This window comes from Pseudoalteromonas sp. 20-92 (genome assembly GCF_030847595.1).
Lineage (GTDB): Bacteria > Pseudomonadota > Gammaproteobacteria > Enterobacterales > Alteromonadaceae > Pseudoalteromonas > Pseudoalteromonas fuliginea.
Genome location: NZ_JANJGQ010000008.1, coordinates 1 through 57,671, shown reverse-complemented (window position 1 = coordinate 57,671; position 57,671 = coordinate 1). Strand labels below are relative to the sequence as shown.

At 38.5% G+C, this 57,671-nt stretch carries 51 protein-coding genes and 2 tRNA genes (1 of these 53 running past the window's edge); 25 read left to right on the top strand and 28 right to left on the bottom strand.

What is annotated here, in order from left to right; genetic code table 11:
- The 3 genes from NRL14_RS09675 to NRL14_RS09665 form a co-directional block, all read left to right on the top strand.
- Nucleotides 1–1,911, top strand: the 3' portion of a protein-coding gene (locus NRL14_RS09675; protein ID WP_306724532.1) for an EAL domain-containing protein. 459 nt of this gene lie to the left of the window's left edge; the window shows 1,911 of its 2,370 coding nt (coding positions 460–2,370); its start codon lies off the left edge, out of view; its stop codon occupies nucleotides 1,909–1,911.
- 422 nt (nucleotides 1,912–2,333) lie between these two features.
- Nucleotides 2,334–3,221, top strand: coding sequence for a LysR family transcriptional regulator (locus tag NRL14_RS09670; RefSeq protein WP_007375877.1), 888 nt, complete (start codon nucleotides 2,334–2,336; stop codon nucleotides 3,219–3,221).
- A 54-nt stretch (nucleotides 3,222–3,275) separates the two neighbouring features.
- Nucleotides 3,276–4,040 (top strand): YdcF family protein, encoded by a 765-nt coding sequence (locus tag NRL14_RS09665; protein WP_306724531.1) that lies wholly within the window; start codon nucleotides 3,276–3,278, stop codon nucleotides 4,038–4,040.
- Nucleotides 4,041–4,118: 78 nt separating this feature from the next.
- Here the strand turns inward: NRL14_RS09665 and NRL14_RS09660 are convergent, their stop codons facing one another.
- A complete protein-coding gene (locus NRL14_RS09660; protein WP_306724530.1) occupies nucleotides 4,119–4,871 on the bottom strand; it encodes a Nif3-like dinuclear metal center hexameric protein in 753 nt (250 codons plus the stop codon).
- Between the two features lie 150 nt (nucleotides 4,872–5,021).
- On the opposite strand from NRL14_RS09660, the gene NRL14_RS09655 reads away from it, so the two are divergent.
- On the top strand, nucleotides 5,022–5,378 hold the full coding sequence (locus NRL14_RS09655; protein ID WP_007375880.1) for a hypothetical protein: 357 nt from the start codon (nucleotides 5,022–5,024) through the stop codon (nucleotides 5,376–5,378).
- Nucleotides 5,379–5,409: 31 nt separating this feature from the next.
- Here NRL14_RS09655 and NRL14_RS09650 read toward each other — a convergent pair whose 3' ends face one another.
- Nucleotides 5,410–5,886, bottom strand: coding sequence for an HPP family protein (locus NRL14_RS09650; protein ID WP_007375881.1), 477 nt, complete (start codon nucleotides 5,884–5,886; stop codon nucleotides 5,410–5,412).
- A gap of 96 nt (nucleotides 5,887–5,982) precedes the next feature.
- Here NRL14_RS09650 and NRL14_RS09645 point away from each other — a divergent pair, with 96 nt between their 5' ends.
- Complete coding sequence (locus NRL14_RS09645) at nucleotides 5,983–6,555, top strand: TetR/AcrR family transcriptional regulator (protein WP_306724529.1); 573 nt, start codon at nucleotides 5,983–5,985, stop codon at nucleotides 6,553–6,555.
- 40 nt (nucleotides 6,556–6,595) lie between these two features.
- Here the strand turns inward: NRL14_RS09645 and NRL14_RS09640 are convergent, their stop codons facing one another.
- The 5 genes from NRL14_RS09640 to NRL14_RS09620 all read right to left on the bottom strand — a co-directional run bounded on the left by NRL14_RS09640 (nucleotide 6,596) and on the right by NRL14_RS09620 (nucleotide 14,691).
- Complete coding sequence (locus NRL14_RS09640) at nucleotides 6,596–9,775, bottom strand: amidohydrolase family protein (protein WP_306724528.1); 3,180 nt, start codon at nucleotides 9,773–9,775, stop codon at nucleotides 6,596–6,598.
- A gap of 104 nt (nucleotides 9,776–9,879) precedes the next feature.
- Nucleotides 9,880–10,704, bottom strand: coding sequence for a M90 family metallopeptidase (locus tag NRL14_RS09635; RefSeq protein ID WP_008138451.1), 825 nt, complete (start codon nucleotides 10,702–10,704; stop codon nucleotides 9,880–9,882).
- A 166-nt stretch (nucleotides 10,705–10,870) separates the two neighbouring features.
- Nucleotides 10,871–11,509, bottom strand: a complete 639-nt coding sequence (locus NRL14_RS09630; protein WP_306724561.1) for a chloramphenicol acetyltransferase — start codon at nucleotides 11,507–11,509, stop codon at nucleotides 10,871–10,873.
- A 184-nt stretch (nucleotides 11,510–11,693) separates the two neighbouring features.
- The gene (locus NRL14_RS09625) at nucleotides 11,694–12,734 is read right to left on the bottom strand and encodes a Glu/Leu/Phe/Val dehydrogenase (protein WP_306724527.1); all 1,041 of its coding nucleotides are present in this window, start codon (nucleotides 12,732–12,734) and stop codon (nucleotides 11,694–11,696) included.
- Between the two features lie 430 nt (nucleotides 12,735–13,164).
- A complete protein-coding gene (locus NRL14_RS09620) occupies nucleotides 13,165–14,691 on the bottom strand; it encodes a fumarate hydratase (RefSeq protein ID WP_007375888.1) in 1,527 nt (508 codons plus the stop codon).
- A gap of 155 nt (nucleotides 14,692–14,846) precedes the next feature.
- On the opposite strand from NRL14_RS09620, the gene pabB reads away from it, so the two are divergent.
- From pabB to NRL14_RS09605, 3 genes are all read left to right on the top strand, one after another.
- On the top strand, nucleotides 14,847–16,205 hold the full coding sequence (gene pabB, locus NRL14_RS09615; RefSeq protein WP_149614126.1) for an aminodeoxychorismate synthase component I: 1,359 nt from the start codon (nucleotides 14,847–14,849) through the stop codon (nucleotides 16,203–16,205).
- 6 nt (nucleotides 16,206–16,211) lie between these two features.
- Nucleotides 16,212–16,787: a CoA pyrophosphatase gene (locus NRL14_RS09610; RefSeq protein ID WP_306724526.1), complete on the top strand. Its 576-nt coding sequence runs from the start codon at nucleotides 16,212–16,214 to the stop codon at nucleotides 16,785–16,787.
- A gap of 101 nt (nucleotides 16,788–16,888) precedes the next feature.
- Nucleotides 16,889–18,265: an L-serine ammonia-lyase gene (locus tag NRL14_RS09605; RefSeq protein WP_007375891.1), complete on the top strand. Its 1,377-nt coding sequence runs from the start codon at nucleotides 16,889–16,891 to the stop codon at nucleotides 18,263–18,265.
- Between the two features lie 58 nt (nucleotides 18,266–18,323).
- On the opposite strand, the gene NRL14_RS09600 is transcribed toward NRL14_RS09605, so the two are convergent.
- The gene (locus NRL14_RS09600; protein WP_045984411.1) at nucleotides 18,324–19,616 is read right to left on the bottom strand and encodes an NCS2 family permease; all 1,293 of its coding nucleotides are present in this window, start codon (nucleotides 19,614–19,616) and stop codon (nucleotides 18,324–18,326) included.
- 117 nt (nucleotides 19,617–19,733) lie between these two features.
- On the opposite strand from NRL14_RS09600, the gene NRL14_RS09595 reads away from it, so the two are divergent.
- The 3 genes from NRL14_RS09595 (at nucleotide 19,734) to NRL14_RS09585 (ending at nucleotide 21,440) form a co-directional block, all read left to right on the top strand.
- Entirely contained in the window at nucleotides 19,734–20,198 is a 465-nt protein-coding gene (locus tag NRL14_RS09595; RefSeq protein ID WP_149605165.1) for a tetratricopeptide repeat protein, read from the top strand.
- 290 nt (nucleotides 20,199–20,488) lie between these two features.
- On the top strand, nucleotides 20,489–20,923 hold the full coding sequence (locus NRL14_RS09590; protein ID WP_306724525.1) for a SulA-like leucine-rich domain-containing protein: 435 nt from the start codon (nucleotides 20,489–20,491) through the stop codon (nucleotides 20,921–20,923).
- A gap of 37 nt (nucleotides 20,924–20,960) precedes the next feature.
- The gene (locus NRL14_RS09585; protein ID WP_149605166.1) at nucleotides 20,961–21,440 is read left to right on the top strand and encodes a YchJ family protein; all 480 of its coding nucleotides are present in this window, start codon (nucleotides 20,961–20,963) and stop codon (nucleotides 21,438–21,440) included.
- 607 nt (nucleotides 21,441–22,047) lie between these two features.
- On the opposite strand, the gene NRL14_RS09580 is transcribed toward NRL14_RS09585, so the two are convergent.
- Together NRL14_RS09580 and NRL14_RS09575 are read right to left on the bottom strand one after the other, a co-directional pair.
- Nucleotides 22,048–22,350, bottom strand: coding sequence for a DUF6172 family protein (locus NRL14_RS09580; protein ID WP_007375896.1), 303 nt, complete (start codon nucleotides 22,348–22,350; stop codon nucleotides 22,048–22,050).
- Between the two features lie 258 nt (nucleotides 22,351–22,608).
- Nucleotides 22,609–23,136, bottom strand: coding sequence for a VC2046/SO_2500 family protein (locus NRL14_RS09575; protein ID WP_149605167.1), 528 nt, complete (start codon nucleotides 23,134–23,136; stop codon nucleotides 22,609–22,611).
- A 112-nt stretch (nucleotides 23,137–23,248) separates the two neighbouring features.
- Between NRL14_RS09575 and NRL14_RS09570 the strand changes: the two genes are divergently transcribed.
- Both NRL14_RS09570 and NRL14_RS09565 read left to right on the top strand, forming a co-directional pair.
- Nucleotides 23,249–23,333: transfer RNA gene (locus tag NRL14_RS09570), tRNA-Tyr, on the top strand.
- Between the two features lie 49 nt (nucleotides 23,334–23,382).
- A tRNA-Tyr gene (locus NRL14_RS09565) sits at nucleotides 23,383–23,467 on the top strand.
- A gap of 31 nt (nucleotides 23,468–23,498) precedes the next feature.
- On the opposite strand, the gene NRL14_RS09560 is transcribed toward NRL14_RS09565, so the two are convergent.
- Nucleotides 23,499–24,185, bottom strand: a complete 687-nt coding sequence (locus NRL14_RS09560; protein ID WP_306724524.1) for a M48 family metallopeptidase — start codon at nucleotides 24,183–24,185, stop codon at nucleotides 23,499–23,501.
- A gap of 203 nt (nucleotides 24,186–24,388) precedes the next feature.
- Between NRL14_RS09560 and NRL14_RS09555 the strand changes: the two genes are divergently transcribed.
- Both NRL14_RS09555 and NRL14_RS09550 read left to right on the top strand, forming a co-directional pair.
- Nucleotides 24,389–27,715: an MHYT domain-containing protein gene (locus NRL14_RS09555; RefSeq protein WP_306724523.1), complete on the top strand. Its 3,327-nt coding sequence runs from the start codon at nucleotides 24,389–24,391 to the stop codon at nucleotides 27,713–27,715.
- Complete coding sequence (locus tag NRL14_RS09550) at nucleotides 27,715–28,707, top strand: two-component system response regulator (protein WP_149605170.1); 993 nt, start codon at nucleotides 27,715–27,717, stop codon at nucleotides 28,705–28,707. Before NRL14_RS09555 ends, NRL14_RS09550 begins: the two co-directional genes overlap by 1 nt.
- Here NRL14_RS09550 and NRL14_RS09545 read toward each other — a convergent pair.
- Entirely contained in the window at nucleotides 28,704–29,129 is a 426-nt protein-coding gene (locus NRL14_RS09545) for a VOC family protein (protein WP_373462528.1), read from the bottom strand. The two genes, NRL14_RS09550 and NRL14_RS09545, sit on opposite strands and share 4 nt — an antisense overlap.
- A 16-nt stretch (nucleotides 29,130–29,145) precedes the next feature.
- The gene (locus NRL14_RS09540) at nucleotides 29,146–29,877 is read right to left on the bottom strand and encodes an HD domain-containing protein (protein WP_373462527.1); all 732 of its coding nucleotides are present in this window, start codon (nucleotides 29,875–29,877) and stop codon (nucleotides 29,146–29,148) included.
- A gap of 64 nt (nucleotides 29,878–29,941) precedes the next feature.
- Between NRL14_RS09540 and NRL14_RS09535 the strand changes: the two genes are divergently transcribed.
- The gene (locus NRL14_RS09535; protein WP_007375901.1) at nucleotides 29,942–31,132 is read left to right on the top strand and encodes a class I SAM-dependent methyltransferase; all 1,191 of its coding nucleotides are present in this window, start codon (nucleotides 29,942–29,944) and stop codon (nucleotides 31,130–31,132) included.
- Between the two features lie 20 nt (nucleotides 31,133–31,152).
- Here NRL14_RS09535 and NRL14_RS09530 read toward each other — a convergent pair whose 3' ends face one another.
- The 11 genes from NRL14_RS09530 to NRL14_RS09480 all read right to left on the bottom strand — a co-directional run bounded on the left by NRL14_RS09530 (nucleotide 31,153) and on the right by NRL14_RS09480 (nucleotide 46,540).
- Nucleotides 31,153–31,449 carry a PilZ domain-containing protein gene (locus NRL14_RS09530; RefSeq protein WP_008135574.1) on the bottom strand — a complete coding sequence of 99 codons (297 nt, stop codon included), beginning with the start codon at nucleotides 31,447–31,449 and terminating at the stop codon, nucleotides 31,153–31,155.
- 8 nt (nucleotides 31,450–31,457) lie between these two features.
- Nucleotides 31,458–31,838, bottom strand: coding sequence for a PleD family two-component system response regulator (locus NRL14_RS09525; protein ID WP_007375903.1), 381 nt, complete (start codon nucleotides 31,836–31,838; stop codon nucleotides 31,458–31,460).
- A 75-nt stretch (nucleotides 31,839–31,913) separates the two neighbouring features.
- The gene (gene hrpA, locus NRL14_RS09520) at nucleotides 31,914–35,801 is read right to left on the bottom strand and encodes an ATP-dependent RNA helicase HrpA (RefSeq protein WP_306724520.1); all 3,888 of its coding nucleotides are present in this window, start codon (nucleotides 35,799–35,801) and stop codon (nucleotides 31,914–31,916) included.
- Nucleotides 35,802–35,995: 194 nt separating this feature from the next.
- On the bottom strand, nucleotides 35,996–37,027 hold the full coding sequence (locus NRL14_RS09515) for an isoaspartyl peptidase/L-asparaginase family protein (RefSeq protein ID WP_033015518.1): 1,032 nt from the start codon (nucleotides 37,025–37,027) through the stop codon (nucleotides 35,996–35,998).
- Nucleotides 37,028–37,317: 290 nt separating this feature from the next.
- Nucleotides 37,318–38,022: a SapC family protein gene (locus NRL14_RS09510; protein ID WP_007375906.1), complete on the bottom strand. Its 705-nt coding sequence runs from the start codon at nucleotides 38,020–38,022 to the stop codon at nucleotides 37,318–37,320.
- Nucleotides 38,023–38,360: 338 nt separating this feature from the next.
- Complete coding sequence (gene pgl, locus NRL14_RS09505; RefSeq protein WP_306724519.1) at nucleotides 38,361–39,071, bottom strand: 6-phosphogluconolactonase; 711 nt, start codon at nucleotides 39,069–39,071, stop codon at nucleotides 38,361–38,363.
- Nucleotides 39,072–39,073: 2 nt separating this feature from the next.
- Entirely contained in the window at nucleotides 39,074–40,546 is a 1,473-nt protein-coding gene (gene zwf / locus NRL14_RS09500; protein WP_007375908.1) for a glucose-6-phosphate dehydrogenase, read from the bottom strand.
- Nucleotides 40,547–40,818: 272 nt separating this feature from the next.
- Complete coding sequence (gene pgi / locus NRL14_RS09495; RefSeq protein ID WP_007375909.1) at nucleotides 40,819–42,465, bottom strand: glucose-6-phosphate isomerase; 1,647 nt, start codon at nucleotides 42,463–42,465, stop codon at nucleotides 40,819–40,821.
- A gap of 400 nt (nucleotides 42,466–42,865) precedes the next feature.
- Nucleotides 42,866–45,121: an aminotransferase class V-fold PLP-dependent enzyme gene (locus NRL14_RS09490; protein WP_306724518.1), complete on the bottom strand. Its 2,256-nt coding sequence runs from the start codon at nucleotides 45,119–45,121 to the stop codon at nucleotides 42,866–42,868.
- 137 nt (nucleotides 45,122–45,258) lie between these two features.
- Entirely contained in the window at nucleotides 45,259–46,329 is a 1,071-nt protein-coding gene (locus tag NRL14_RS09485) for an AI-2E family transporter (RefSeq protein ID WP_008135569.1), read from the bottom strand.
- Nucleotides 46,322–46,540, bottom strand: coding sequence for a hypothetical protein (locus tag NRL14_RS09480; RefSeq protein ID WP_008135566.1), 219 nt, complete (start codon nucleotides 46,538–46,540; stop codon nucleotides 46,322–46,324). The genes NRL14_RS09485 and NRL14_RS09480 overlap by 8 nt, the downstream gene beginning before the upstream one ends.
- A gap of 147 nt (nucleotides 46,541–46,687) precedes the next feature.
- On the opposite strand from NRL14_RS09480, the gene NRL14_RS09475 reads away from it, so the two are divergent.
- The 5 genes from NRL14_RS09475 to NRL14_RS09455 are packed head-to-tail and all read left to right on the top strand — an operon-like array spanning nucleotide 46,688 to nucleotide 50,207.
- Nucleotides 46,688–47,353, top strand: a complete 666-nt coding sequence (locus NRL14_RS09475; protein WP_007375913.1) for a hypothetical protein — start codon at nucleotides 46,688–46,690, stop codon at nucleotides 47,351–47,353.
- A gap of 1 nt (nucleotide 47,354) precedes the next feature.
- Entirely contained in the window at nucleotides 47,355–48,812 is a 1,458-nt protein-coding gene (locus NRL14_RS09470; RefSeq protein ID WP_306724517.1) for a M48 family metalloprotease, read from the top strand.
- A gap of 53 nt (nucleotides 48,813–48,865) precedes the next feature.
- Nucleotides 48,866–49,213 (top strand): arsenate reductase (glutaredoxin), encoded by a 348-nt coding sequence (arsC, locus tag NRL14_RS09465; RefSeq protein WP_096792819.1) that lies wholly within the window; start codon nucleotides 48,866–48,868, stop codon nucleotides 49,211–49,213.
- Nucleotides 49,213–49,767 (top strand): NAD(P)H:quinone oxidoreductase, encoded by a 555-nt coding sequence (wrbA, locus tag NRL14_RS09460; RefSeq protein ID WP_007375916.1) that lies wholly within the window; start codon nucleotides 49,213–49,215, stop codon nucleotides 49,765–49,767. Before arsC ends, wrbA begins: the two co-directional genes overlap by 1 nt.
- Entirely contained in the window at nucleotides 49,764–50,207 is a 444-nt protein-coding gene (locus NRL14_RS09455) for a DUF2069 domain-containing protein (RefSeq protein ID WP_007375917.1), read from the top strand. The genes wrbA and NRL14_RS09455 overlap by 4 nt, the downstream gene beginning before the upstream one ends.
- Nucleotides 50,208–50,346: 139 nt before the next feature.
- On the opposite strand, the gene NRL14_RS09450 is transcribed toward NRL14_RS09455, so the two are convergent.
- Together NRL14_RS09450 and NRL14_RS09445 are read right to left on the bottom strand one after the other, a co-directional pair.
- Nucleotides 50,347–51,684 (bottom strand): ankyrin repeat domain-containing protein, encoded by a 1,338-nt coding sequence (locus tag NRL14_RS09450; RefSeq protein ID WP_007375918.1) that lies wholly within the window; start codon nucleotides 51,682–51,684, stop codon nucleotides 50,347–50,349.
- A gap of 218 nt (nucleotides 51,685–51,902) precedes the next feature.
- A complete protein-coding gene (locus tag NRL14_RS09445; RefSeq protein ID WP_007375919.1) occupies nucleotides 51,903–52,496 on the bottom strand; it encodes a phospholipid-binding protein MlaC in 594 nt (197 codons plus the stop codon).
- Nucleotides 52,497–52,739: 243 nt separating this feature from the next.
- Here NRL14_RS09445 and NRL14_RS09440 point away from each other — a divergent pair, with 243 nt between their 5' ends.
- On the top strand, nucleotides 52,740–53,276 hold the full coding sequence (locus NRL14_RS09440; protein ID WP_007375920.1) for an acyloxyacyl hydrolase: 537 nt from the start codon (nucleotides 52,740–52,742) through the stop codon (nucleotides 53,274–53,276).
- 94 nt (nucleotides 53,277–53,370) lie between these two features.
- On the top strand, nucleotides 53,371–53,517 hold the full coding sequence (locus NRL14_RS09435; RefSeq protein WP_081824590.1) for a DUF2897 family protein: 147 nt from the start codon (nucleotides 53,371–53,373) through the stop codon (nucleotides 53,515–53,517).
- Between the two features lie 36 nt (nucleotides 53,518–53,553).
- Here NRL14_RS09435 and NRL14_RS09430 read toward each other — a convergent pair whose 3' ends face one another.
- Both NRL14_RS09430 and bamC read right to left on the bottom strand, forming a co-directional pair.
- Nucleotides 53,554–54,924: a YjiH family protein gene (locus NRL14_RS09430; RefSeq protein WP_306724516.1), complete on the bottom strand. Its 1,371-nt coding sequence runs from the start codon at nucleotides 54,922–54,924 to the stop codon at nucleotides 53,554–53,556.
- A gap of 66 nt (nucleotides 54,925–54,990) precedes the next feature.
- Nucleotides 54,991–56,049, bottom strand: a complete 1,059-nt coding sequence (gene bamC / locus NRL14_RS09425) for an outer membrane protein assembly factor BamC (RefSeq protein WP_306724515.1) — start codon at nucleotides 56,047–56,049, stop codon at nucleotides 54,991–54,993.
- Nucleotides 56,050–56,409: 360 nt separating this feature from the next.
- On the opposite strand from bamC, the gene NRL14_RS09420 reads away from it, so the two are divergent.
- Both NRL14_RS09420 and bcp read left to right on the top strand, forming a co-directional pair.
- On the top strand, nucleotides 56,410–56,943 hold the full coding sequence (locus NRL14_RS09420) for a glycine cleavage system protein R (protein WP_007375924.1): 534 nt from the start codon (nucleotides 56,410–56,412) through the stop codon (nucleotides 56,941–56,943).
- 11 nt (nucleotides 56,944–56,954) lie between these two features.
- On the top strand, nucleotides 56,955–57,434 hold the full coding sequence (bcp, locus tag NRL14_RS09415; protein WP_033031315.1) for a thioredoxin-dependent thiol peroxidase: 480 nt from the start codon (nucleotides 56,955–56,957) through the stop codon (nucleotides 57,432–57,434).
- Nucleotides 57,435–57,671 lie beyond the last annotated feature (237 nt).

The following is a 57,671-nucleotide window of genomic DNA, read 5'->3' as shown; positions in this document are numbered from 1 at the left end:
GCCCACCTTGAAATACTCACCACTGTCGCACATTTACTTAGTGCCAAAATAAACCAAGTTAATACTGTCAATAATTTACAACAAACTGTTGAGCAATTAAATAATGCGCAAAAACTTGAAAATAGTCTTTTGCAAATAGCTAACTTAACTTATAAAGCCAGTGACCTAGATACTTTTTTTGAATCTCTTCACGCTATAATTAATAGCTTGTTACGTGCAGATAATTTTTTTATTGCACTTTACGATAAACAAGTAGATATACTCGACATTGTCTACATTGTTGAAGAGGGTATTCAAACAAGCACCCATCAAAAATTTTCAAAAGAGCAACTTAAAGACACTGCCTCATATTATTTACTACAAAAAGATCAGCCATTACTTTTTACAAAAAAAGATTACAAACAACAAATAGCAGATGGCCACTTCAAAATGATAGGCCGACAATCCGAGTCTTGGTTGGGCGTACCATTTAAAGCAAATGAACGTATCAGTGGTGTTATTGTTGTTCAAAGTTATGATAAGTCTTTACATTACAGTGAGCATGACAGCTCATTATTAACGTATGTGAGCCGTCAAATTAGCATGGCAATAGATAGGCAACTTGCTCGCCAGGAGCTTGAACACCGTGCTTTACACGATGAATTGACTGGACTAGCTAATCGTTCACTATTAATAGAACGTGCGAAGCTCGCTATATTAAGACTAACACGTGCCAAAAAAGGCACCAGCCATGCGTTGTTATATTTAGATTTTGACCGATTTAAGAGTATTAATGATTCTCTAGGCCATGAAGTTGGTGACCACTTCTTAATTCGAATATGTGACTTAATTAAAGCCACCGTTCGTAATACCGATACCTTTGCCCGTTTAGGTGGCGATGAGTTTGCTATTTTCATGGAAAATATTACGCATCGAAACCAAGTCAACGAAGCGCTTAAACGGATTCAAACTGTACTTTCAAAACCAATCGATGTTGATGGTCATTTATTACAAGCTTCAACCAGTATCGGTATTGCATATAGTGATAATATAAATGATAAAGCTTATATATTACTTCAACAAGCTGACGCCGCTATGTACGAGGCTAAATCGACAGGTCGTGGGCAAGTTAAGTTTTTTAATAATACCATGCGTAAAAAGCTTAAGACTCATGCTGATATCGAAAACGATTTGCAACACGGTATTGAGCACAACGAATTTGAACTCTATTTTCAACCAATTTTTACCATCGCTGAAAGTGAAGTCATTGGTTTTGAAGCCTTAGTTCGTTGGCATCACCCTAAAAAAGGCTTTGTTTCACCGAATGACTTTATTCCTATTGCTGAAACCACTGGGCAGATTATAAACCTTGATTTGCACTTGCTCGATTTAGCTGCCCAACAAATTTCAGACTGGCACCAGCAAGGTCATCGATTCTTAAAAATTACAGTTAATGTATCATCTCGGCATTTTGCTAGTCTTGATTTTGTTGCGCAAATTCATGCTATTTACAACAAATATCAATTGCCTTTGGGTTCTTTATGCCTAGAAATTACAGAATCAGGTTTAATAGAGAATTTAGATCTAGCAACGCAAATTATAGAAGGCCTATCCCCTCTAAAAGTTAAGCTCTGTTTAGATGATTTTGGCACTGGATACTCTGCATTAGGCTATTTACATCAACTTCCGATTCATGTTTTAAAAATTGATAAGAGTTTTATTGACCACCTTCAAGATTCAACTAACCCGTTGGTTGAGGCTATTTTATCTCTGGCGCAATCATTAAAATTTGCTGTCGTAGCTGAAGGGATAGAGACTGTAGAACAACTAACTATATTACAATCGACGCAATGCGATTTTGGGCAAGGATTTTTAAAATCAAAACCTGTCAGCGCAAACGAAGCCATATTATTAATAAATAACCCCCTATAATATAGCCGATTTTACTCTTTGTTAATCGGTTTTACTTATTTTTACATGGATGTAAGCCTCTAAAGTAACGCAGAAGTAGTTATCGAGCTCACTACACACTTCACACCACGATTAAATCATCCTTAGATAACCTGAACTATGGATAATAAATCTATCTCGAGCAGTTATTTTCGACGCTAAAAATTACGTCCAGTTAAAATATATATTATTTTTCCTTCCTCTGATTCAACATGAAGCAAACTCATATAAAACTTGTAAAGTCAGTATTAAATGACTTCTATCATTAGAAATTTAAATTTTTAATAAATTTATGACAATAAACAGCAAAACTTTAGCCATCTAGACGTTGAAACGTTTTTTATATAGGCGTAGTATGTAATTAATCTGAGCTAAACTCACTTTTTTCATGAGAATTTTTAAAGATGATTGGTATTAAACATTTAAAAACCATAGCAACCCTAAAAGAAACAGGATCTTTGGTTAATACAGCACGAGAATTATTTTTAACACAGTCTGCTTTATCTCATCAAATCAAAGATTTAGAGAATAAATTAGATTGCCAATTATTCGAACGTAAAACTCAGCCAGTCCGCTTTACGCCCCAAGGAATGTTATTACTTGAGTTAGCTCACGAAATATTACCAAAAATGGAAGCGACTAAATGCCGTTTAAAAGAAAGCTTAAACCAGCCTATTTCTCAACTGCGTTTAAGTGTGGAATGCCATGCATGTTTTCATTGGTTATTGCCTACGATCAAAGAATTTAATAACTTTTGGCCTGATATAAAAATTGATTACGAGCGTGGTTTTAGTTATGACGCTATTCCTGACCTACTAAACGATGAACTCGACTTAGTTTTGACGTCTGATATACGTGAACCCGACACATTAGAATACGCGCACTTGTTTGATTTTAAACTGAAGCTTATTGTGGCGCCTGATCATGAACTTGCTAAAAAAGCATATGTAACAGCGCTTGATTTGAAAAACGAAACCATTATTTCATACCCTATCCCGCGCGAACGCCAAGATATTTTTAAATACTTTATTCAAAATGCACGTTTCGATGGCACCTTAAAAACAGTTGATCAAGGACTCCTTATTTTTCAATTAGTGAGTGCTGGAATGGGCGTTGCTGCTTTGCCCGATTGGCTAGTTACCCCTTATGAAAGCCAAGGTTTAATAAAGTCCATCCCGCTAGGTGCGCTTGGGCTTACTCGACCGATGTACTTAGCAATGAAAAAAGATATGAAAGATAACCCTGTTTATCGCCATTTTTTAAATACCTGTAAGCTAAATAACGGTCGATAAATCGCAATCTAATGAGTAACATAAAGCAATACTCTTGTTTTTATGTTGCTTATTATGTTTGTTATTAAAAAAATGATTGGTGGTTTACTTATGCCACTACCTCTATTTGGTTTATTTGCGTGTCTAATGCTCCTACTCGCATTTAAAGGCCGCAAATCAGCTCTCTTCTTATCTACTTTAAGCTTAATTGTATTACTTGCATTGAGTACACCCTTTATCGCCAATTTAATTATCCAAAATAATGAACCTGCGTCGCTTGCATTTAATGCCCTAAAGCACTCTAAAATAGACAAAATAGTCGTGCTAGGTTGCGACATAAACCCAAATTCGGCTTTAAGTTCAAATAATCAATTAGGTAATTGTGCGCTAACGCGCTTAGTCGAAGGTGTAAAACTTGCCAAGTACTACCCTAATGCAGAGCTTATAGTTTCAGGCGGGGGCTATCAAAATACCACTAATAGCGGGCTTATGTATCAAACAGCGGTGAGTTTAGGAATTAATAAAAGCCGTATATTCCAAAACCCAAAAGCAATGGATACCGGTGAAGAAGCTAAGTTACTCGCATCAAAATTAGTCGACTTTAAAGTTGCACTAGTAACATCTGTACTGCACATGCCCCGTGCCAAAGACTTATTTAATGCTCAAGGCATTAAAGTCATAACCGCAGCCACTGATTACCATAATTTTGCAGCGCTGCCGAGGAGCAAGCAGTTTATTCCAAATGCTCAAGCCTTACTTGTGGTTACGCAATATAGTCACGAAGTAGTAGGAAATACATGGATAAGTTTGCGCCGCTGGATAGATCCAGAGGCGCTGTAACTTATATAGTCCTAACCTGAACTCTGGACAATAAAATCTATTTCAACCAAAGTTCAGGTTAGCTAATAGATAGCCTAGTTAAACTGGGTTATCTATATCTATAAATATCACCTCAAAACCATGCTCTTGCGCTAATAACTCACCCAAAGCTTTTACACCATAGCGCTCTGTTGCATGATGCCCTGCTGCAAAAAAATCAATATTTTGCTCACGAGAGCTATGAATTGTTTGCTCTGATGCCTCACCGGTTAAATACGCGTCAATACCTTGCTCTGCAGCTAAATCAATATACCCTTGCCCTCCACCGGTGCACAGTGCAATAGTTTCAATTTTAGCTGAGCGTACTAAGCTTGTGAGTGGGGCCCGATTAAGTACTTTTGCTATTTTATTTGCAAAATCTTCACCATTTAGAGGCGTTTTTAAACGTCCTTTCATTGCTACGCTATTTGTAACTGGCTCAAGCCCAGCCTCTATTTCAATATCTAATAACTTTGCCAGTTGCGCGTTATTGCCTATTGCCGGGTGAATATCGAGTGGTAAGTGATAGCCAAATAAATTAATATCATTAGCTAGTAGCGCGCCTATACGACGCTTTTTCATTCCCGTTATAGGTTGCGATTCCCCCTTCCAAAAAAAACCATGGTGAACCAAAATAGCATCTGCTTGTTGCTCAATAGCAGAATCTATTAATGCTTGACTCGCGGTTACACCCGTCACAATTTTTTTAATTTCATTTTTACCTTCAACTTGTAAACCATTTGGGCAAAAGTCTTTAATTAAATGAGGCTTTAAAATGTCATTTAGGAGTTGGTTAAATTCTCTACGTTGCATATAACTTACCTTACTTTGCACTGAATTTTGTGCAAATTTTGGCGTTTATAGGCTTAAAATGGAAGGAAAATCGCAAAAAATTGAAAAACTGTTTTAAAATAGGTATAAATACGTCTTCTTTATCTGTGTTCACAACGTATAGGGTCTCTGATGAGCAAACTAGACAAAACAGAAGTGTTATCTGCCTTTGAATCAGCGTACGAAGCTGCCAATGGTAAAAAACCTGAAATCACAACTAAACCTGGCTGGTACAGCATCGATGGCGGTAAAAACTTACGCCTAGCTGATTTAGTAGAGCTAACTGAAGAATTAAGCTCTGGTAAAACGACACCCAAAGCGCCTGCTAAAAAAACTAAAACCAAAGCGGCTGCGCCTGTAAAAGCACAGAAAAAAGCCCCATTCACTGTTGTTACCGAAAATGAAGAAGGCTACACAGCGGAAGAGCTTTGGATTGTAATTTTAGCTCGTAAAGATCATGATTGTCGCTTACCGCGCGGTGTTGTTTAATCAACATTTATGATTTTTAAAAGAAACCGCGTTAAGCGGTTTTTTTATGCCTACTATTTACCGAGAAAGCCAGTAACCATTTTGCAGCAAAGCCACAAATAACAATAAACATCGTCCCGGCTAATACAGGCATAATCAAAAAGTCCCAACTCTGCCCTGATGCAATAATCAGAATAGGATTAGCACCTGCCGCCGGATGTACTGTTTTAGTGAGCATCATTAGTGTAATTGCAATGCCAACGGCCAATGCAATTGATGCACTGCCATCGCCAACATAAGTTACAAAAACGATACCCACAAATGCAGTTAAAAGATGACCAAAAATCACATTTTTTGGCTGTGCTAATGGGCTATTTGGAATACCAAATACAAGTACTGCTGTTGCACCAAAGGGTGCCATTAACCATATCCCATAATCACCCATGTTGTTCAACCACGCTAGAAATCCAAGCACAAGCGCTGAAAAAACACCGGCAACACAGGCTAATTTGATATCACTTAAATTCATTTTAATCTCTTACATCAAAAGTAGACCGACTTGTCTACATACACAGGGTAGACAAGTCAGTCTACTTGTGTCAACCTTTGTTTTTGAGGAGACTAAATGACTAAACAAGAACATATTGTAAATACGGCACTTACTTTGTTTTACACCAAAGGCTTACATGCTGTTGGCATTAATGAAATTCTAGCAGAATCTAACGTGGCAAAAAAAACACTTTATAATCATTTTGCCAGTAAAGATGAGTTAATTTGCGCGTGCTTAGCCAAAAGAGATACACAGTTTAATAGCTGGTTTGAAGAGATCTGCAATAAACCACTAGCTATTGAAGTCGCTATTTCGTTATTTGCTGGGTTAAAACTATGGTTTGCCAACCAAGTACCAAAGCTTGGGCATTTCAGTGGCTGTTTTTTTATAAATGCTGCAGCAGAGTATCCTAATGCTCAACACCCTATAGCAAAGCAATGTATGCAACATAAACAAACCATATTAGACATCATTTTAACTGCATTACTTGCTACACCCGAACTCAAAAATAATAAAGTTAAAGCGCTAGAAATTGCACATACCTTACTTACTCTCAAAGAGGGATTAATATGCCAAGCACGTGTAATGCATAACCAATCTCTCGTTATGCCAAGTATTACTTTGCTAAAACACATAACACAAAGCTAAAAAAAGCGGCTAATAGCCGCTTCCAAAAGATCAAAATAAATTACAGTTTTTCAAAATAAAGTGGTTCGCGCTCTTTTTTACCCACTTCATTCATTGTCTCTGCATTGAATAATCGACCATTGATCATGGTGTAATCTACTTTATCCGAATCTCGAATATTTTTAAGCGGATCGCCATCTATAACCATTAAATCAGCCAGTTTACCCACTTCAAGCGAGCCTACGTTTTTATCAAGCCCTAAATACTTAGCCGGATCGAGTGTCGATGCACGTATTGCCTCAAGCGGTGTCATTCCGCCTTGTGCAAACATCCACATCTCCCAGTGTGCACCTAAACCTTCACGCTGACCGTGAGCACCTAAGTTAACTAATACACCTAGGTCTTGCAGCTCAGCAGCAACGCGTGCGTTATTAAAGTGATTATAGTGATGATCGGGCGCTTTAATGCGGCGCATAGAGCGTGGTAATAATTGATTTTTTGGCACAAATTTACTTAAACGCGGATGATTCCACACATCAGTTTTATCATACCAGTAATTTTCCCCCCAAATGCCACCATAAGCCACTACAAGTGTTGGTGTATAACCAACATCACTTTGCGACCATAACTGCTTTATATCGTCGTATATGTGCTCTACAGGGATTGAATGCTCAATACCTGTGTGTCCATCTACAATCATACTTAAGTTATGTTGTAATAATGAGCCGCCTTCAGGGACAACCATCATTTCAAGCATCCGACCTGCTTCAATAACTTGTTGGCGCTGCTCACGACGTGGCTGGTTATACGACTTAACACTAAACGCCCCTACTTTTTTAAGGCGCTCTAAATGAAATTTAGCATCGTCTAACGAGTCAATATGCGACGTATAACCTGGCATATTTGCGCCATATAAAATAGTACCCGTTGAGAAAATACGCGGGCCAACAATCATGCCTGCCTTTTGCATTTCGCTTGCGGTAAATATTTCTGAGGTATCGTTTGATGGATCGTGAATTGTAGTTACACCCAGCGCTAAACCTGAAAAGTTTTTCCAGTTTTGCTGAGGTATAATTTCGTCACTTGCTTGCGAGCCATGTGCATGAGCATCAACAATACCAGGCATAATAGTTTTACCTGTTACATCAATAACCTCAGCACCTTTAGGAATGCTTATATCGCTGGCTGTACCAATTGCTTTAATATGCTTGCCATCAGTGATAATCACGCCATTTTCAATAACCTTTTCGCCGTCCATGGTAATAATTTTTGCACCAGTGAGCGCAATCATACCTTTAGGCTCTGCCATTTTTTTACTGAAACCAATATTATCGCCACTTTTCACTTTAAAGTCGGCATCTTCGGCTTTGTTAATGGCAAACATCCCCTCAAGGCTTGCATGATAAAGCTCAGGCCCTAATGTCCAGTAAAGTTTGTTGCTCTTAGCACTCCAGCTAATGTTTTCACCAGCACGCACCGATAACTGCTCTATTGGGAATTGACTGTCTTTAGGCCCAATATTAATTGTTTTACCACTTTGAACAAACGGCGTTACAAATACTTTAAATCGCTCAGCAAAAGCGAGGTATTGCCCATCTGGTGATACTCTAAATTCTGTCGCATGCTCTGATTCGTAAAGTTTGCGAACTTTTTTACTTTCAAGCTCAACTACACTTAGCGTTGGTTTTGGCCAAGGACTCATTATAAAAACGCGATCGTTTGCATCTCCAAATTGTGGTTGATAACCACTTTTTGAAATAAGCTCACTTTTACCGCCTTTTGCGCTTACGCTATAAACCCCCGGATTAAGTGACCATTTAGGGTTTAAAATACTGCCGCCAGTAGCTTTTCGATAAACAACCGTCTTTCCATCTGGGCTAAACGTAGGCTCTACATATTTCCCGGGCTCTTTAGTAATTGTATCGCCACGACCACTACGCGCAGAAACCACTCTTACAGACCCTTGTTTGTTATCATCCCATGTGGTGTAAACTATTTTTTTACCATCGCGAGAGTACTGTGGAAATAATTCGTAATGATCAGTTTGCTTTGTTAAACGCTTAATTTTACCTGACTCTAAATCACGTTTATAAATATGCCCAAGCGCTTCAAAAATTGCAGTTTCGCCATCTGGGCTTACTTGCACATTACGCAGCATTTTTACATCAAACTCGTCGGTATCTAAGTTTTGTGTAAAGCGCACTGCTTTTTGAATTTTTTTACTTGTTTGCACTTTAAAAGGTATGGTTTTAACAGATTTGTCTGCAACATCTAGCTTGTGAATTGTGCCACCAGCCCAAAATACCAGTTCTTCATTATCGGGTGTCCATGCAATGGTTGGGTATACACCATGAATAGCCCAGGTTTCTTGCATATCTCGCTCAAGCTTATCGTAAAGCTTAGTGTGCTCACCGCTGGTTAAGTCATATAAATAAAGACTAGTTTGAAAATCATCACGCTTTATATACGCCAGTTTTTTACCATCAGGTGACGGTGTAGGCCTAATAGCACCGCCCATCGTATCGATTATGGTTTCAATTTCACCCGTTTCACGGTCGTAGCGCTTAATTTTATAAATGCCCGCTACAGAATCCTTTGAATAATGAAAGGTTTTACCGGGTGTTGCATCATGCGAGAAGTATACATAACGACCTTCAGGTGAAAACATTGGCTCACCTAAATCTTTTTGATCGTTCTCGCGTTTTGTAAGCTGCACACCCTTGCCACCCGCTTTATGATACAACCACACTTCACCGGCACCTAATGAGCGGCTAGCTGTAAAGTGTTTACGCGCAACTAAGTAGTCGCCATCAGGACTCCATGCAGGGCTATTTAGTAATCTAAAGGTTTCATCGGTAACAGCGTGTTGATTTTCGCCATTTAAGTCCATTATCCAAATGTTATCGCCACCACCTTGGTCGGAGGTAAACGCAATACTTTTGCCGTTAGGACTAAAGCGTGGTTGCATTTGCCATGCAATATCAGAGGTGAGCTTTGTAGCTGTACCACCACTCATTGGCATAGTGTAAATATCGCCAAGTAAGTCAAACACCACGGTTTTACCATCAGGGCTAATATCTATATTCATCCATGTGCCTTGCTCAACGCTAATTGCAGCGTCAACAAATTGCCCCTTAGGTGAATCTACTTGCCATTTTTGTTCGTCTTTTTCGGCGGCATTCACTTGCCCTATCGCTAATGACACCGACAATGCCAATACAGTATGAAGCATTTTTTTCATGCGTTTCTCGCTTGTTTTTGTTGCTGTAAAACTATTTTACACAATTGCAACAAAAACAAGCACAACTTGCCAGTGTTATATGATAAAGCGCGGTTTATATAAGTTTAATGCCAAACTATAGGGTCAAATTGATAGTAATTAACGAGCATACTATAAATTTCAGGATCGTATCGGCGCAGCTCTGCGGGTTTTTCGAGGAAGGTTTCGGTAATAACAGCAAAAAATTCGGCTTCATTAGTTGCACCATAGCTGTGAATAACGTGTGGCATGCTATAAGCAACATGACTTTTCAACTGCGTAAACGCGCGGCTAAATACTCGGCCCCACTCTTTGTAATCTGCTGAGCTTTTTAAAAGTGGCGTGCCTGTTGTTTTTCCTGTTTCTTGATCGAGTTGATGCGCAAATTCATGAAAAACTAAATTATGTCCATCACTTGGCAAGCGGTTACCTTCAAGCACGTCATGCCAACTGAGTACTAGTGTGCCGCCAGGCCAAGACTCACCAAGCCTTACTGCATTATGGTAACTCACAAGCCCTGCACTATCGCGTGTTGATTGCGGGGCGTAATAAGCACTTGGGTATAATAAAATTTCTTTTACATTTTTATATAACGGCCACGGTTTATTAAGTACTAATACACACGCATCAGCGGCTACAATTAACTTCATTGCGGGTGTCAATTTTAAACCATCACAACCAACAAAGCGTTTTTCGTTTAAAAACCACGTAATATGTCGCTCTAATTTTTCTCTGTCAGCGTCGGTCATTTTTTTATAGATGGGCATACAACGCAGTAAAATATCTTTTTGCTGTGAATTTAAAGCAAAGTCTTTATATTTACTGCGCCATAATCGGTTTTGAATTGATGGCCAGCGCCAGAAAATCACCACAAAAAGAATTAAAACAACAATTAACAGTCCATTTATCATGGGGATTTCCTGAGCTAAGGTATGGTATATAAATATGTCCAGCGCACGTGCTTTTCAAGCATATAAGGTTATGTATTTGAATATAAAGTAATTCACATCGCATTGCTTATAGATTACTTATAAATTGTTTACTGCTTTGCACTGCCGTTAAATGACGTGTTTAAAGTTAACCTTTGCAAAAGGAGTCAAATGTACCCTGCAATGTGCTTATAAATTTCGCTACGTGCAAACCATCCATTAATGAGTGGTGTACATCGATAGCTAAAGGCATTGTACCGGTGTGTTTATCAAACTGACCAAATACAAATTTAGGAATGCCTAAACTCTGCCCTTCACTAAATGCATGCGAAAACGCACTAAAATTCAGCCACGGCAAAACAGATATATGAATTAAATCTGCCTGCCCTTCTGTTTGGGCAAATGCATCAGAAAATAACGGCTGTTGTTTCGCTTTTTTACTCACGTCACTTGCATGATTTACAAACTCTTTAAAATCGCTTGCGCTACTAAAATAACTAAAAACAAACGTATCGTTTTCAGACAACTCAACCACACTAGCGCGAACACTGTTAAGTAACCATGGTTGATTATCTATAATACGTAGCATTATTGAATCGTACTCATGGCACGCTTTTAAGGTGCAATATACATACGCTTGAAAAAAAGAAAATTGATTGGTTTTACAATAGTCGTAAAGTGCTTGAGCATCTAAACGCACACACACATTAAAATAAGGCTGAGAAAAGTGTTTAAATAATTCAAAGTGTTGCTTTCTAGGCCAATTATCTAAATCGATAGGCTGCATGAGAGAAGTTGAGGGAGTCATAATTTGCCGCACAAAATTAAAAATAAAGTGTACCGCTGTTCAATAATAATTGCATTAGGGTCTGTTGATCTTTCAAGGTTAAATCCGCAAAGCTCAACCCCCCTTAACTTACAGATAAAAAAAGGTGCGCAATTGCACACCTTTATATAAATTCAAACTTAGATTACAGACCGTTTTTAATGATCTCTTGCGCTAATTCGTCAGCAATTAAATGCGTTGATTTTTGCTCTTTTTCGCTGCGAGCAAAAATTTCAGTTAACGTATTAAAAATACCTTCAACATGTTTATTAGACGCTGTTGCACTGTAACCATCTGGCGCTGTTTCATAATAAACATTAATAATACCACCGGCGTTAATTACGTAATCTGGTGCATATAAAATGCCTTTTTCACGAATAACTTCACCGTGGCGAGATTCTGCCAGCTGATTGTTAGCACAGCCTGCAATAATAGTCGCTTTTAAACGCGGTATCGTTAAATCGTTAACGGTTGCGCCTAATGCACAAGGTGCATAAACATCAACATCTAAGTCGTAAATGTCATCAATGCCAACCGCAGTTGCACCAAAATCACTTACTACACGGTCAATGGCAGCTTGGTTAATGTCAGTTACAAACAACTCAGCGCCCGCATCATGTAAATGTTTACATAAACCATAAGCAACAGCACCTAAACCTTGAACAGCCACTTTTACGCCTGCAAAATTTTGATGGCCACGTTGATGCTGTAGCGCTGCTTTAATTCCTAAAAACGTACCGTATGCTGTAAATGGCGATGGGTTACCGCTTTTACCTTCAAGACCCAGTACGTAATTAGTTTCTTTATTCATGATAGCTACATCAGCACATGTGATGTTTACATCTTCTGCTGAGTAATAGCTGCCATTTAATCGCTCTAACTGACGGCCAAATGCACGAAATAATTGCTCAGATTTAATTTCTTTCGCATTACCTATAATTACAGATTTACCGCCACCAAACGGTAAGCGCGCAACTGCATTTTTATAAGTCATGCCCTTTGATAAACGTAGCACGTCATAAACAGCATCTTCGTCGTTCGCATAATCCCACATTCTACATCCGCCAACAGCAGGACCTAGGTTAGTATTATGTACAGCAATAATTGCTTTTAAACCCGACTCTTCATCAGAACAAAAAACCACTTGTTCATGGTTATCAAATTCAACTCGATTAAACACAGCCACTTAAAATACTCCGAAATAGTTAACCCGTGAAAGGGTATGCGCGCTGGAAATTGCCGAGACTTTATCACTTCATATACGTGTTCGCTATACTCACAGATGATAAAACCAATGAAAACATCAAGCTTAAATTAAATAACCAAATTAAAACTTTTATATAGATAAAAAATTCACAAGAGCGTCGTTTGTAAGTTTTAAAAACTATAAATAGAACAACCACACCTACTTACGTTTACGTGAACGTAACACAGTTATTGCATGTAAAGTTTAATATACAAGTGCTACTTGCCCGACACGTACTGCTGCCTATAGGTTTTCAGTAAAAAGTGAGCTTTTTCGCAAACTGGTCAGAGCTGTAAACTTACTAATAACTCTATTTAAAAAAACAAAAAAGCGAGCACTAGGCTCGCTTTTTAAGAATACAAAACGTACGTTATTTTAGCTTGCTATCAAGCTCTTCAATTTTAGCTTTCCAGATAGCAGGGCCTTGTGTATGCGCATTGGCGCCTTCACTGTCTACTGCAACAGTCACTGGCATATCTTCTACTTCAAATTCGTAAATAGCTTCCATACCTAAATCTTCAAAAGCTACAACACGCGCTTTTTTAATCGCTTTAGATACTAAGTAAGCTGCGCCGCCTACAGCCATCAAATAAACAGATTTATGCTCTTTAATAGACTCAACCGTTGCAGGGCCACGTTCAGCTTTACCAATCATGCCTACAATGCCTGTTTTTTCTAGCATCATATCGGTAAATTTATCCATGCGCGTGGCTGTTGTAGGGCCAGCAGGACCTACTGCTTCATCGCGTACCGCATCCACAGGGCCTACGTAATAAATAAATTTATTATCAAAGTCTACGCCCTCAGGTAAACCTTCACCTGAGTTGATCATATCTTGCAAACGTTTATGCGCTGCATCACGACCTGTTAAAATAGTGCCCGAAAGTAAAACGGTTTCACCCATTTTCCATTCTTGAACATCTTTTTTAGTCAGTGTATTTAAATCAACACGACGTGTGCCTTCGCCTACTTCAAATGTTACTTGTGGCCAATCTTCTAGTTTAGGTGCTTTTAAATTAGCAGGGCCAGAACCGTCAAGCGTAAAATGTACATGGCGAGTTGCCGCACAATTTGGGATCATTACTACAGGTTTTGAAGCTGCATGCGTTGGTGCTGTTTTAATTTTAACATCAACAACCGTTGTTAAACCGCCTAAGCCTTGTGCGCCAATACCTAATTTATTAGCACGATCAAAAATTTCTAAACGCAGTTTTTCTTCAGTTGTCTCTGCGCCGCGTTCCATTAGTTCATGGATATCAACCGGATCCATTAACGACTCTTTAGCCATTACTGCTGCTTTTTCAGCCGTACCACCAATACCTATACCTAGCATGCCTGGCGGACACCAACCAGCACCCATTGTTGGTAGTGTTTTTTCTACCCATGCAGCAACATCATCTGACGGGTTTAACATAACCATTTTACTTTTGTTTTCAGAGCCGCCGCCTTTAGCCGCAACCATTACTTCTACTTTTCCACCCGCTACTAAATCAATATGCACAACCGAAGGCGTATTATCTTTAGTGTTTTTACGTGTGCCAGCAGGGTCTGCAACAATAGATGCACGTAAAGGGTTATCTGGATTTAAATATGCACGACGAGTACCTTCATCAACCATTTGTTGAACGGTTAAATCTGTTTTATCCCACTTAACATCCATACCTACTTTAACAAAACAGGTAATAATACCGGTGTCTTGGCAAAGTGGACGCTTGCCTTCAGCCGACATGCGTGAGTTAATTAAAATTTGTGCAATGGCGTCTTTAGCCGCTTTACTTTGTTCTTTGTTGTACGCTTTTTCGAGTGCTTGAACAAAATCAAGTGGGTGATAGAACGAAATATATTGCAATGCATCTTCAATGCTATCAATAAAGTCTTGCTGACAAATTGTACTCATAGTGGTTCCTTAAGTTACCGTTACGCGTTGTCGCGTAATCTAAATCAAACCGGTGACGGTGGTTTGCACTGTTTTTTGCAGCTTAGTGCTGCCAAAAAATTTGACTTATGATACCCTCCCAGCCCGTTTCGAGCCAGTTCTTAAAGGGGCAGTAAATGCTAAACAATAAAAAAAATTGTATTAAATTAGGCATAACACAAAACTGCATTGACGTTTTTGCGCATTTTTCACATTTGCCTTACGCAATTCTATTAGATTCTGCAAATAGTAATCATATAAACAGCCGTTTTGATATTATTGCCATTGAGCCGCAAAGTACCCTTGAAGTAAAAAATAATAAAAGCTTTTTAAATAATATAGAAAGTAGTGATAACTGCTTTGAAATTATGAATAATGAGCTTTCGCATCTTGCTAAAACAAAAGCCGATTACGATTTACCCTTTAACGGCGGCTGGCTTGGCTACTTTGGCTACGACTTAGGGCGTACAATTGAAAACATCCCCACTCATGCTATTGAAGACATTAATCTTCCCCAAATGGCTATTGGCCTTTACTTAGATGCCCTTATTTACGACAAGCTGCAACAAAGCTGGTTTTATGTATCGCAGCCAAACACCGATCGATTAGCGCTTTATGAGCAATATTTAAATACGCACGTTAACTCCCAAGTTAATACGCAGTCCTTTGCCCTAAACAGCGACTGGCAATCAAATATGAGCGAAACGGAGTACGCTGCAAAGTTTGCCCAAATTGAGGAGTATTTAAAAAGTGGCGATTGTTACCAAATTAATTTAGCGCAGCGCTTCAACGCTCAGTTTGAAGGCTCCCCTTGGGCAGCTTACATTAAACTACGTGAAGCAAATAAAGCGCCATTTTCGAGCTTTATAAATCACCCTCAAGGGGCCATTTTATCAATTTCCCCTGAGCGCTTTATATCAGTAAATAATAACGTTGTAGAAACCAAACCTATTAAAGGCACACTGCCGCGAAAAGCGGATGCGCTGGAAGATCAACGCCAAGCCCAAATACTCGCAGCATCAGCTAAAGATCGCGCTGAAAATGTCATGATTGTTGATTTACTGCGTAACGACTTAGGCAAAGTGGCAAAACCTGGCAGCGTTCACGTCCCTTCTCTTTTTGCTATTGAAAGCTTTCCGGCAGTGCATCATTTAGTAAGCACGGTAACCTCTGAACTTGATGAAGGTAAAACAGCCGTCGATCAGCTAAAAGCGGCTTTTCCGGGTGGCTCAATCACCGGTGCGCCCAAAATTAGAGCGATGGAAATAATTGAAGAGCTAGAGCCGCATCGCCGCAGCATTTACTGTGGTTCAATAGGTTATTTAAGTGCATGTGGAAATATGGATACGAGTATCACTATTCGCACCTTGGTGTGCCACAAAGCGCAAGTTTACTGCTGGGCAGGTGGCGGAATAGTAGCTGATTCTAAAGTCGAATTGGAATATCAAGAAACTTACGATAAAGTAAACAAAATCCTCCCTTTATTAAAACAGTAGGTCGCTTTGAATAGTGAACACATTGTGGCGCGGTTTCTGTTAAGCCCTACAGCTGCGCCAAACCAGTTAAAAGACACGCGTAAAAAACGTGCTAGCGCTGTTATGCTGCCAATTATTGATATAGATAATCATGCACATATTTTACTGTGTAAACGCCCTACTTATTTACACCATCATCCTGGGGAGATTTGTTTGCCCGGAGGTAAGTTTGAAGTAAGCGACATTACCCTTCGCGCCACAGCCCTACGCGAACTAAAAGAAGAGCTAAATATTGCCCAAAACAACGTTAATGTATTAGGTCACTTACCTGAGTATTCAACATTAACGGGCTTTAGTATTAGCCCCTATGTGGGTTTACTTAATAAAGGCACCACCTGGGAAAATGACTATAATGAAGTACAAGCGAGCTTTTTGCTCTCGGTCACTGAGCTAAATAACGAAGCTAACTGGCAACCCTTGCCTTTTCAACGATTTGGGAAGACGGTTATTTTGCAAGGTTTTAAAACGCCGCATGGTTTACTTTGGGGTGCGACTGCAAGCATTATAAAAAACTTTACAAAACAACTCGCCTTACCAGTTTAAATCTTCGTTATTAGTAGTTACACAATCACAATTCCACGTTATCATGCTCGACCGTTCAAAGAGCAGCTTCGTGCTGATAAAACAAAGTAGAGACACACATTATGATCAGTGCATTTGATATGTTTAGCATTGGTATTGGCCCTTCGTCATCACACACCGTTGGCCCAATGCGCGCATCACGCTTATTTGTTAATGACCTACAAGAACAACAATTATTAGCAAATGTTACCGATATTAAAGTAGAGCTTTATGGCTCTTTGGGTCAAACAGGTGTTGGCCATGGTTCGGGTAAAGCCGTAATTCTTGGTTTAGCCGGTTACGACCCTGAAACTATAGATGCCGATTTAGTCGACGACATTTTAGCGACCATCGAACAAGATCAGGTTATTTATTTAAACAAAACACACAAAGCTAAGTTTCCAAAGCAAGGCGCTATTGTTTTTCATCGTCGCAAAACGCTGCCTAAGCACTCTAATGCAATGGAAATTATCGCCTCAAACAACGGCGAAAAAGTTTACAGCAAAGTATATTACTCTATTGGCGGTGGCTTTATTGTTACTGACGAAGAGTTTGAAAACGAAAAACAAGCAGCCCTCGATATTAGAGAAGAAAACCCAGCCCCATTCCCATTTGGTAGCGCAAAAGAGTTACTAGAAATGTGTAAAGAGTCAGGGCTTAGTGTTTCAAGCTTGATGATGAAGAACGAAAAGACACTGCGCACTGAAGATGAAATAAAAGACACGCTGTTTCATATCTGGAAAGTAATGATGGCCTGTATTGACCGTGGTATGCGTACAGAAGGTATTTTACCTGGCGGCTTAAAAGTAAAGCGCCGTGCGCCTAGCTTATACTTAAAACTAAATATAGAAGTCAGTAACGACCCACTTCGTGCAATGGACTGGGTTGATTTATTTGCCCTTGCCGTAAACGAAGAAAATGCGGCAGGTGGCCGTGTAGTTACCGCACCAACTAATGGTGCTGCGGGTATTTTACCAGCTGTACTTATGTACTATCACACATTTGTGAAAGAAGTAGACCGCGATATAGCCACACGTTATTTATTAACGGCTGCTGCTATTGGTATTTTATATAAAAAGAATGCCTCTATATCGGGTGCCGAAGTAGGTTGCCAAGGTGAAGTTGGCGTTGCGTGCTCTATGGCAGCAGGCGCATTAACCGAAATTGTTGGTGGCAATGTTGTGCAAGTAGAAAACGCAGCAGAAATTGGTATGGAACATAATTTAGGCCTCACGTGCGACCCTGTTGGTGGCTTAGTACAAGTGCCGTGTATTGAACGTAATGCAATGGGCGCGATTAAAGCAATTAATGCCTCACGTTTAGCTATTCGTGGCAGTGGAGAGCAAAAGGTATCACTTGATAAAGTGATTAAAACCATGCTTGAAACCGGCAACGATATGAAAACTAAATACAAAGAAACCGCTCGCGGTGGATTGGCTGTTAATATTATTGAATGTTAAAAATAACTAAAAAAGGCCATACAAATTTGTATGGCCTTTTTTATCTAACTGTATAAATTTAAGACAAAAATGCAAATTTAATAATAAACAGTGCCGTTAAAATCCATACGCTAATTGTGACTTCGTCTTGCTTACCACACAACACTTTTACTACCGTATAAGATATAAAACCAAGTGCTATACCATGAGCAATTGAAAACGTTAATGGCGTCATCAGTAAAACGACTGTAACGGGAATGGCATCGGTCATATCATCCCAATTAACAAACTTCAGATTTTGTAGCATTAAAACTGCAACATATAAAATGGCTCCAGCGGTTGCGTAAGCTGGTACCATTTGCGCAAGTGGTGCAAAAAACATCATAAGTAAAAAGCAAATACCTACCACAACTGCTGTTAAACCAGTACGCCCACCTACAGATACACCTGCAACAGACTCTATATAAGATGTTGTAGTAGAAGTACCTAACATAGCGCCTGCAATTGTTGCTGTACTGTCAGCACTTAGCGCTCTTCCTAACCGAGGCATATTTCCTTTTTCATCAGCAAGCCCTGCTTTTTGAGTAACTGCAACTAAAGTACCCGAGGTATCAAATAAATCCACAAACAAAAATGCGAAAATAACGCTCAACATAGACAATTCAAGTGCAGCACCAAAATCAAGCTGCATAAAAGTAGGTAAAATAGAAGGAGGCGTAGCAACAATTCCATGGTATTCAACAAGCCCTAAAGCCAGTGCGATACAGGTCACTAATAAAATACTAATTAACACACCACTTTTAAAGTTACGATATAAAAGCGCAGCAATAATAAAAAAGCTGAAAATAGCTAATAATGGGCCAGCTGAAGTTATATCACCTAATTGTACTAACGTTGCAGGGCTGGCAACGATGATGCCCGCATTTTTAAGAGCAATTAAAGCTAAAAATGCGCCAATACCCGTTGCAATGGCCCGCTTTAAAACCAAAGGAATGGCATTAATAATCCACTCACGAACTTTAAACAGGCTTAGAAGTAAAAATATACACCCAGACATAAAAACAGCACCTAATGCCGCCTGCCATGTGTAACCCATCCCTAATACAACACCATATGTAAAAAATGCATTTAACCCCATTCCAGGCGCTAATGCTAAAGGATAATTAGCCCACAACCCCATAATAAAACAACCAATAGCAGCTGCAATACAAGTTGCTACAAAAGCAGCTCCCTGATCCATTCCAGCCTCTGCTAACATGGCAGGGTTAACAAATACAATGTAAACCATTGTGATAAATGTAGTAATACCCGCAATGCATTCACGGCGGACTGATGAGCCATTCTCACTAATTTTAAATAAAGCTTCGAGCATAATAGACTTATGGTTGTAAAAAGTGGCAATATTTTAACATAAAAATCATCTTTTACAGGACATTTTACCTTGCGATATACTAAACTATTGACTTAGTTACATAACGAATGAGTGAGCATGATAAAAACAACACCGACAGGCCAAGATTTAGAGCAGCAGTTAGACAATATACTGTCCTTTGTCACGCAACCTAGCGACACTAACTCAACGCCAACTAACGAAAATAGTCAGCAAAATACACTGAACAAAGCACTGTATTATTTAAAAAATAATCAAAATGCACTTGCTGCGAAGTGGATGCGTTTAGCTGCGATGTCTGGAGAACTTCGAGCACAATTTTACTTAGGACTATTTTTTGTAAAAGGCCAAGGTGTTCCGCAAAGTGTATTTCATGCTGTTGCATGGCTAAGCTTATCAAGTAGTCAAGGTCACGAGCCAGCAACTACTGCATTAACTGACTTGCGTAAACACATTGAAACTAAACGCTTTAAAGATGCCCAATGCTACGCTGCAAGTTTATATGAACAAATTCACCAATTGAAGTTTTCTCACCTAATACCAAATAACGCTAACGAAGAGTAAATTACACATACGAAACTAAGCTGTAATTTACACATGAAATCATTATTTAAAGCTGCCATATCAACCTTCAACAGGTGTATACAGTATTCAACACAATAATGCACAGTTGGAAACAACAACATAAAGGTAAATTTAAATCATTAAATATTAATAACTTAAAAAAATGACAATTTAAAAAAAGTCTAAATCTTAAATTATCGTACAAAAAAATAGCAAAAAACACTTGCACACAAACACTGTATAAACTACTGTATGTAAATACTGTATAAAAACCCAGTGAGTGAAGCGATATGTTACAACCAATTACCGTACGAACAGTTAAAAGCTACCAACAAGACAATAAAAGCGATTGTGTTAATTTAATTGAAATTGAAGATGAAATTTCGGCAACATTTGAGCTATTAAAAGTATTACATCAATACAATAGCTTAAATGCTTGGACATTATTAATCGCACCCGATCACGTCCCTAGTAAAGCGCTACTTGATTCGTGCTCTATCGATACGAGTAAATTACTCGTTATTAGACAAAAACACTTAGTGAATCTAGAGTACGTATTAAATTCGGCTTTACACAACGGTAATTTTGCAGCTGTAATTACTTGGACTGGTATAGTTAATAACCAGCTATTAACTAGCTTATCTCTGGATATGAGTAAAACAAATACAAAGTTATATTGCTTCACGAAAAACAAACAAACCACAGAGATATTACTAGCTCAATAATCTTGTTAAACTAACATTTTAGCTTTACACCAAAATTATGACCTCACTGAATAAAACATTATGTCTTTGTGGCAGCCAACAAAATTATGTTGACTGCTGCGAACCTTTTCATTTGGCAATACAGCATCCTCAAACACCAGAGCTACTTATGCGCTCTCGTTATAGTGCTTATGCACTCAAAAATGCTAAGTATATTTATCAAACATATACAACAGATAAACAGCCCGAAAACCCCGTTAAAGAAATTAAAGAATTTGCAGATGGTTGCCGCTTTATAAAACTGACAATTATAGACTCAGGCCACGATGATAGTCAGGGTTTTGTAGAATTTAAAGCGCACTACTTTTATGATAATTTATACTGTGAATTGCACGAACAATCAAAATTCATTAAAGAAAAAAATCAGTGGAAATATTCTGACGGCGTTATATTACCTGTTGCAGATATAAAAATTGGCAGGAACGATGATTGCCCATGTGGCAGTGCTAAAAAGTATAAAAAGTGCCACAGCCTATAAACCTCAACTTACCCAGGCATCAGGTATTTTGAAACACACTAATTAGTTAAATAATATGTACTCTAGTTTTGTACATATTATTTAACTAAATGTGGCGCATACGCACGAAAAGTTATTTATTTCCAAAAAACTCAGCGTCTCTAAATAAAATTTTTATACCAATCTGCTTATGTATGGGGTCTATTTAACGTTAAGAAAATTACGCTAGAACTAGGCAAAAGTTTTTGTATCTAGTTGTTCTAAATAAAAAATTTTTAACGACGTTATAGTGCAATTTAATTCGTTAAATTGATCAAAGATTTATGCAGGTTGGTATTATAGGGTTATTAGATAATTTATATTGTTCAAATACTTATACCAACTTTTTTAATTAAGTGATCTATTTTTAGATAACAGAATCGTGTCGATAGCAAGACAAAAAATCGTTATTTAATTGTCCTATATCAGAAATTTTTAACGCCGTTAGCGTCAGATTTAATCCCTCAAACTGATTAAGCATGATTGCGGATTGGTTGGTTAGTATTATTCAGATTGATATTAAAACCCACATAACAAAAATGGACCACTTGGGTCCATCTCTACTTTACGAGTACTTAAAATTTAAGAGTTACTCGTCGTCATCTAAATCAGCTTGTTGACGCTGTGCCGGCTTTGCTAAAATCTCTACGTAGAAAGACTTTAAATCTTGCTTTTCGATGTCGCTGATATGATTGCTAATCTCTGCAACGTGCACTACTTGAGCATCTTCAGCTGTATTACCAAACTTACAGTCAAATGCCCAGTAATCAGCATCTTCAGGTAGCGTTTTATTACGTTCTCTTTTCAAATATTTTTTCACTTCGTGCTTTGCAGCATCGACCATACGAGGGTATTTGATTTTCTCGTGATTCAGCGTGAATGTTTTCTTCATTACGTTCCTAATTACCTTGGTTTAATGATAACGGCATTTCATGTCATACCATTTGACATCATTATAGCAATTGCATTAAATTTTTGGATGGTTTTTTTAAACTAAATCAATTTTTAGGCAATTAACATTATAAATAGCTACAAAGCCTCTCTTTTTAGCCATCATTATTATAAAAATGACCATTTAAAGCTTGTTTTACTGGGCCTGACACAAGCTGATTTGAAATCGTAGATAGATAAATTATTTTATAGGTCAATATTATGCTGTAGCTAAGTGAAGCGGTTGATGTAATGATTCATCATTAAGACCATCATAGAATGAAGCTACGTCCATTTGCGGATGCGATAGCTGAGTCTCTTTGTTCTTAATACGTCTGCGCACAGCTAGCTCACAATTATCAAGCACATTGAGTGGAATATGAGCTAAATCATTTCTTATTGAAAGTGGTTCAGGGTTTAAGCAGTGTCGTAACTTAATATCGCTCATACCTGCATGCTCTCCCACATTTGATAATAAAGCGGCGTTGTGTTGCCCAATCAACATATTAAACTCATCCGGTGCTAAAGGCTGCTTCGGACCCGAACCAAATTGCTTACGAAGTGTCTCTTCTTCAACAATAGGATTTTCAATATCTGTTTTTGGAAAATGGAACTGACTAAAATCAAGCGCATCTTGGGATAACATTGCCAATAAAAGAGAAAACTCTCCTCGACGTTGTTCGTGTACACTTTTATTCAACCGTGTACTTAGTTGACTCTCTGTGATTAACAAATCGTCGATTTGCATAGACTTTAGCCGATTATTGTAGGTAATAGATATTTATCGGCTTTATTTCATTTTTCTTTAGCTTTTTCCTTTACTTAAATATAAGTTTTGCTATTATCAGCGCCGTTGCATTGGAGGGGTTCCCGAGCGGCCAAAGGGATCAGACTGTAAATCTGACGGCTCAGCCTTCGCTGGTTCGAATCCAGCTCCCTCCACCACTTTTCTTACCGCTAAGTTAAGTGGGGCCAAATGTAACAAAATTAGTGTGGAGGGGTTCCCGAGCGGCCAAAGGGATCAGACTGTAAATCTGACGGCTCAGCCTTCGCTGGTTCGAATCCAGCTCCCTCCACCACTTTTAATTCCCCCCTAGTAATCAGTAAAATCTAAAATACCCACTGTAAGCCCATTCCATTAATTTTTAACCATTGTGATGCTGATTTATAATCAGGGTAAAATTTTTCAACTCGCTTCCAAAATGCTTTACTGTGGTTTAAATGACGCAGATGTGCTAACTCATGAACTATTACATAATCAATTATGTGCTGTGGCGCACCAATAAGGTGTAGATTAAAGGTCAAATCACGTTTGCTGTTACAACTCCCCCACTTTCTTTTATAAATCGCAATGTTCAAATTGGGTGGTAAAGCCTCGTTCATTTGTGTACAAAAATACGTAAGTCGCATTTCTATATAAGCTGTTAACTGCTCTTTTAAATACTCTTCTAATAATTTTTGATACTTTAATTGTTGATGTTTAACACGTTTAGATACCGTAATTAACAAGCCTGCTAACTGTGGTTTTACACCAGAGCAGTGACCTTGCTCAAACTGCACATTTACTTGCTCAGAATAAATACATATTTTTTTAGTTTCAAAGGGATATTGCTTGCAGTCAACAACAGTGAGTTGCTTAAGCAATTGCGCATCAACCCACGTCTTTTTTTCTAAAAGCCAGCTATCAATTTGCTTTTTTGCAATATAGCAAGGTGCATATACAGTTACCTGTTGGTTATGAACTTTAATCGCAACGGTTTTTCTTCGTGCGCTTTTTTTTAGCTGATATTCAAACACTTCAATTTCTCAAATATAAATATTATTTACCCATCTAGGTAATATATTAGCATCATCTTAATGAAAAAAATTAGCTTTATTAGTTAAAGTACTCTCGCATTCAGTTGTTATGAAATAGTGCTTTATTAACTGCAGTAAATTAACTGTTTATTAATTGCTTAATTATATTAAACTAAAATAGTGATATTACATTGTGAGTTATTATGCTGTCAGCTTTTTTCATTACGGACCAAGATCCTAGTTTAATTGTAAATGGGGTTTACGATCCTGTTTTAGTCTCAATGTCCGTCCTAATCGCTATATTTTCCGCATTTTTTACCACTAGACTCATTGATTTAGCAAAAAGTACTAAATTCCCAAGCTACCAGCGTTTAGCCAATGTTACCGCAGCCACTGTTTTTTCTGTTGGTATTTGGAGTATGCATTTTATTGGTATGCTCGCTTTTTCACTCTGTAATAATATTCAATATGATCCCATGATTACATTATTGTCATTTATACCTGCATTTTTGACCTGTCAGTATGCTGTGGCTATGCTGGTAAATAGTGATGGAAATTTAAAAACACTTGCTACTTGTTCGATTTTACTTGGTGCAGGCATTGGTACTATGCATTACAGTGGCATGGCTGCTATGCAACTTGCACCGTTATTACGCTACGATCCTATAATATTTGGCTTATCTATTATTATTGCTATCGCACTGTCATTCATTGCTTTGTATAGTCGCTTTAATCTTGAAATATTTTTTCCTAAATTAGCCCCCTTTCAAAGCCGATTAATAAGCGCTGTGATTTTAGGTTTAGCCGTCGCTGGTATGCACTATATGGGCATGGCCGCAACACGGTTTGTTGCTACATCCCCTATTTTATACGAAGATGCGGATGCCACTGCTGGCTTAACATTTATCGCTATTGCAGTAGCAACTGCAACAATAGCTATTACGAGTGTGGTTGCAGTACTTAATGGCATGGTGCGCTACAGAATGTTACTAGAAGCTAAATCAGCGGACGAATCGCGCCTAAATGCAATTTTAGGTACTGCGATTGATGGAATTGTAACCATTGATCACAAAGGTATTATTTTAAGTTTTAATAACTCCGCAACAAAAATATTTGGCTGGTGCGAAAGTGAAGTGCGGGATCATAATGTTAAAATGCTCATGGACGATAGCATTGCAGCAAATCACGATAATTACCTATCAGAAGCCGAAAATATTGATTTAGGGAAAGTTATAGGTGTCAATCGCGAAATATTCGCTAAACATAAAAAAGGGTATTCATTTCCGATTCGATTAGGCATTGGCGAAGTTAATCAACCAGGCCAGAATCCTCTGTATGTAGGCTTTATTACTGATTTAACCGAGCAACGAGAGTTGCAACGAAGTCTAGTAGAAAAAGAACAACAATATCGCTCTTTAATGAATAATATGCCAGGCGTTGTGTTTAGATGTAAATTTGATGAAAATTGGACAATGCTATTTATTAGCCCGAGTGTTCTTGAATTATCGGGGTACCAATCAAAAGAATTTATCGAGCATTGTATTGAATTTAATGACCTTGTCTTGAAAACCGATCAGCCTGCTATTCTTGATGCTATAAATAATGCCATTGCACAAAAGCGCCAGTACTCTATTGAATATCGGATCCGTCACCGCAATGGAAAAATGCTATGGCTACTTGATAAAGGGACTTTTGATTTTGATAAGCATGGAAATCCGCAATGGATTGACGGTGTACTAGTTGATATAACAGAGCGAAAAGAATACGAGAAAACGCTTGAAACTGCGAAACTTCAAGCAGAAGAAGCCGCTAACGCTAAACAATCTTTCATGGCTAATATGAGCCATGAAATACGAACTCCTATGAACTCAATTATTGGTTTTAGTGACTTACTCATGGATACCCCACTTGATCAAGAACAACAAAAACATCTCATTACTGTTAACAATGCTGCTCGTTCATTATTACGCTTACTCAATGAAGTTCTTGATTCTGCAAAATTAGAGCGTGGAAAGCTTGCAATAGAGCCTATTCATTTTAATTTGAAGCCTGTTATAGATAGTATTATTTCTACTTTTTGGTTAGAAGCGAAAAAGAAAAACTTAAGTTTAACACTTAATATTAAAGAATCAGTAAGGACAACCTACTGCGGAGACGCTGATCGACTCAGACAGATACTTACTAACCTCATAGGGAATGCTATAAAGTTCACACAGCAAGGATCTGTGACTATAACTATAAGTACAACACAAAATGGACATCTCTTTTTTGAAGTGCAAGATACTGGTATTGGTATTGTAGAAGATCGCAGACAAGCCATATTTCAGCCCTTTGAACAAGCAGATGGGACAACAACCCGACGGTTTGGTGGTACAGGACTTGGAACTACTATTAGTAAACAGCTTGTTGAACTAATGGGAGGCACTATAGATCTCATAAGTGAGGTGGGTAAAGGCACATGTTTTTATTTTTCATTACCGCTTGAAGTCGGTGACGAAGAAAAAATAGATTACTTTGATGGATTACATACTCAGCTCCCCTCACTTAGAATACTTGCTGTTGATGATATTGAGCAAAACAGAGAGCTTCTTTCACTATTACTTTCGCGAGATCAACATACCGTAATCAAAGCAAGTAATGGATTTGAAGCAATAAGTATGTTTGAGCAACAAGACTTTGATGTGATTTTAATGGATATTCACATGCCTGAATGCGATGGTATTGAAGCAACACTCAAAATACGTGAAATAGAAAAACAAAGACAATTAAAATATACACCCATCATAGCCTTAACAGCCAGCGTATTACAGCAAGATAAATTAACCGCTAAAAAATCTGGAATGAATGGCTTTACTAATAAACCAATTGATATAAATCAATTAAATCAAGAAATTGCTCAAGTTCTTGGGCTGGGTTTAGCCAAAGAACTTGTTATAGCGCAAACCGATCACGATGCCAAGCATATCGATTTTGAAAAAGGTTTGGCCTTATGGGGTTCAAAATGCAAACAGCTCACAGAAATTACGAAATTTACAAATGAAAATAGTAACAAATTTGCAGCGCTTATAAATAATCCGTTGACTGATATAAACAATTCCAAAAGTTTAATACATACATTGAAAGGTGTTGCAGGAAACTTAGGTCTTATAACATTAATGAAGTTGCTTAATGATTTAGAGAACGCCGAAAATACTGAAATAAACAATATACTCAATGCCATAAAAGAAGAACTAGATATAATAGTTCAGTTATTAGCAAACAATGTATGTAAACAGCCAAAAAACAGCTTAAAAAACAGTAGTATTTTGTCTGTTTCAGAACTAAAAGCGCTTTGTGAGGTATTACATAAATATGCTCTCAATGCCGAACTTAACGACAAGCTCATTGACCAACTAATACACAACTCGGATACACAATTTACGGATGAAGTAGAAAGTATAAGCACCGCATTTGATGAGTTTGACTTTGATACTGCACAAACAAAACTAGAAGCTTTGCAAAAGAAACTATCACTAATGAGTATTAATTAATGGACTTTTCAGCCAATAGGCCTCGTATTTTAATTGTTGACGATGAACCTGCAAATCTAAAAGTAATGCGCGAAGTGTTAGGTAATCAATATCGTATGTCGTTTGCTAAATCGGGTGATGCCGCACTGGCACTACTTGAAAAAGAACTACCAAAGCTAATTTTGCTCGACATAATGATGCCAGATATGAATGGCTTTGAAGTATGCCAAATAGTTAAGAGAAACCCTAAAACATCACACATCCCCATTATTTTTGTAACTGCGCTTGCCGATGAGAGCGATGAGTTTAAAGGCTTTGAGCTAGGCGCAGTTGACTATATCACCAAACCAATTAGCCCGGCTATTGTCAGGGCGAGAGTGAAAACACATCTCTCATTAGTTCAAGCGGAGCAATTAAAACAAGCACATGTTGATTTAGTTCAACGCTTAGGGCGGGCCGCTGAATATAAAGACACTGATACTGGCGAGCATATAGTACGTATGAGCCAATATAGTAAAGTACTTGCCTTAGCGCTGGGCATGCCAGAACACCAAGCAGAATTACTGCGTCAAGCGGCACCAATGCATGATGTTGGTAAAATAGGCATTCCAGATGCTATTTTATTAAAACCAGGGCGCCTTACCAGTGAAGAATTTGAGCACATGAAAAAGCATGCTTTAATCGGTGGACAAATCTTAGCAAATTCAACCTCCCCACTATTACAACTAGCTCATAAACTCGCAATTGAACACCATGAAAAATGGGATGGCTCTGGCTATCCAAATGGTACTCGTGGTGAAGATATATCCATTGAAGGAAGAATTGTGGCCATTGCAGATGTTTTTGATGCCCTTACGTCAAAACGTCCTTATAAAGAAGCATGGAGTGTAGAAAAAACAGTTCAACATATGCAAGAGCAAGCAGGAGCTCATTTCGATCCCGCTCTAATCGAGCTATTTGTAAAAAACTTAGACGATATTATTGCTATAAAAAATGCAAATCAAGAAAGCTAATTCTTTTTAGCACTGTGGGAGCCAAGCTCAACATTTGGGTAATAAGATTTTATATACCGATAGTCATGTGACGTAATTTCATGGCTATTACCACTGTCATCTTTAAAATACATTGAAAACGTTACACCATGATCAGCAAGAACCGCTTTTATATTTAAACTTTCAAGATGACTAAGCCACTGTATAAATTGCTCCCCTGTTGCCAAAAATGCAATTCCTTTATTGCGCCCCTCACCTTCAAAAAGTGCTAAACGAGTCTTTGAACTAGCATCCTCGAGCGTTAAAGGTCCTCGTCCGTCCTCATTCCAAAAAGCAAGTTCGGGTACTATACTAAAACCTAAAACGCGCTCATACCATTTAACTGCATTCGATAAATTTTCAACATTCAAATGGCAATGATCAATACCTGACAATTTAGGCATATTTTTATTATCCACGTTACTCACCAATTTCTGACTTTAATTGCTCTAAAAACTCATGCATGTAAACTGTACGCCTATTCGCTTCTGCTTTAGCTGATGGGGTATTCATGCTTTGAGCAATATGTAATAGTTTTATAAAAAAATGATCAAGTGTATATTTTTTATCATCAGCTTCTCGTTCAATACAAAAAGGGTCTTCTGGGTTATACAATAACCGAGAAATTGAGCCGCCAACTTTCATACATCGACTCACTCCAATCGCACCTAGTGCATCCATTCTGTCAGCATCTTGTACTATTTGCGCCTCAACTGTTTTAATTTCTATATTTGCGCTAAAGCTATGAGCCGCAATAGCATGATGAATATCATCAAAAAGTGACTCGTCACAATCAATCGATTTTAAAAATTCCAGTGCCTTATCTGCTGCCATAGTAGAGGCTTTTGCACGATCAGGGTGGTTTTTAGCCACCGCCACACAGTCATGCATCCACGCTGCAGGTAATACAACTGACATATTAGCCTGCTCTGCATTACATAGTTTTATTGCAACGCGCACCACTCGCTCTATATGCGTAATATCGTGAGCCACATCGGCATGCACTAAAGAGGTTATAAATTCTCTGCATTGTGAATTAAGTATTTGTAAATCGGGGCTTAAAACGGCGTCAGGCACTTTCAGGTTCCAAAAGCTAATTAATAAGTGAATTATTAGTACTTTACCGTGCTTTATAGCCCTCTTGCAAAACATTCATTGTATGTTGCCCGCTGCTTGACTAAAATACAGCGCTTATTTATTACTACTGAGAAGCCTTATGTCATCTGCCGTTTACCTACAAGCTGGTCGCGATAAATCATTAAAAAGAAAACACCCTTGGTTATTTTCAAAAGCCATCAAAAAAATTAAAGGTAAACCTGGATTAGGCGACACAGTAACGATTCACGATAGCGAAGGTAAGTTTTTAGCAACTGCTGCTTATAGCCCTCATTCACAAATTCGTGCACGTGTTTGGAGCTTTGACGAAAAAGAAATCATCGATCAAAACTTTTTTGAACGCCGTTTACGTCGCTCATTAGAAGCACGGAGCCAAGTAATAGAAGAAGGCGGATTAACAGGCTTTAGATTATGTGCAGCTGAGTCTGATTACTTACCAGGCGTTACAATCGATAAATTTGATAATGTACTAGTTTGTCAGTTACTAAGTGCGGGTGCCGAGCGTCATAAAGGCGAGATTGTTGGCGCGTTAATGGCTATTTTTCCAGGTTCTAGCATATACGAGCGCTCAGACGTAGAAGTACGTACAAAAGAAGGTTTGGAGCCAATTAAAGGTGTTCTTTGGGGTAATGAGCCAACACAACCTGTACTTATTGAAGAAAACGGCTTAAAAATTGAAGTCGATATAATTGAAGGTCATAAAACCGGATTTTACTTAGATCAACGCGATAGCCGTGCTGCACTTGAGCGTTTTTCAAAAGACAAAACGGTACTTAACTGTTTTAGTTACACAGGTACATTTTCGTTGTACGCTTTGCGTGGCGGGTGTGAGCATGTCACTAACGTTGATGTATCGCAACCAGCGTTAGATACTGCTAAACGTAATGTTGAGCATAATAACTTAGACTTAAATAAAGTTGATTTTGTGAAGCAAGATGTCTTTAAGTTGCTGCGTCAATACCGCGACGAAGGCAGACAGTTTGATACCATCGTAATGGATCCACCAAAGTTTGCTGATAATAAAGCGCAGCTAACGGGCGCGTGTCGTGGTTATAAAGACATCAACATGATTGCTATGCAAATACTAAAACCAGGTGGAACACTACTGACATTCTCTTGCTCTGGCTTAATGGAGCAAAACCTATTTCAAAAAGTTGTTGCTGATGCGGCTCTTGATGCGGGCAAAGATCTACTTATAATGGAGCGATTAAATCAAGCAGCCGATCACCCAATTGCGGGTAGCTACCCTGAAGGCTTTTACTTAAAAGGCTTAATTTGTAAGGTTTTTTAATATCTAATCATTCAATTTAATTAGTTAAACTGAATGATTTCAAGGCCTGCTGTTATTGTGCCATCATCTTCTTTGCTGGCACGTATTACCTTAGCCGTTGCTTTTAACGGTGCAATGCTAGGGTGAGTAGACGCTATATCAACTGTTAAAATAGTATCTGGCTCAAGTAAATCATCCAAATGCAATGATAACCCTGTCGCGCTTAAATCAACACACTCTGCCGTATAATTCAAGCCAGCTACTGGTTCTACTGTTGTTAAATTTGCAGTCGCATTTACCTGCATACGTCTAAAGTTTCGTTTGTCATCTGTGAACATAAATCCCTCTATACTATTGTATTAATTTGCTCTAACAATACACTCATTGAAAATGGTTTTACTACATAAGCGTCGCATCCTGCGTCAAATCCGGCTTTTTTCTCCAACTCCGACTCAAGGCCAGATACCATAACAATAGGTATATTTTTTGTCTCCGGGGTATGTTTTAGCATACGACATGTATCGTAACCATCAAGTCCTGGCATGCACACATCAAGTAAAATTATATCAGGTGGATTAGCAACCGCTGATGCTAAACAACTTTTACCTGAATCAGCATAGCTCACATCAAATTTAGCAGTGAGTGCTGCTTTAAGAATTTCATAATTAAAATACTCGTCGTCGACGACTAGCAGCCGTCGTGTTTTAGGTTCGATCAATGAGGACATGGGTATGCCGTTTCCTTCTCAAAGCAAAAATAAGTCCTCCCATTAAGGTACTAAGCTTAATGGAAAATGCAAGTTTTATTCTATTTCTTTTATTGCATTTAAAATGCGTTTTGATGAAATAGGATAAGGAGTTCCTAATGTTTGGGCAAACAAAGAGACTCTTAGTTCTTGCTGCATCCAAAAAATAGCGGTTACTTCTTGGGGAGTTGGCAACCCTTTAGGTGTTTTATTAGTTAATTTCTTATATTCAATTGCCACTTTATCAAGTTCAAGTACGCATAACCTATCTCTGTTTGGATCAACTGGTAATTTTTCTAAGCGTTTTTGAATAGCTTTTAGGTAACGGATTAAATCCGTTATTTTATCTGCGCCATGCGCGCTCACAAAACCTTTAAATATAAGTGACTCAAGCTGTGATTTTATATCGCCGTGCGCCGTTATCATGGTTAAATCAACGCGCCCTTTCATTTTTTTATGCAGCGCGTGAGCAATACTTAATACTTGCTCAACCTGCGTTGCAATCGACACAACAGCATCACCGAGCTCACCGCGTATTTGCTCTTTTACTGTTTCAAATGCTTTTTCGTCACGTATATCACCGTGTTTAACTAATAAGCTATCGACACCTGCGGCTATACAGTCATCAATTAAATCAGCTATTTTACCAAATGGATTAAAGTACAAACCCAGCTTTGCTTTATTCGGTAAGTTTTGTTGTAAATACTTAATTGGCGATGGCACATTTAATAACACTAAACGGCGCAAACCTTGTTGATGTGCTTGCTGCGCTTTTGCTTCGTTATCAAACAGCTCCACTGCAGCGGCTGATTTTTTATCCACCAGCGCAGGGTATGCTTTTATCTCATATTGGCCTTGTTTTTTAACATATGAAGATGGCAGCTCACCAAAATCCCATTGTGTTAGGTCTGATTTTTCAATGCCTTTATCGGCTACTTTAGAGAGTGTTTCGGTTACTTCACCTTGCAGCTCTGCTTTAAGTTTGGCTAAATCAAGTCCACGAGCAAGTAACTTATCGTGTTCATCTCGTACTTCAAACTGCAATCTTAAATGCGGTGCAAGCGCGGTTAAATCCCATGCCTCTGGATCAACTTTTACACCTGTCATTCTCAATAAACGCGTCGTTAATGCATCAATTAAGCTCCCTTGCATTGGCTCAATCGCTGCCAGCACTGCATCAGCATAGTTTGGTGCTGGCACAAAATTACGACGAAGCGATTTAGGCAATGACTTTATAAGCCCACTTATTAGCTCATGCCTAAATGCTGGTATGTGCCAGTCAAAACCACTTTCTTGCACTTGATTCAACAGCGCGACCGGTATTTGTACCGCAACGCCATCAACGGCTTGGCCTGGATCAAAATGATAAGCAAGCGGCAATATAATATTGTCTTGCTGCCATGTATCAGGGTAGTCAAACTCGGTTATATTACTTGCACCATGCTGCATTAACTCTTCACGAGTCATGTGTAAGTAATGCTTATTTTGTTGTTTTTGTGTTTTATACCATTTTAAAAATGCAGCGCGGTTATTAATTTCTTTGGGTATTTTTTTATCGTAAAATTCAAATAACGTTTGCTCATCAACTAAAATATCACGACGACGTGACTTATTTTCCAGAACTTGAATATCTTCTATTAGCTCACTGTTAAATGCTAAAAAGCGCTCGTTTAAGCCCAGTTCTTGCTCAACTAATGCAGTGCGTACAAAAAGCTCTCGACTCACTTTAGGATCAATGTTGCTATAAACACAGCGGCGTTTGTTTACAACGAGTAGGCCGTACAAAGTTTGCTGCTCAAACGCAATTACCGCACCTGGCTTTTTCTCCCAATGAGGTTCTGTGTAACTACGTTTTACTAGGTGTTGTGCTAATGGCTCTACCCAGTTAATGTCTATTTTTGCATTTGTGCGAGCATATAATTTACTGGTTTCTACCAGCTCTGCTGACATGATCCATTTAGGGCTCTTTTTAAATAAACCTGAACCCGGAAAAATATGAAACTGACTATTACGTGCGCCTTTGTATATTTGTTTTTCATCTTTAAAGCCAATGTGGCTTAGCATCCCGCTTAATAACGCCTTGTGCACAAGCTCGCCATCAGCCGCTTGGCTGGTTGCTTTCATGCCCATTTCGTTACACACAGTACTTATTTGATAAACAATATCTTGCCATTCACGCAGACGCATATAGGCCAAAAAGTCTTTTTGACACAGCTTTCTAAATTGGCCGTTAGTCAGCTCGCTTTGCTGCTCTTCTAGGTAATTCCATAAGTTTAAAAAAGCGATAAAATCTGAATCTGGGTCGTCAAAACGACCGTGCTTTTCATTGGCCGCAGCACGTTTTTCTTGTGGGCGTTCACGTGGGTCTTGAATAGACAATGCTGCCACAATAATAATCACTTCACGCAATGCGCCAAGTTTATGGGCCGTAAGTACCATTTTAGCTAAACGAGGGTCAACCGGTAATCGGCTAAGCTCTCTACCTGAAGCGGTTAAACTCGTTTTGTTATCACGTTTGTCTGGTTTTACTGCTTGTAGTTCTTCTAATAACGATAGACCATCACTTATATTACGGCTATCTGGCGCTTGCACGAACGGAAATTGCGCCATATCACCAAGCCCGAGTGCCAACATTTGTAAAATAACAGACGCAAGGTTAGTACGCAGTATTTCAGGGTCGGTAAACTCTGGGCGCGATAAAAAATCATCCTCAGAGTACAAGCGAATACAAATACCCGCTTCAACACGTCCACAACGACCCATACGCTGATTAGCACTTGCTTGTGATATAGGCTCTATTGGCAAGCGCTGTACTTTTGTACGATAGCTGTAGCGACTTATACGCGCAGTACCTGGGTCTATTACATAACGAATACCCGGCACGGTGAGTGACGTTTCGGCTACGTTAGTCGATAAAATAATATGGCGACGAGAATGTGGCGCAAATATACGGTTTTGCTCTGCGTTAGATAAGCGCGAGTAAAGTGGCAATACATCAGTGTGTTTTAAATTACGCTTGCTAAGTGCATCAGCGGTATCGCGTATTTCACGCTCACCATTTAAAAATATGAGAATATCGCCAGGGCCTTCAGCGCACAGCTCATCAACGGCATCAAAAATACCTTGTAGCTGATCGCCCTCCGCTTCCATATCATCTTTATTAATATCAGTAATAGGGTTGTAGCGCACATCAACAGGGAAAGTACGACCCGATACTTCTATAATGGGCGCATCATCAAAGTGCTTTGAAAAGCGCTCAGGATCAATAGTCGCTGAGGTAATTATTATTTTTAAATCAGGGCGTTTTGGAAGTAGGTTTTTTAAGTAACCTAGAATAAAGTCGATGTTTAAACTACGCTCATGCGCTTCATCGATAATAATCGTGTCGTATTGATTTAAAAAGCGGTCTTGCTGAATTTCTGCCAGTAAAATACCGTCAGTCATCAGTTTTACATACGTATTATTAGAAACCTGATCGCTAAAACGTATTTTAAAGCCAACTTGCTGACCAAGCTCACACTTCATTTCTTCAGCAATACGATTAGCCACGGTACGCGCTGCTAATCGGCGTGGTTGCGTATGCCCTATTAAACCATCAACACCACGACCAAGCTCTAAACACATTTTAGGTATTTGAGTTGTTTTACCTGAGCCCGTCTCACCGGCAATAATAACCACTTGGTTATTTGCAATGGCGTCTTTAATTAATTCCTTTTTTTGACTTACTGGCAATTGCTCAGGGTAAGTCACTTTAGGGAGGCCAGCTAAGCGCTTATCGCGTAATTCTTGGCTACGGGTTATATCAGCCGCTATTTTTTCAAGCGCGTTGGCATGCTTGTTTTCATCGGTTATTTTTTTTACGCCATGTAAGCGTTTTTTGAAAATGAATTGATCTTTTTTTAAGCACGTTTTTAGCTCGCCAAACAACTGACCTAGGTTTACCACCCGCATACCTTATAAAATTAGTTAAAGAGCCGTAATTGTATCAAATTAAACGGCTGGGGTTAATCCTACAAAATGCATAACGCGGGGTTGTTTGTTATATAAACGCTGTTATTGAACTAAACGGTGAATAATAAATTTATTTTAAGCAGTTATTTTCAGCGCTAACTACATTGAATAAATTAAATGACGTTGGCTTATTCGTCGTTAAAAATGCCCACGTAGGTCGCTTGCGTATTCGATTTACTAGCTCGATACATGCCAGAGGTATTAAACGGCAAGCTAATATTACCCTTAGTATCAATAATAATGACGCCGCCAGTGCCACCAATGGGCTTAAGCACACCGTTTATAACTTCATCCCCTGCTTCGGCTATGGTTTTACCTTGGTACTTAACGCGCGCACATATATCGCTTGCTACGTTATAGCGAATAAAGTATTCACCGTGTCCTGTTGCTGATACCGCGCACGATTCATTTTCAGCAAATGTTCCGGCCCCAATTACCGGCGCATCCCCCACGCGGCCATAACGTTTTGCCGTCATACCACCGGTTGATGTACCTGCTGCTAAATTACCATTTTTATCAAGCGCCACTGCGCCAACCGTGCCCATTTTGTAAGAGTTAGGTAATGCTTTGTGCGCGGCTTGGTACTCTTTACTGGTTGCTTTGGCTTTATCTAATTTTTGTTTTGCTTTTAAAAGTGCTTTGTAACGAGATTCGGTATCAAACAAGTTATTTTCGATAAGCTCAACACCTTGCTCTTTAGCAAACTCCTCAGCGCCTTGCCCACTGAGCATTACGTGTACAGAGTTATCCATTACCAAACGCGCTAAATTAATTGGGCTCTCAATATGCTTTACACCCGCAACTGCACCTGCTTCACGGTTTCGACCATCCATTATTGATGCATCAAGCTCATGTCCGCCATCGTAAGTGTATACCGCTCCACGCCCTGCATTAAAATAAGGGGATTGCTCTAATACTGCAATTGCTGCAGTCACCGCATCTAAGCTTTCGCCGCCTTGATGTAATACTTTATAACCTGTCTCTACTGCTTGCGTTAATTTTGCCCGATACTCTTTTTCTTGAGCGGGTGTAAATCGTGCTTTTTCTATTGTCCCTGCCCCACCATGAATCGCAATGGCAAAAGGAGTCTCTGCAGCTAATGCACTATTGCTTAAAGCAACAAGGCTGCTCGCAAAAATGGCTAATAATGGTATTTTCATAATGAGTTCTTTTATGGGGAAGTTATAAACCAATGTGAATGGTTGCGGGCTTAATTTCAACCAAAGTGAGTTTAATGACATAAAAAAAGCGCCTTAAGGCGCTTTTTAAAATTTTACGTGTTTGTAATACCAATTTTATTAAAAACATGATTATTCTAGCGTATTAAATAGCTCACTAACTACGTTGAAAATTATTTATATAGAACAACTATGTATCATAATTTTAGCCTTGTTATTGAGCTATTTTCTTATCGCTATAATAGAACACTAATTTAATGCAATTGGTATAATTAAGCTTGTTGAGCTTTTAAACGCGCTAAACGTGCTACTTGATGAGTAGACGTTAAGAAAGAATAAATTGGTGCTAAGTAACCACGTTTACGAAGCTCTAGGAAATCAGCATCGCTTAGCTCGTTTAGCTTTTTCTCATCGATAAGGTAAATACCGTTTATGTCTTTTTTCTCGCCTTTAATGTCTACTGTAAGCGTTTGCGCAATTAGTAGCTCTTTATCAGCAAGGAATTTAGTGAACGCTTCAGTTACTTGAGAAAACTCAATAAAAGATACAAGCGCTTCTTTACGACGTTTTAGGTAATCAGTCTCTTCGCCATTTTCGAATAATGCGTTGCCTTCATCTTCACCAACAAGCGCACTTGCTTCATCAATTACAATGCCGAATTGATCTTGCTCTGGGTGCTTAACTAGACCCAGTGGGTAACGAGTAGATGCCATTGGTGCAAATGCTGCTGTCCATTTACCATCTTCTACAAAAAGGTTTTCGCCTGGCTCAAGACCAAACATAGCGACAGCTTGGTAAGTGTCATTTTCGTTATTTTTAACGAATGACATTGGAAACTCGTTTGCTACACGTGCAAACTCATGTGCAACTACTGGCACTAAATGTTGAGTTTTCATGAATTCTACATTGATGCCATTTTTAATTTTAATGTTGGCATGTTTTTCGTTGTGTAAAGGCTGTACTTGTTGCTCCGCCATGTTACTGCTCCGTTTATTTTTAGTTTATGTGTTTCATTTTTAATACCTTAAGGCTAATGCTTTTGAAACCAAAAAGGAAGGGAAACTTTTATGACAGTCGTCATCAAAAAATAAAATTTAACTAAATCCAAGCGTTGCTAAAAAACACACAACCAAAACACATAAAATCAGATTAAAAACAATACACTTAATGATTGTTTTTAATACAAGTTACGGATACTCATTCACATTGATTAACAGTCAGAGTGCGTTTATTTATAGTGTTTAGACTTAAATTTGAACAAATAAAAAAGGCAGCTTATATAAGCTGCCTTTAAAAATCACATTGGTACTTTAATTTATGGCGCCCAATACACTTCAATATTTATGCTTGGGTGGTTAAGTACAGCGCGAAGTGGCATATCATTAACATCGCCCCCCGCTTTTGCTTGCTTATAAACAGCGAGTTTTTCTTCACCGCTAATTAAAAGCTTAACTACTTTAGATTGCGCAATGGCATTTAACGTAAGTGTCATGCGCTCAGTAATACTACCCGTCACATCACTTTGTATCGCATTAATTGCACATACTGTTTGCTCAGTTGTTAAACCGTGCTCTAAACCTTCTGCATTTGGGAATAACGACGCTGTATGACCATCTGGGCCCATGCCTAGAATAGTTACATCGTATGGCGCTTTTAAAGCACTGTAAGCAGCTTCACACACTTCACTGCCTTGCTGCGCGGTTGCAGCATCGTTTTTCATGGTTATAAAGTTTGCAGCACTGCCAAAATTTTGTAATAACGTGCTTTTAATAAATGCTTCGTTACTTTTTTCATGGCTTGGGTCTACCCAGCGTTCATCAACCATAGCAACATCAACATGTTGCCAATCTAAATCAAGCGTTGATAAATGCTTATAAGCTGGCGCAGGAGACGAGCCACCCGACACCATTAATACAGCACGGCCATCATTTTTAATGCCATCACGTAGTGATTGCTCAAGCGTTGCAGAAAGCTCTTTCGTCAACGCATCTTTATTATCAAAAAATTTCTCAACTAATGTTGCCATATTTATGCCTTATCGCCCGCGTTAAACCATACATGGCTCTTCTCTGCCAATAACTCATCGGCATCATCAGGACCCCAGCTACCTGCACGATAAAGTGCCGGTTTGCCTTTTTCTTGCCATCTGTCAATAATTGGATCAATCCATTTCCATGCTTGACGTACTTCATCACGATGAATAAATAACGATGGGTTATCGGCAGCCGCATCAAGCATTAAACGCTTGTATGCATCTGAGTGAAAACCGTTACTGTAAGCTTGTGAAAGCTCAATATTCATTGTTACTGGTTCAAGTTGCATTTCCAAATTATCGAGGCGCTTAGACATAAGCGTTAGTTGAATTGTTTCCTCTGGCTGCAAGCGAATAACAAGGCGATTTGGCTCAATATTACCTACGTTATCTTCGTAAATATTATGAGATACTTTTTTGTATTCAACCACAATTTCTGCACAGCGCTTAGCCATACGTTTACCTGTACGAAGATAAAATGGAACACCAGCCCAACGCCAGTTATCAATGTGTGCACGAATCGCAACAAAGGTTTCTGTTTTGCTAGAGCCTTCTTTTAGTTCTTCAAGATAACCGGGTACAATTTTACCATTTAAGTCACCAGGCACATATTGACCGCGCACAATATTTTCATCAACATCGCTACCATTCAGTGGGCGAAGTGCTTCTAATACCTTTAGCTTTTCATTTCGGATACTGCTGGCGTTAAGTTTATTGGGCGCTTCCATTGCAACTAAACACAGTAGCTGTAACAAGTGGTTTTGAACCATGTCACGAAGTGCACCGGCTTTATCATAAAAACCAGCGCGGCTTTCAAGGCCAACCGTTTCTGACAAGCTAATTTGGATGTTATCAATAGACTTAGCATCCCACATATTTTCAAACAATGAGTTTGAAAAACGCAGCGCCATTAAGTTTTGTACTGTTTCTTTACCTAAGTAATGATCAATTCGGAAAATTTGCTCTTCATTAAAAAACTCTGCAATTTTTCCGTTAATTGCTTCAGCAGAATCACCGCAATAGCCAATTGGTTTTTCAACAACAACACGTGATGTAGGGGTAATTAAACCTTTCGTAGAAAGTATTTCACAGCAAGTGCCGTATACAGCTGGCGGAAGAGATAAATAAAACACACGCGATTTAGTGCTTTCATGCTCATCTAAAATGCCTTTTAGCACATCCCAATTATCATCCGCTTCTGTAACATTACTTACTACTGGCACTAAAAAAGTAGAAAACGCTTTCCAATCTTTAGCGTTAAACTCACCTTTGCTTAAAAATTCTTGTAATGCTTTATGCGCTGTTTCTACGTATTCAGCACGTTTAGATTCTTCGCGCACTGTTGGTAGGATACGTGAGCCTTCAGGTAAATTACCTTCTTGATATGCTCTGTACATTGCAGGTAGTAATTTGCGTAACGCAAGATCACCACCGCCCCCAAAAATTATAATATCAAAAGGATTAAGCATAGTTACTCTCTACGTTGTGATACCCAGTACATTTTATAAATGCGCGGGTATGCCTATTTATTGCTAGATTAGATGGCTTTTATAACTGTATTTAAATAAAAGCCTGCTGAATTGTTCTGTATTGATGATTTATTATTATTTATTTTATCATTTGCGCTTATTAAATGAGCCTTAGGGGCCCTGTATCTCCTCTCACAAAAATACAGACCCTAAGCACTCCAGCGCTACCCGTTCAAAGGTACTCGGTTTACTTACTTACGTAAGCGAATTTTTTACTGCGTACGGTTTTGCTTGTAGTACGCCATTAAGCCGTTTGTCGAACTATCATGGGCGTGTTTTACGCTTTCATCAGTGAGCTCACTTTCAATTTTAGATGCTAACCCTTTACCTAGCTCTACACCCCATTGATCAAACGAACATATTTCTAAAATAATGCCTTGGCAAAATATCTTATGTTCATACAGTGCAATTAAACGACCCACTGTTTTAGCATCTACAGTATCTAATAACATAGATGTTGTAGGACGATTGCCTTGATGAATTTTATGATTTAATAACTCATCAATCTCTGCTTGCGATTTACCCTTAGCGGTTAAATCAGCTGTAACTTGCGCTGCATCTACACCACTCATCATCGCTTCTGTTTGTGCAAAGAAGTTCGATAATAAAATATCGTGATGTTTATCAACATTCACTTGTGGTTTAACTGATGCAATAAAATCTGCAGGTACAATTACATTACCTTGGTGTAAGCACTGATAAAAGGCATGCTGACCATTAATACCCGTCATGCCCCAAATAATTGGAACCGTGGTGTAAGGTACCGTTTCGCCCGCAAAGTTAACGTGCTTACCATTACTTTCCATTTCGCCTTGCTGTAAATAAGCTGGCAACATATGCAGAGCTTGGTCGTACGGTAATATAGCTTGCGCTGTATAACCTAAAAAGCTCGTATTCCATACACTAAGCAACGCCATAATTAATGGTATATTTTGCTCAAACGGCGCAGATTTAAAGTGCTCGTCTATTTCAAACGCACCTTCTAAAATTGCTTCAAAGGCGTCGTAGCCTAAATATAAAGCAATGGGTAAGCCTATCGCACTCCAAAGTGAAAAGCGACCGCCAACCCAATCCCACATAGTGAATACGTTTTCGTCGCTGATACCAAAGGCTGCCGTTTTTTCTAAATTTGTACTTACTGCAACAAAATGCTTTGCAATTGTACTTTCATCTTTTGCTGTTTGTAAAAACCAATCAACGGCTGTTTTAGCGTTTGTCATGGTTTCTGACGTAGTAAATGTTTTTGACGAAATAACAAATAATGTTGTTTCAGGATCAATGGCTTTTAAAACAGACGAAATTTGTACACCGTCAGCATTAGATACGTAATGAACATTCAATGTATCATCTGCCAGTGCTTTTAATGCCTCGGTTGCCATTTGCGGACCAAGGTTAGAGCCACCAACACCAATACTTACAACATCTTTTACCGCTTTGCCGGTATAGCCTAGCCATTTTCCGCTACGAACTTTTTCAACAAACACTTTAATTTTAGCTAATTCGTTATCTACTGCTTGTGTCACGTTTTCACCATCAACAATGAGTGGTGTATGAGCACGATTGCGAAGTGCCGTATGCAGTACTGAGCGATTTTCAGTGATATTAATTTTTTCACCACTGAACATTTTATCGCGCCACGATGCAATATCGCAATCTTTAGCAAGCGACATTAAGTTAGCAAAAACATCGTTATCAATAAGTTGCTTAGAATAGTCGAATAATACACCAGGTACTTGAGTAGAAAACTGAGAAAAACGCGTGTCATCTTGTGCAAATAACGTTTTCAGATGTGTTTGTTTCATCTTAGCTGCACTTTGTTCGAGTGCTTGCCAACTTGCTAGTTGCGTTCGGTTAGACATGAGAATACCCTCTAAATTTTTCAACCAATTGATTTAAAAATGCTTTTTATAAAATAAAAACGATAAAAATTGCTTATTCACACTAAAATAAAACGCCGATAGTATAACTAAAAATGCAAAAAAAGTGCTGTTTTTATAATTTTAGATGCAGATGATAACGCAATTTTTAGCTTTTGACACCGGTATCATAAAGATTTTATAAATTAATTTACCTGTAATTTTAAAGGCACCTGCCATAGCTTAATTGATTAAAATGAAATATTGATGAATTTTCATAAGCACAATAATTACTTTATATAGTTATTCACTAATTACTGTACTTGTTTGCCTTGCGATCAAATCGACCTTAAAAACAAAAAATCGGCCCTAAAGCCGATTTTGTATAAATTACAATCTTTGTTTAATTGCTAAGCGCTAACCCACCATTTAAATTATAAACAGCTTTATAACCCAGCTGCATTAAATTACTCGCAGCAATTTTTGAGCGGTTACCACTGCGGCATAATAAAATGTATTTGTTATTTTTGTTCAACTGTCCTTCAAATACCGCATTCGCCATTCTGCTAAGCGGTATATTTAATGTTTTTTCATCGAGTATATTAAATAACTGGGCAACATTATTTGCGCCGTGTTCGTATGGCTCGCGTGTATCAATTAAATATACATCGCTGGTGTTTAACATTATTTTAGCGTCATCAAAATTTAATTGCAGTGTATCTACTTCAGGTAGCGCATTTACATAACCGCACAGTTGTGTGTTATTCACTTGTTTTGAAGCATCGTACTGCTGCTTTTCAATTACAAATTCATCAACTGAAATACTGCCGCTCACTAACACATTGAGTAATGGCGTTTGGCTTTGCTGAACGGCCCAGTTCATAGCAAAACATTGTTGGTAGTCGTGCCCTGAGCAAATAATACTAATGTTATTTAGTTGCTCGCTTATTACTAAAATAGAGCGAGCCATAGCTTTTGCATCCCCACCCATAAGGGAAGTATTGCCGAGTCCTGCAGGCAGAATTAAATCACCACAAAAACAATAACGCGTTTCGCCACTACTGTTTTTTAATAAATAACTTACGCTATCTTTGCTATGCCCAGGTGTAGCAACTTTTTCAAGTGCGTCATTTGCTAAGCTAATATTTGCTGCGCCTACGGGCCAACCTAGCGAATCAACCTCACCTTTTACAACTCTTGATGCAAGAACGCTGGTTAACAAATTAGTCGCTGACTCTCGCTCTTGATGAAGATGAGTATTAAGCACCGCTGAAATAGTTAGATCTTGTGTATTGGCTATTTTTTCAAAACGCGGAATAAGCTCAATAATCGGGTCTATTATAACTGCATGTTTATCATCGCTCACATAAAGCCAACTACATGCACCTTGGTGCCTAAATTGAGTAAGGCCCAGTGCGCACACTTCTTGCTGTGGTGTCGTACTGTCAGACACGATTAAACAGTTTGCTTGTAATATTGTTCTTAGAGCGCGAATACGACCACAAGCATTATCAATATCTTGCTGTGTTGCCGCAGGTCCAAACGAAAGTCTAATTGCGTTTTCGCTTTGCCACTTGCTTGCACCCATTGCATCTAAAACAAAACTTGTTGATGCCCCCGTACTACAAGCCGAGCCTCCACTTACGCGTATGCCCGCCGCATCAAATAAATCAATCACCTCTTTGCTTGTTAAATCGTTAACAGCAAAATTAAGTGTAGTGGGCACGCTATAAGCAAAGTCGTGATTAAATGTAATATTGCCAAAGGTATCTACAATTGCACTTTGTAATTGACTGCGATAGGAATTAAGTACATCAACTGATTTAAATGTGCTGCCTGATTTATCGAGCAACAGACTAAATAGCTTATTTAGCCCTGCAATACCGGGTAGATTTTCGGTGCCTGAACGCATTCCACTCTCTTGACCGCCACCCGCTATAAAAGGTGTATACGCACTGTCACTACGAATATATAAAAAGCCAATACCCTTGGGCGCATAAAGCTTATGCCCCGAAAAAGGGGCGTAATCTATTGTTGTGTCACTCAGCGCGAGTGCCTGTTTACCAAGCGCTTGCACGCAATCCACCATCCACGATACATTTTTATTGCGGCTACGAATTACCTGCTCAATAGCGGGTAAATCTTGATATACACCGGTCTCGTTATTAACGGCCATGGTGCAAATCATCAATGCATTATTAATATGCTCTGCAATAAAATCTAAGTCTAAAATACCGTTACTATCCACTGGAATAGCAAGCACTTCAGCGTTAATGTCAAGTACGCTATTCCAATGTTTAAGTGTATTTGGCACCGCTTTATGCTCAGTTGCGCCATATAATAATACTGGGTTTTTAACTGGGTATTTTTTAGCATTAATAAGCGTAGAAACTACTGCTGTTTGAATGCCTTCTGTCGCGCCAGACGTAAATAAAATATCGCCATTACTTGCGCCGATAACAGTGCGTGCTTTTTGACGTGTTTGTTCTAATAAATGCTTGGCTTGAATGCCTGTAATATGGGGACTTGAAGGATTACCAAAACAAATTTGCATAGTATGAGAAACAACATCAGCAATACAAGGCAACACAGGTGTGGTTGCGTTTGCATCAAGGTAAACTTGTTTTACTGGCTCATCGTGCAATAAAAAATCTGACATTAAAAAACGCACCTTATTACTAAAAAATATATCTTATTACCAATAGTACATAACTTTACAGGTAATGAGTAATAACCAATTAGCACTAGAGGTGCGTTTACTATTCTTTTTTAAACTAAAAGTCTGTTTACCTAACCTTAACTCTGGTTACTTAACTCTTCATGGGTTGACGACCAGGCTGTTATTAGCGCTTTTACTAATGAAGCCAATGGGATGGCAAAAAACACTCCCCAAAATCCCCATAAGCCACCAAAAAATAATACTGCGACAATTATAAACACCGGATTCAAATCAACCGCCTCAGAAAATAACAGTGGCACAAGTACGTTTCCATCAAGCGCCTGAATAATTCCGTAAATAATTAAAATAGTCCAAAACTGCGTTTCTAGGCCAAATTGAAATAGCGCCACGGCCGCTACGGGTATAGTCACAAGAGCAGCACCCACAAACGGAATTAACACAGAAAAACCAACTAACACACCTAGTAACGCCGCATAACGTAAATCTAAAACGGTAAATGCAATAAACGACACACCACCAACAATCAAAATTTCAAACACTTTACCGCGAATATAATTCATGATTTGCTGATTCATTTCGTTCCATACTTGCAAAATTAAGCGTCGTTGTTGGGGAATGAGTTTAGCTACGCTTCCTGTAAGCTCTAACTTATCTTTAAGCATAAAAAATACAAGTAAAGGTACAAGTACCAAATAAATTAACCAAGCAACCACATCTTTTAAAGAAGTAAGCGAAAACGACAACACCACTTGGCCAAACTCAATAACTTTAGCCTCTACTGTTGCAACAATTGCTTGTACTTGCTCAGTATTAATCAAACTAGGGTATTGTTCGGGTAAAGCCAACAAGTAAGACTTCCCCTGCTCTACCATGTGTGGGGTTTCTTGTACTAAATTACTTGTTTGTTGCCAAAGTACCGGACCTATAACTAAAATAAGCGTCAACATAATGCCGGTAAATACCAACATCACAATGACCGTTGCTGTAAAACGCTTTAAACCAAAGCGCTCTAAATGAAGTACAGGCCAGTCAAGTAAATAAGCGATTACAAGAGCAACCAGCACTGGCACTATTAAGGAGCCAAAAAAATAAAGTAAGGCAACTGATGCCAATAATAAAAATAATAAGGTAACCGAATGAGGATCCGAAAACTTTCTTTCGTACCATGTTTTTACATATTCAAACACGTAATGGCTCCACTAATAACAACCCTTGTTGTTTATTTAAATTGTAACTATAAGCATATTTTTTCAAAAATCGTTCTATATCATCAACGTTTTCATCGTTATTTAAACTAAAAGTGATACTTTGTTGTAATGATAATGCTTTACGCAAGCCCAATTTAAACTGAATAAACTGTTGAGGACACCTATAAATTCGCAAATCTTGTTGTAACATACTCGCTTTACCAATTTATTAAAATGAATAATAAGTCACATAATCACGGTCTTATTTTTATAACACGTGAACAAATGTAACTTTTTCTTAAAACAACCCCTGCAATGGTTTATCCTGTATACCATAGTTAGTAATAAGGATAAGTTAATGCCTGGCACGCATAATAAAGCGCAACTACCAAGTAATCCAACACTCAAAGAGATTAATTGGTTTAAAAAGCAAATAAATTGGGGGGAATTACCTCCTTTTTATCATTTAGTTGCTTCCTCAGTCAGCGAATCTGAGGGGATATTAGAGCATGGTTTTGACAACGCTGTTAAACAGCTTATTAATAAACGCAACTGGAATTTAGACTTATTAGAGGGCTATGAAGATAACTTAGGTGAAATCCATACCAAAAATAAGCCTCGAATAGCACTTCATCAAGTGTTTACCGACCGCGGTTTTGAACTTTGGGCGCAACCTTATGCAAAAGACGTAGTCATAGATCAGTATATAAAAGGAAACCGCTTTGTTGAATTTAAAGTATGGGATCCTATTTCAATGAAAAGCCTGATCAGAATAAACCAATTACATAAATTTGTTGGCTTTTATTTTGAAAGTGGCGACAAAGCTGATAAAGCACTTATATTACATGCACACAAAGTAGTTCATAAAATTATTACTTTTTTGCAGCGCGAATTGAACGTTGTAAAGCTTGATGGAGTCACAATAAAAGAACTATACCAATTGTGCGAAAAAGACAGCCGTGCAAGTAGTGACGAAATAGACATTGCCAAAATTGCTATTGGTGAACCAATAAACAAGGAATAAAATGCAGCTAAAATCAGCCTTTATGACTTTATGCAGTGCCGCACTTACATTTGGCCTATTAGTAGGTGAGCCTTTAAAGGCGCAAACCAACTTTACACTTCCTGATTTAGGAACGTCAGCATTACAAGCACTTCCACTCGAAAAAGAACAAGCGATTGGCGAAGTAATGATGATGCAAATAAGAGGCTCATCGCCAGTAATTAACGATCCTGTACTTGATGAGTACCTAACTACGATTGGCCGCAAACTTGTAGCAAATGCTAATGACGTACGCTTTCCATTTTCATTTTTTTGGATAAACAACCCTGAAATTAATGCGTTTGCATTTTATGGCGGACACGTTGGCGTACACACAGGCTTAATTGCTCAAGCCGATAACGAGAGCCAGTTTGCCTCGGTACTCGGGCACGAAATTGCTCACGTAACACAGCGCCACTTAGCACGTAGAATACAGCAGCAACAAGATAACAGTGCCTTGACCATTGCTGGTATGATTGCCGGTATATTGGCAACGGTTGTTGCACCTGATGCAGGTATTGCTATTATTTCAGCGAGCCAAACACAATCAGCTTTTAGCCAGCTAACCCATAGCCGCTCAGCCGAGCAAGAAGCTGATCGTATAGGCATGCAAACACTAAACAATGCAGGCTTTGATGCCCGTGCATCAAGTGAATTTTTAACCAAGCTAGCCGCGCAAATTCGTTACAAATATAAGCCACCTGCATTTTTATTAACTCACCCATTACCTGAAAGTCGAGTATCTGATGTGCGCTTGCGTGCTGAGCAATTTCCGGTGCGTTACCTAACACCTAGTCTTAATTTTAACTTAGCAAAAAGCAGAGTACTAGCTCGCTACGACAATAAGCCTGAAAACGCTGAAGCACTGTTTAGAAAATTAATACGTGAAAAAAATTACGATAATACAGCATTAAAATATGGCCTAGCTATAAGTTTGCTCGATCAGAAAAAACTTGACGAAGCACAACCTATATTAGATGAACTGTTACAAAGTGATCCTAAAAACCTATTTTACATAGATACAAAGACCGACTTACTCATCGCGCAAGAAAAAGCCGATGAAGCGGTTAAATTTTTAGCCGAGTTAAACAATTACCGCCCTAATAACCAAGTAATTACCCTTAATTATGCTAATTCGGCACTGGAAGCTAAACAATATGAATTAGCAGAGAACATACTTAAGAGTTTTTTACTTGAAAAGCCAGATCATAGCCTAGGTAAACAATTGCTTGCCGACACTTATAAAAAACAAGATAAACTAGCAGCCTACCACGAGGCTAATGCTGATGTATTATCGCAATATGGTGCTTATTTAAAAGCCGCTGACGAAATCCAAAAAGCACTTAACTTCGTAGAATCAACAGAACTTGTAAAGCAGCAACGATTAAAAGCCTTGCTTACCCAATATCGTCGTTTACAAAAAGAGCTTGCAAGGCTTTAAGTCTGCAAGCGCTTACCCTAAAATAGGCGAAACTTAATATTTGGATACATTTTATGTCTGTTACTCTTTACCATAATTCGCGCTGCTCTAAATCACGCGAAACACTTGCCTTATTACAAAGTAAATCTGTAGAGCCAACTATTGTCGAATACCTAAAAACACCACTGACTCACGAGCAAATTTCAACCCTTGTAAGCCAACTTGGTTTTTCATCGGCACGTGAACTAATGCGTACCAAAGAAGATGACTACAAAGCGCTTAACTTAAAAGATGAAACGCGCGAAAATGCACTTATTGATGCCATGGTAAAAAACCCTAAACTGATTGAGCGCCCTATTGTTGTTAACAACGGTAAAGCTGCTATTGGTCGTCCACCCGAAAACGTATTAAGCGTTTTATAATGAGCACAACCATAGTGGTACTTTATCACTCTAGCCACGGTTCAGTTGAAGCTATGGCACATGAAATAGCGGAGTCAGTAGAGCAACAAGGCGCAACTGCACTGCTTCGCACGTTTGTAGCTAAAAACGCACACGATATCGTAATAACCAAAGATGATTTAATTAATTGCGATGGCCTTGCATTTGGCACGCCAACGCGATTTGGCATGATGGCCTCTCAAGCAAAAAGCTTTTGGGAAACCACCAGCGACTTGTGGCTAAAAGGCCAACTAATCGATAAGCCAGCGTGTGTATTTTCGTCATCAAGTAGTATGCATGGTGGAAATGAAGCAACCTTACTTAACTTATCTCTGCCATTATTACACCACGGCATGATGCTGTTGGGCGTGCCATACGATGTGCCCGAACTACTTGCAACACAAACCGGTGGAACACCATACGGTGCAACACACGTCGCTGGCAGCGCTAACAGTGCACAGCTAAGCAAAGACGAAATTAAAATATGCCAAAGCGTTGGTAAACGCCTTACTCACATTGCGAGAAAACTTAAATGAATACAGCTGACAACCCAGCTAAAAAGCCAATTACGATAAAATTTCAACGTGCCGCACTATTTGGCTATGTAGGTTTGCTTGTTCTAATTCCATTGTGGATGTATTTTGTACCCCCTCTAAACGGTAATGCGAGCTTAGTATCTTTATTTTTGCCCATCATTCCGTTACTGCTGCCACTAAGAGGCATTATTAAAGACAACACTTACACCTATGCGTGGGCTAACTTTATTGTAATGCTGTATTTTATTCACGGGCTTACCATGCTCTGGGCAGCGCCAGCTGAACTGATATGGGTATTATTGGAGCTTGTATTTGCATCCGCCATGTTTATTGGTTGTACATATTATGCACGGCATCGCGGTCAAGAACTTGGTTTAAAAATCCGTAAACTTAAAGAAGAACTTGCAGAAGAAAAAGCGGCAAACGAGCACAATAAATAGCGTAAACCATAAGCAAAAAAAACCGTGTTTAAAGTTAATTAAACACGGTTTTTTTATAAATAATTTGACTGTTTTTACACTTACAAAAACCTGCTTATATAGGGTCAATTTATTCAAATATTTTATAGGTTGGCATTAGCTAAACCAAATCACTCAAAGCTGTGAGGGTCACAATACCAGCTAAACCCAGCTGAGCAACTAAACTAACCAAAGAAAATACCCTAAGTATAAACAAACCCCAAGGGTGTTTTATATGAGGATATAAAGCACAACGCTTTAGAGTGGTTGCAAAGAAAAAACACACCACTGCAATCATGGTTAACGTAAGCGTTAGTTCGCTTTTTATAGTAATTGTTTCATCAAAAAAGAAAAACAATTGTAACGGTAAAAACAACGTCACAATAGCATGTAAAGCATGCACCTTTTTAATACGATCAAATTGACCTTCAGGCGACAACTCTTTAATTCCAAAGTCACGTTCTAAGCATTTAACTAAGTTATTAGCCTTAATATTAACGGCCAAACGGTAGCAGCTTAACCCTTCGTTGTTACGCGCTCTAAAGTCGTAGCCACTTTTAAGTAACAACACCATTAATGATTCATTTTTAGCAAGTACAGCATAATGTAATGCTGTATTCCCTAAATTGTCAGCCGCTTTTTTATCTTGCTTTGAAAGTAATGTTTCCACAACATTTACAAAGCCTTTTTCAGCTGCCCACATAAATGCTGTTTTATTATTTTCATCGGCAAGAACACCGGTAGCACCTTGTTCAATAAAGCGCATAGCCATGGTTTGTTTGGCTGTTTTTTTACGCAAGTGAGTTAATAAAGCTTTCTCTAAAAGAACAACAGAATCAACGTCAGGAGATACCTGCGTAAGCAACGTAAAATAGTCTTTACCCGTTGCCACTTTTTCGCTAGCAAGTTCACAAAGCACATCTAAATCAGCAATAGACTCTGGAATAAATGCACTTAAGCGCTCTCTAAAATCAACTTCTTTCCAGAGTGATAGCGTGTCAACAGCAGAGAGTTTACTGCCATTATTTAAGGCATGTTCAATTAACGTAAAATAACGCTTACTAAAAAACAAACCGAGTAACGACAGAGGCGTACTAATATCATTTTGCGTGGCAATACTTGCGTACTGCTCTAATCGCTCGCAAAGCATTAGCACTAAACTTTCAGGGGTATATTCATTATCGTAGTAGTGGCTTTTAACTGCACTAATATACGCTTGCGCATCTTCATCATATTCAGAAATATGTTGAAAAAAGCACTCTTCAAAAGGTTCAAGTGGAGTTAGCCACGCCAAATAATAAATAGGCGGCAAAACAGTGGTGCAAACACCATCATCTTCATTAGTAGAACGACAAGCAGGCCAAGCTTCTAACGCATCTAAAATAAAGGCACCGTTTTGTTCTACAAGTCCTTTAATCAGTAACGGGTATTCCTTTGGCCAAATCAGTACATTTTCCATTAAAACAACACAACTCCAGTGTAGCTCGGGTAAGTGGTCAGTTATAACAGTTTTTAGCTGACACCACGCTTAATCAAAGAACTGATATTCTACCACACCTTGATCGCCACGCTAGAGCAAAGTCGATGAATAAATGAAATTATAAAAACAACCAAGTACATAAGTACTTGGCTGTTTTTGAGGTTGGAGTTGGGCTTAATCAGAGCCAGACAAAATCGTTATTTATTTTTTAACTCTTTAGTAACTTGCTCTAAACCTACATCTGAAATACGTTGGATAATCTCTTTTTGCTTAGCGCTTAATAACGAAATACCCTCAGCAACAATATCGTATACTTTCCACTCATTATTTTTACCTAATCGAAGCTTAAAGCTTAAATCTATTGTTGGTGCATTAGGCTCTATAATTTGTGTATTAACCGTTGCATACTCAGAATCGCTTATTGCATTATTACGTTCAAATACAACCTTTTGACCCGTGTATTTCATCAATGCACCAGCATAAGTACCCGTTAAATAATGCTCTACTGCATCTATAAATTGAACTGCTTGCTCGCGCTCAATCCCTTTAATATGCTTACCTAATAATTTAAACGAGACAAACTTAACATCAATATGTGGCATTAAACGTTTTTCAACAATCTCAGACATTGCTTCTTTACTTGCATTCCCTTTTGCATTTACTTTACCTATATCGGCGAATAACGTATTAGCAACTGATTCTAAAAGTCGATCTGGGGATTGCTGTTCTTGTGCAAAAAGAGAACTGCTTAAAAATGCAGTGCCTAGTAGTAATAGTTTAATTAGTTTCATAATAAGTTTTGTCTGTGTGATTAAGATGATTGTAATTTACGCGAACTATACGCAATAAAAAAGAAGCAAATAAGCAACTTATTAGTGCCTAAACAGCACCAATAAAATAACTAAATATAATTCAAGTAGTTACTATTTTATATTAACACCTCATAAACAACCGGCATTTTGTCCTCATTGAATTTGTTAACTGCTCGCCCTTATCATTTGGATATCACTTTGAATTAAACAGAATTGGTATCTATGAAAACGTCACTTAAAATATTTTTTATCTCTTTTTTATTAGTAATTTCGTTTTTTGGCAAACTTGCTTTTGCCCAATCGGATCACGGTTACGCTGTAGACTTTCTTAAAGGCGAAGGTAATGTCAATGGCGTAAAAATAGCCTACCAATACCATGCGCCTAGTATGCAAAGCCTCATTGGTGATGCGCGATTTTATTTTGAGACAAGTGTAAATATGTGGGAATATCGGCACGGCGATGAAACACAATCGAACATAGTTTTAGCCATGTCGCCTGTATTACAGTTTCCGGCGTTTAGTTTCAATAACACACCATTTTACGTTGAAGCTGGTATTGGTGTGTCATTGATTGATGAAACTCAATTTGCAGGTAAAAACATCAGCACCCACTACCAGTTTGAAGACCGTATTGGCCTTGTTGCCGACCTTGGAAAAACCAACGTGGCACTTAGAGTTATTCACTATTCAAACGCAGGATTTAAAGAGCCAAATCCAGGCCTTAATTTTTTAACGCTTTCGATCGCTAGGCGTTTTTAAAAGCAATTTATTAGTTGTATTTTTTAGTTATTTTATTGATGTTATAGCGTGAAACGGTCACACTTAAACGTACTAAATATTAAGTGATACTGCGATGCAAACTTGGCATATTGTAATTATTGTCGCCGTTGTTTTTACCATTATCATTGGTAATATTGCGCTGATTAGACTCTCTGCAAAACAGGAGTTTAAAAAGCCCAACGCCAATATAAAAAATACAACAGATACAAAAAAGCCCTGATTAATCAGGGCTTTTTAATTCATTAAATCGTTCTATTTAACCAACTAACCAATGCGCCATAAAAGCAATAATTGGTAGAGTAATTAACGTCCTCAAAATAAATATCACAAACAATTCAAATATATTAACCGGTATTTTGCTGCCTAACAGCAACGCACCAACTTCAGACATATAAATAAGTTGAGTAACACTCATAGCCGCAATAATAAAACGCGTTACATCGCTCTCAATAGTACCGGCTGCCAATATTGACGGAATAAACATATCAGCAAAACCAACCATAATAGTTTGTGCAGCTGCTTCAGCCTCTGGTACTTGCAGTAATTCTAAAAACGGAATAAATGGCATCCCCAAATATTGAAAAATTGGCGTGTATTCAGCAATAATTAACGCAAAAGTACCCACAGCCATAATCACAGGCAATACACCAAACACCATATCAAGCGCGTTATGTACGCCCTCTTTTATTGTACCTTTAACACCAGTTGAGTTGTCTGCTTTCGCAAGTGCAACATCTAACGAATGACCAAATAAGGTTTTATAACCTGGGATTGTTTCACCGTCTCTATCTGGCTTAGTGCCATCAATCAGTAAATCTTTTTTAAAGCGTAGTGGCGGTAATCGCGGCACAATAATAGCGGCAACAATACCCGCTAAACATACCGTTGCGTAAAACGGTGCAAATAAGTACTCAAGTTTAACTTGCCCAAGCACCACTAAACTAAAGGTGATTGAAACTGCTGAAAAAGTAGTACCAATAATAGCCGCTTCGCGTTGTGTATAGTGTTTTTGATCGAACTGCTTTGCCGTCATCAAAATACCTACACTACCATCACCTAACCACGATGCAGTACAGTCAACCGCGCTTCTACCCGGTACGCCAAATACAGGGCGCATTACTTTGGTCATTAACGTACCAGCAAGCTCTAGTAGACCAAAGTTAATTAATAGCGGTAGTAATAAGCCCGCTAAAATAAATACCGAAAACAACACTGGCAATAAGTCATTTAATACCAGCGCGCCAGTATTGGCCGAGGTAATCATCTCGCTACCTAGGCTTAAGTATGTCATTAAACCAAACGCCATACCAAATAAACGCACCACCAGCCAAGTCCAGCTCACATCGAATAAATGCTTTAGCAAAGGTGAATTACGTATAGCTGCCGGTTTAAAAGCTTTAGTGATTACAGAAATAACTCCAGTAATACAAATAATTAATGTGATAATTGCTTGAGCCGATCCTAGCATCATTGTTTGAACAGCCTTTGCCATAACAGCAATAGGAATAGTCATCCCTTGGGAGTTAGTTATGGGCGTCATAAATAAAAATACACCAACTAACGACGGTACTAAAAAAGTAAACCATGTGCGCCACGTATAATGCGAACGATGAGGTAATTGAGACATATTTTTAACCTATAAAAACTACAAAAAGAGCTTAGCGCTCTTTTTGTAGTAAAAATTTATTCTTATTTAAATTTTAATGCCGCGCTGAATGAGTGCCGCTTCTAATGCTTGTTGTAAACCGTTCATAGTACCTGGTTCAAGCGTTTCGCCTTTATCATCCATCCACGTTAAGCTTGTACCACCTTCTTTAGTTTTACTCACTAAAATTTGGTATTGCCCTTCATCAATAGGTAATTGAGTAACTTCGTCGCCCCAAATAGAATCCCAAACGCTGCTCTCTGGTTTTTTATAATCAGCTGTGATTAAACCTGTATCTTGGTTAATTTCAACAATAGTGAATGACAAACGCTCTAAAAAGCCAGAGAAACGGTCAAATACTGCATCGTAAGATTGCTCAGTAACCAGTGCCGCATTGCCTTTATTATCAAAGCCCATTTCAAGTGAAATAATACCTTGGCGTTTACGTAAATCGACTTCTAACTGACGGTAACGGTAATCAAACTCACTCACTACTTGGTTAAGCGCGCGCACTTCTAATTGCTGCTTAAGTAAATCTGTTAATGCGTTATCACCTTTAAAATCAATTAAATCAACACGCAAAGACGCAGTTCGCTGATGTGATTTTTCTTCAATAGTAAACTTGAATTTTTCTAAATCAGCATTCTCGTCACTGCCCCAAAGCCAGCTTTCTTCTGTTTTAATAATTGAATACCAATCAGTTTCAATAACACCTAACAGTTTATCTTCTTTGGTTGCACTTACGTTATTGTCAGCTAAAACGGCTTTAATTGAATCCCAAACAAATTCATCTAAATCGTCAATGCCATCATTTTTATCAAAATAAACACGAGCCAGTTTATCTGTTTCTTCAACCCAGCTGCCCTTAGCTACCGTAAGAACCTGAGCAGGTGGACGATAGTTTGTAGCCACAGGGTTATTATCGTATTGACCTATATCCATTTTATAAACGGGATCTTGGGCTGGTTGCGATAGAGACGCTGGCGCTTTAACTGGCTCATGCGTGCGGTAATTACGCTCATTATGTGCATCGTTAGTAAATACACTACACCCTGATAAACTTACCAATACACTTACAGCAAGTGCTTTTGGGATCCAATACTGCACAGATATTTCTCCTTAGCATACCCTTTAATTGTTTTAACAAGTATATGAGTGGGTTATGCCGATTTGGTTCAGTGTAAAATCAATATTAACTTTACATTTATTATTTGGCTGCCTAATTGCAATAAAGTTCAGCACTTCAACTTAGAAAAAATCTAAGTGCAAATAAGCAAATTTTAGCTATGGTACTTTCCTGTGCCAGTAAAAACAAGAAACACCGCACTTTAAAAGCGCTTAATTAGCCCGCATTGTAGTTTATAGAGTGTTTTGTGTTAAACTTCGCCGCCGTGCAACTTCTCAAGTGTATTTAGTTGCGTTGCCCATTGCGTTGTTATAATCCAAGTAACTTAGGTATTTTAACCCATGACTGCATTTTCAAATCATCAAATTGTGTTAACTGCTATTGGCGAAGATAGGCCGGGTATTGTGAGCGAACTTACACAATTAGTTAGCGACTGCCACTGTAATATTATAGATAGCCGTATCGCTATTTTAGGCTGCGAATTTACCTTTATAATGTTACTCAATGGCGACATGTCAGCTATTAGCCGTATTGAACACGTACTCCCTACTAAAGCCATGGAACTTGGCCTGCTTACCATGATGAAGCGCACCGCCAGTCATACACCCAGTGAATTTTGTGCCGGTTATACCCTCGAATACACAGGGATCGACACACCGGGGACACTAAGTAAAGTAACGCGCTTTTTTGCCGACAGCAACATTAGCATTTGCTCACTAAAATCAGATACCTACTCTCAAGAGGACGACATTAAAATGCGTTGTGAACTTGAATTCAACATACCGGTTGATGTAGATATAGATCAATTTAAAATTAGTTTTGAGAGCCTTTCTCACACGCTAAACGTAGATTATATTTTTAAACGAATTCGTTAAGGATGCTAAACATGAACACAATTAGTCCATTACAAGCTGGCGATACAGCACCCGCTTTTAGCCTACAAAACCAAAACGACGAAACAGTAACATTAAGCAAGCTGTTAAAAGAGCAACAAGTGCTTGTGTACTTTTACCCTAAAGCCTCTACACCGGGTTGTACGGTTCAAGCCGAGAACTTACGTGACCAACAAGCAGAGCTTGCTAAATTTAACACCCGCGTTGTAGGTATTAGCCCAGATCCAATTAAGCGCCTTAAAAACTTTGAAACTAAAAAAGAGCTTAATTTTGACCTATTAGCCGATGAAGACCACGCCATTGCTGAAGCGTTTGGTGTATGGGGCTACAAAAAGTTTATGGGTAAAGAGTACGATGGTATTCACCGCCTAACGTTTTTAGTAGGCCAAGACGGTAAAATAAAACACCTATTTGATAAGTTTAAAACAAAAGATCATCATCAAGTAGTGTTGGATTATCTTGCAGCAGAGTAATCTCGCAGCAGGATAAGCTAGCGGCTGAGTAAGTTAACTACCAGCTATTAGAAAAATACAGAAAAGCGTTGCTCAAGGGCAACGCTTTTTTTATGCTAGTTATTAAGAATTTTGGTTAAGTAAAAGCACGACCGAGGGATAAATAGGTAGTCAATAATTTTGATGTATGAAGTCAAGATTTGATAATCATATAGAAAGTTCCTCGAGTTTTTCGATACAGTTGTGTTGACCAAAACA

What these genes read in the sequence shown, in the direction of transcription:
- NRL14_RS09670 (WP_007375877.1), top strand. Translation starts at nt 2,334, where the DNA reads ATGATTGGTATTAAACATTTAAAAACCATAGCAACCCTAAAAGAAACA.
- NRL14_RS09665 (WP_306724531.1), top strand. Translation starts at nt 3,276, where the DNA reads ATGTTTGTTATTAAAAAAATGATTGGTGGTTTACTTATGCCACTACCT.
- NRL14_RS09660 (WP_306724530.1), bottom strand. Translation starts at nt 4,871, where the DNA reads ATGCAACGTAGAGAATTTAACCAACTCCTAAATGACATTTTAAAGCCT.
- NRL14_RS09655 (WP_007375880.1), top strand. Translation starts at nt 5,022, where the DNA reads ATGAGCAAACTAGACAAAACAGAAGTGTTATCTGCCTTTGAATCAGCG.
- NRL14_RS09650 (WP_007375881.1), bottom strand. Translation starts at nt 5,886, where the DNA reads ATGAATTTAAGTGATATCAAATTAGCCTGTGTTGCCGGTGTTTTTTCA.
- NRL14_RS09645 (WP_306724529.1), top strand. Translation starts at nt 5,983, where the DNA reads ATGACTAAACAAGAACATATTGTAAATACGGCACTTACTTTGTTTTAC.
- NRL14_RS09640 (WP_306724528.1), bottom strand. Translation starts at nt 9,775, where the DNA reads ATGAAAAAAATGCTTCATACTGTATTGGCATTGTCGGTGTCATTAGCG.
- NRL14_RS09635 (WP_008138451.1), bottom strand. Translation starts at nt 10,704, where the DNA reads ATGATAAATGGACTGTTAATTGTTGTTTTAATTCTTTTTGTGGTGATT.
- NRL14_RS09630 (WP_306724561.1), bottom strand. Translation starts at nt 11,509, where the DNA reads ATGCAGCCTATCGATTTAGATAATTGGCCTAGAAAGCAACACTTTGAA.
- NRL14_RS09620 (WP_007375888.1), bottom strand. Translation starts at nt 14,691, where the DNA reads ATGAGTACAATTTGTCAGCAAGACTTTATTGATAGCATTGAAGATGCA.
- pabB (WP_149614126.1), top strand. Translation starts at nt 14,847, where the DNA reads ATGCTAAACAATAAAAAAAATTGTATTAAATTAGGCATAACACAAAAC.
- NRL14_RS09605 (WP_007375891.1), top strand. Translation starts at nt 16,889, where the DNA reads ATGATCAGTGCATTTGATATGTTTAGCATTGGTATTGGCCCTTCGTCA.
- NRL14_RS09600 (WP_045984411.1), bottom strand. Translation starts at nt 19,616, where the DNA reads ATGCTCGAAGCTTTATTTAAAATTAGTGAGAATGGCTCATCAGTCCGC.
- NRL14_RS09595 (WP_149605165.1), top strand. Translation starts at nt 19,734, where the DNA reads ATGATAAAAACAACACCGACAGGCCAAGATTTAGAGCAGCAGTTAGAC.
- NRL14_RS09590 (WP_306724525.1), top strand. Translation starts at nt 20,489, where the DNA reads ATGTTACAACCAATTACCGTACGAACAGTTAAAAGCTACCAACAAGAC.
- NRL14_RS09585 (WP_149605166.1), top strand. Translation starts at nt 20,961, where the DNA reads ATGACCTCACTGAATAAAACATTATGTCTTTGTGGCAGCCAACAAAAT.
- NRL14_RS09580 (WP_007375896.1), bottom strand. Translation starts at nt 22,350, where the DNA reads ATGAAGAAAACATTCACGCTGAATCACGAGAAAATCAAATACCCTCGT.
- NRL14_RS09575 (WP_149605167.1), bottom strand. Translation starts at nt 23,136, where the DNA reads ATGCAAATCGACGATTTGTTAATCACAGAGAGTCAACTAAGTACACGG.
- NRL14_RS09555 (WP_306724523.1), top strand. Translation starts at nt 24,389, where the DNA reads ATGCTGTCAGCTTTTTTCATTACGGACCAAGATCCTAGTTTAATTGTA.
- NRL14_RS09550 (WP_149605170.1), top strand. Translation starts at nt 27,715, where the DNA reads ATGGACTTTTCAGCCAATAGGCCTCGTATTTTAATTGTTGACGATGAA.
- NRL14_RS09545 (WP_373462528.1), bottom strand. Translation starts at nt 29,129, where the DNA reads ATGCCTAAATTGTCAGGTATTGATCATTGCCATTTGAATGTTGAAAAT.
- NRL14_RS09540 (WP_373462527.1), bottom strand. Translation starts at nt 29,877, where the DNA reads ATGTTTTGCAAGAGGGCTATAAAGCACGGTAAAGTACTAATAATTCAC.
- NRL14_RS09535 (WP_007375901.1), top strand. Translation starts at nt 29,942, where the DNA reads ATGTCATCTGCCGTTTACCTACAAGCTGGTCGCGATAAATCATTAAAA.
- NRL14_RS09530 (WP_008135574.1), bottom strand. Translation starts at nt 31,449, where the DNA reads ATGTTCACAGATGACAAACGAAACTTTAGACGTATGCAGGTAAATGCG.
- NRL14_RS09525 (WP_007375903.1), bottom strand. Translation starts at nt 31,838, where the DNA reads ATGTCCTCATTGATCGAACCTAAAACACGACGGCTGCTAGTCGTCGAC.
- NRL14_RS09515 (WP_033015518.1), bottom strand. Translation starts at nt 37,027, where the DNA reads ATGAAAATACCATTATTAGCCATTTTTGCGAGCAGCCTTGTTGCTTTA.
- NRL14_RS09510 (WP_007375906.1), bottom strand. Translation starts at nt 38,022, where the DNA reads ATGGCGGAGCAACAAGTACAGCCTTTACACAACGAAAAACATGCCAAC.
- pgl (WP_306724519.1), bottom strand. Translation starts at nt 39,071, where the DNA reads ATGGCAACATTAGTTGAGAAATTTTTTGATAATAAAGATGCGTTGACG.
- zwf (WP_007375908.1), bottom strand. Translation starts at nt 40,546, where the DNA reads ATGCTTAATCCTTTTGATATTATAATTTTTGGGGGCGGTGGTGATCTT.
- pgi (WP_007375909.1), bottom strand. Translation starts at nt 42,465, where the DNA reads ATGTCTAACCGAACGCAACTAGCAAGTTGGCAAGCACTCGAACAAAGT.
- NRL14_RS09490 (WP_306724518.1), bottom strand. Translation starts at nt 45,121, where the DNA reads ATGTCAGATTTTTTATTGCACGATGAGCCAGTAAAACAAGTTTACCTT.
- NRL14_RS09480 (WP_008135566.1), bottom strand. Translation starts at nt 46,540, where the DNA reads ATGTTACAACAAGATTTGCGAATTTATAGGTGTCCTCAACAGTTTATT.
- NRL14_RS09475 (WP_007375913.1), top strand. Translation starts at nt 46,688, where the DNA reads ATGCCTGGCACGCATAATAAAGCGCAACTACCAAGTAATCCAACACTC.
- NRL14_RS09470 (WP_306724517.1), top strand. Translation starts at nt 47,355, where the DNA reads ATGCAGCTAAAATCAGCCTTTATGACTTTATGCAGTGCCGCACTTACA.
- arsC (WP_096792819.1), top strand. Translation starts at nt 48,866, where the DNA reads ATGTCTGTTACTCTTTACCATAATTCGCGCTGCTCTAAATCACGCGAA.
- wrbA (WP_007375916.1), top strand. Translation starts at nt 49,213, where the DNA reads ATGAGCACAACCATAGTGGTACTTTATCACTCTAGCCACGGTTCAGTT.
- NRL14_RS09455 (WP_007375917.1), top strand. Translation starts at nt 49,764, where the DNA reads ATGAATACAGCTGACAACCCAGCTAAAAAGCCAATTACGATAAAATTT.
- NRL14_RS09450 (WP_007375918.1), bottom strand. Translation starts at nt 51,684, where the DNA reads ATGGAAAATGTACTGATTTGGCCAAAGGAATACCCGTTACTGATTAAA.
- NRL14_RS09445 (WP_007375919.1), bottom strand. Translation starts at nt 52,496, where the DNA reads ATGAAACTAATTAAACTATTACTACTAGGCACTGCATTTTTAAGCAGT.
- NRL14_RS09440 (WP_007375920.1), top strand. Translation starts at nt 52,740, where the DNA reads ATGAAAACGTCACTTAAAATATTTTTTATCTCTTTTTTATTAGTAATT.
- NRL14_RS09435 (WP_081824590.1), top strand. Translation starts at nt 53,371, where the DNA reads ATGCAAACTTGGCATATTGTAATTATTGTCGCCGTTGTTTTTACCATT.
- NRL14_RS09430 (WP_306724516.1), bottom strand. Translation starts at nt 54,924, where the DNA reads ATGTCTCAATTACCTCATCGTTCGCATTATACGTGGCGCACATGGTTT.
- NRL14_RS09420 (WP_007375924.1), top strand. Translation starts at nt 56,410, where the DNA reads ATGACTGCATTTTCAAATCATCAAATTGTGTTAACTGCTATTGGCGAA.
- bcp (WP_033031315.1), top strand. Translation starts at nt 56,955, where the DNA reads ATGAACACAATTAGTCCATTACAAGCTGGCGATACAGCACCCGCTTTT.